We start from the raw sequence: 56,697 nt of genomic DNA on the forward strand, positions 1-56,697 counted from the left end.
CGCGACGCGCTGCTCGACCTGCTCGTTCGACATCTCCATGACGCGGGCCTGCGTATCCTGCAGGCGGCTGCCGACGGTCTGCAGCGCGCTCGCGGCAAGGCTCGGATACTTGCCGATCAGGCGATTCCAGGACGACGAAGGCCAGGCAAGGGCAATACTGTCGACGGCGGCAACGGCCGTTGCCGGATAGTGCGTCAGGTTCATGGCCTGCGCGACGCCGAACAGCTCGCCCGCCGAAACGTAACGCACGACGGACTGATTCCCCTGCGGCGTGACTTTTTCGACGCGGAGATGGCCATGAAGCAGAAGGAAAAATTGACTCGCTTCGGCGCCCTGATCGAATACGGCGCTTCCCTTCGGATATCGAATCGAACGCGCTTCGCGCAGCAGCTCTTCCTGTTCGGCGGACGTAAGGCCCGCGAACATCGCCAGGTTCGCGACCAGGGAGCGGTCGACTGAGGCCATCGATATCCTCGTTTCAATAGCGGCTGAGAGTATCCGCTGTCGGGGCTAGCCTCAACGGCCTGCCAAACCCTTAATGCGGGATTCGGTGCAGAGCTTGCGCTAGCGCAACATCAGCGGGGCCGCGCGACGATATTTGATCCCCCGGGAAGCCCGGCAAGAGGCCGGGCGCAAGTTCCAGGAAACGGGAAAGAAACGGGAAACATGAGAAAGATCGCAATGCTGGCCGCCGCCGCGGCCTTGGTTCTGGCCGCGGGCGCCCGGGCGGCAGAGGTTGAAGTCAAGCTCCTCAACAAGGGAAGCGACGGTTCGGTGATGGTGTTCGAGCCGGCCCTCGTGAAGATTGCGCCCGGCGATACGGTTAAGTTCGTATCCACCGACAAGGGCCACAACGCGGAGTCCATCAAGGGCATGCTGCCCGAGGGCGCTGCGCCGTTTGTCGGCAAGAACAACGAGGACACCGCGGTCAAGTTCGACCAGGAAGGCGTCTACGGCGTCAAGTGCCTGCCTCATTACGGCATGGGAATGGTCGCATTGGTCGTGGTCGGAAAGCCCGGCAATCTTGATCAGGCCAAGGCCGTTCCGCAGGTCGGAAAGGCCAAGCAGACGTTTGCGAAGCTGTTCGAAACGCTCGAGGCGAGCAAGACCGCATCCAAATAGCGCGCTACGAACGCAGCTTCTCCAGTGGGCAGGATGGATGAGCAATGTCTCGTCCATCCAGACATGATATCGGACGCCGAACGTGTGCCGGCACGGAAAGCGCAACGGTTCGATGCGGGCCGCGCAGACGTGTTCGAGTCCGCAATCTTCGCCGGCAAGCGCGATCGGAAGCCAGCCGTCGCGGGAGATGCTGCTATACACCGGAATCGTTCTGCCGCCGTAGCGGCAGATGCGCCTTGTGCAAGGCCGGCTTAGCGGGGCGGCTTTTCTTCGGCCGAGCAGCAGGAACAGCAGTGCGCTTCGCCGCCCGTGAAGATCGGCGCGGAAGTTCCATCCTCGAGTTTCCGGATGAGGTCGTCGGCGATGGCCTTGAAGAGCTCGCGCTTGATGGCTCTGTCGCTTCGGCTTTGTCCTCGCAGTCTCTCGAAAATCCGCATCGTGTCCTCCGTTGATGACGGAACCGACAATGCAGCCGAAGACAAGCGCGAGTCTTTGTCGAGGATCAAACACGCCGGCTAACGATGGGGCAATTTGTGCTTCGACAAAGAGCGCCGGCCGGAACGGCTTATGATCACAGCGAATAAAAGGAATCACCGATGGCGACGATGCAGAAATTGAGGACTTATCAGGGACCGGCGCTGTTTTCCTACGGTTTCCGGCCGTTCTTCCTGTTCGGCGCCATCTATGCCGGTGCAATGGTTCCGCTGTGGCTTGTGGTCTTCGCGGGCAACATCTCGCTGCCAAGCGCGCTCGCGCCGCGGGACTGGCACCTCCATGAGATGCTGTTCGGCTATGTCGGCGCCGTGATCGCGGGCTTTCTCTTGACGGCGGTGCCGAACTGGACTGGCCGGCTCCCGATCCAGGGCATGCCGCTCGCGATCCTGTTCGCTGCGTGGCTTGCCGGTCGGCTCGCTGTAACGTTCTCCGCTTTGATCGGCTGGGAAATCGCGCTGGCAATCGACGCCGCTTTTCTGCTGCTGCTCGCCGCCGCAGCCGCGCGCGAAATCGTCGCCGGACGCAAGTGGAACAATCTGAAGGTGGTTGGCATCATCTCGCTACTGGCCGCCGCCAACATCGCGTTTCACGTCGAGGCGCATCTTGGCGGCGTAGCGGAATATTCCACGCGCATCGGCGTCGGCCTCGTGGTCACGCTGGTCTGCCTGATCGGCGGGCGGATTGTCCCGAGCTTTACACGCAATTGGCTGGCGCGTCGCGAACCCGGACGCCTGCCGGTGCCGTTCAACCGTTTCGATGCGATCACGATGGCCGCGGGGGTCGGCGCCATCGTCGCGTGGGTCGTGGCGCCTTCGGGCCGTCTCACCGCCGCCGCACTCTGCATCGCCGGCGTGCTGCATGTCGTACGGCTGGCGCGCTGGGCCGGCGACCGGACCATATCGGATCGTCTCGTGCTGATTCTCCATATTGCCTATGCGTTCGTGCCGGCCGGCTTCCTGTTGGCGGCGCTGGCTGCCTTGGACCTCGTTGCCCCCAGCGCTGGGATTCATGCCTGGACCGGCGGCGCGATCGGTTCGATGACGATTGCGGTGATGACGCGGGCCTCGCTTGGCCACACCGGGCAGACGCTTTCGGCGTCGATCGCCACCCAATTGGTCTATGCCTCGATCGTAATCGCCGCGCTGGCACGCGTGTGCGCGGCGCTCGAGCCAGCTCATTCGGTCCCGCTGCTGACGATCGCGGGCGCGGCCTGGGCCGCCGCGTTTCTGGGCTTTGCGCTTGTCTACGCCCCGCTTCTGTGCCGGGTCCGTAAGCCATAAGAGCGAATGATGATCGGTGCCAGCATATCACGATGGACGATGAGCTACTTCGCGGTCGCCCTTGCATGGCTGCTCGTCGCGCTGGCGCTGATGGTTGCGGGTGTCGGCTTTCCGGCGGTGCATCTTGCCTCGCCCGATACGCTCATCCTGGTGCATGTGGTCTGCATCGGCTGGCTGAGCGTTGCGATGTGCGGCGCGCTGTTCCAGTTCGTGCCGGTGCTGGTGGCCAAGCCGTTATTTTCGGAAAAGTGGGCCTTGCCGGGGCTCGGCCTGTTGACAATAGGTCTCGCCGCGCTGCTCGCCGGCTTTTTGGGATTGGGAGGCCGGCTGCCGGCCTGGCACTGGATTCTCCCGGCCGGAGCGCTCCTGTTGATCGCCGGTTTCAGCCTGATCGTCGTCGATCTCGGACTGACGGCATGGCAGCGGCCGACGGGGCCGGCACGCTTTGTCCTGGTGGGGCTCGCCTCGCTCTGTGTCACGGTCGCCTTCGGCGCGATCTTTGCGTTTGCGCATGCGGGGCGGGCGGGACCAGTTGGGGAAGCAATGTTGGCGAGCGGCGTTCCGCTGCATGCGATTGCCGGCCTCGGCGGATGGCTGACACTGACGGCAATGGGCGTGAGCTACCGGCTGCTATCCATGTTCATGCTCTCGCCCGATATCGATGACCGCAAGAGCAACGTGACCCTGGCAGTCGGCGCGCTTGCCATCGCCATCGCGGCAATTGGCGGTGTCTTCGCGATCTGGCTTTCTTTCGGATTGAACGTTGTGTTGTCGGTGGTTGCCGTTCTCAGCCTGGCGACCATTATCTTGTACGGGCGCGACGTGCTCGGGATATTCAAGAACCGCAAGCGCCGGCAGCTCGAACTCAACACACGGATGGCCGTGCTATCCTACATCAGTCTCGCGGCGTCGGCGCTGCTCGGCGTGATGCTCATCCTGACCGGCGCGTTCACTGCGCAGCTCGGCGCTTTCGTCTTTCTCGCCGTCTTCGGCTGGCTGTCGGGTCTTGTCCTCGCCAAGCTTTACAAGATCGTGGCGTTCCTGACCTGGCTAGAAACTTACGGGCCTGTGATGGGACGCACCGCGACGCCCCGCGTGCAGGACCTCGTGTCGGAGGCGAGGGCATCGAAGTGGTTCGTGATCTACCATGCGGCCGTCTGGTTCGGCACGCTGATGCTGCTGGCCGGTCAACCCTCGGCGTTCCGGGCAGCTGCGGCGATCATGACCATCGGGATCGTCGGTATCGTCAGGGAAATCATCCGGACGCGGAGCCTTGCGGATGTCGAGAGCACGCTGCGTCTGCCGGGCGGCGCCTGCGCGCCGCATCTGTTGTTTGCCAGGAACTAACGAAAGGAAGCGCCATGACCGAATATATCGATGTCGATGTCCGTCCGATCCTGCGCGCCGGCGGCGAGCCGTTCTCAGTCATCATGGCCGCACTCGAGCGGCTCGAACCCGGGCAGGGGCTCCGCCTCTATGCGACGTTCAAGCCGGTGCCGCTGTTCGCCGTCATGGCAGACAGGGGATTCGCCCATTCCGCGCAGCCGCTCGACGCCGGCGAGTGGGAAGTGCTGTTCACGCCCGCGGACACCAAGCCGGCTGCGCCTGTCGCCGGCAGGCCGGCGTTCGACGCTTGGCCGGAGCCATCCGTCAGACAGGACAATCGCGATCTCGATCCGCCGGAGCCGATGGTGCGCATCCTGGCAGCCGCCGAGAAACTGGCACCGGGTGAAACGCTGTCGGCCCTGCTGCGGCGCGAGCCGGTCTTCCTGTTCCCGCAACTCGAGAAGCGCGGATATCGCTGGCTTGGCGGATTCTCGCCGGACGGCACCACGTACGAATTGACTGTCAGGGCGCCATCATGACCGACGAACTCGTCCGCAATATCAGGGAAGCGCTGCGCGTCGTGATCGATCCCGAGCTTGGCCACAACATCGTTGATCTCGGCTTTGTCTATGACATCTCGGCTGCAGAAGGCGCCGTTCGCATCACGATGACCGCGACCACACCGGGCTGCCCCGCCGTCCACTTCCTGAAGGAGGGCGTGGCCAACGCGGTCGCACAGATTCCAGGCGTCCGCAGCGTCGATATCGCGATGACGTTCGATCCGCCCTGGACACCGTCCCGCATCGAACCGGCGACCCGATCCTCGCTTGGTTTCGCCGCGGTAAATTAGGGTCCGGGAAATGGCGCTTACCATCGAGATCGACCATGCCAAGACGCGTGCCAGGGCCGCGGCGGCGGGATCAGCCCAGCCAGTCATGCCGCAGGCAGTCAAAGGGCCGATCCGCCGCATCAAGTGGGCCGTCCTGCTGCTGACGCTTTCCATCTATTACGTGACGCCGTTCCTTCGCTGGGACCGTGGCCCCCATGCGCCGGATCAGGCGGTCCTGCTCGATTTTGCGCATGGACGGCTCTACTTCTTCTTCGTCGAGATCTGGCCGCAGGACCTCTACCTCGTGACCGGGCTTTTGGTTCTTGCCGCGACGATATTGATTCTCACCAATGCGCTGGCGGGGCGGTTATGGTGCGGCTTCGCCTGTCCGCAGACGGTCTGGACCGATTTGTTCTTGCTCGTCGAACGGCTGATCGAGGGCGACCGACGCCAGCGCCTGAAGAACCTTGGCGCGCCACTTGACGCCAAACGGGCCATGCAGATCGTAGCAAAGCATTCTGCCCGGCTTTTGATTTCGTTCGCGACCGGCGGCACGCTGATCTTCTACTTCACCGACGCACCGGATCTCGTCCGCGGCTTCGCGCATGGCGATGTTTCGGCCAATGCGCTTGGCTGGATTCTCGTCTTCGCCGGCACCACCTATGGCCTCGCGGGTTTCGCGCGCGAGCAGGTCTGCACCTTCATGTGCCCATGGCCGCGCCTTCAAGGCGCGATCTGGGATCCCGAAGCCTTTACCGTCAACTACCGGGACTATCGCGGCGAACAACGAACCTCGGCCAAGAAGGCCGCCGAGCTTCGCCTGCAGGGCAGGCCGGCGGGTGACTGCGTCGATTGCAATCATTGCGTCACGGTGTGTCCGATCGGTATCGATATCCGCGAGGGACCGAACTTCGCCTGCATCAATTGCGGACTATGCGTCGATGCCTGCGATGGCGTGATGTCGAAACTCGGCCGTCCGCGCGGCCTGATCGACTACGAAAGCTGGAACAACATCGAGCGCGGCCGCCGTGGCGAGGCGCGGGTCAATCGCCTGGTGCGACCGAAGACCATCGGGCTGACGGCGGCGTGTCTGGCGCTGACGGCGATCATCGTCTTTTCCTTCATGGCCAAGACCAACGCGACCCTGTCGGTGCAACATGATCGCGATCCCCTAGCGGTCCGGCTCTCGGACGGATCGGTGCGCAATGCCTATACGGTCAAGCTGCTGAACAAGTCGTCAGCCGCCCACGCTTACACGCTGTCGGTCAGCGGCGTGGATGCCAAGATGGCGATTATCGGCAATGAGGGCCTCGCTCCGATCGAGGTGCCCGCCGACGGCTCCGAAGCCGTCCGGGTTACGCTTACCGCGATGAATCCGCGGGAGGCCGACGTTGTGTTCACCGCGCGCGACGAAACCGGCACCACGATCCTCTCCGCAAAAGACCGCTTCGTCGAACGGTGAGGCTCGGCCGGTGCGTGAAAGCGAACAAAAAGTCGCCGCGATCATCGTCAGCTTGCGCCCGATCAACGTCGGGAACGCCTGGTCTGTCACATTGCCTGCCAGTAACCCGGCTTGATCGGAGATTCCGCCATGCTCAACCGCTTCAGCAAGATCGCGCTGATCGCCGCCGCGCTGACGGCGTTCCTCAGCTCCTCGCCAGCCGCCGCCCTCGACATCGCGGTGAAGCAGGCCTGGAGCCGCGCGACCCCAAAGGGAGCAAAAGTCGCGGCCGGTTACCTTGCCATCGAGAACCGGAGCATCCAGCCCGACCGGCTGCTTTCTGCGTCAAGCAGCGCAGCCGCCAAGGTCGAGATTCATCAGATGGCGCTGCAGGACGGCATCATGACGATGCGCTCGCTCGACGACGGCCTGACAATTCCTCCCGATGTGACGGTGACGCTCGCGCCGGGCGGCGATCACATCATGTTCGTCGGGCTGAACGCGCCGTTCGAAGAGGGACAGCATGTCCCGGTCTCGCTCAATTTCGAGCGCGCTGGCAAGATAGATGTCAATTTCGAAGTTGGCAGCGTTGGCGCCAAGGGACCTCGACTGCAAGTTGCCTCGACGGAGCCTGCCGCGACGGCCGCAGCTCCCGCGCCAGCCGCATCGGCTGGGGAGCCGTTCTTCACGCACATCTGCGGCACGCGCGTGATGGCCAACGTTACGATCTCACCGGGGCGCGGTGGGCCGATTGAGGTTCTCGTGCAGCTTGAGGACGCCGACGAGAAACCGCTCGCGGTCGATGGACTTCTCGTCACACTGTCCAATCCTGACAAGGCCATCGCTCCTGTCACCGCGACGGCGGAGCGCGTGGCCGCCGATAGCTGGCGTGTCCGCCTGACGGCGGCGGCGAGCGGAAAATGGTCGCTGTCGCTCGGTATCGATCTGGCGAAGGATGACCGCGTCGACATCGCAGCCCCGATCCTGATCGAATGATGTGGGCAGAGCCGATACGTCTACTGTGTCGTGAACAGCACCACGGCGATCGCGACCGACAATGCCACCGCAGATACGGTCGCCGTGGTCGATAGCACGCCCATCGCCCTCAAGGTACCAGCAAAGGCGATGATGATGGGGGTGGCCGTCAACAGGCCCAGCTGTGCGTCGCTCATCGGTTCTGTCCTCATTGATTTCAAGGCCCGCATATAGCGACCGTTGCGGAGCTTGACGTTGCGCTCCATCAAGAAGCGAGACGATAGGCGCGGCCGCTACCGTATTTGCGCGGCAACAAAGACCACGCGCCGGAGGGGATGATAAGCGTCGGTTGGGAAGGTCGGATGTCTATTGCGGATTGCGAAGAAGAACAGGGGTGGGGCGTTCTCGAAGGACTCCCGGGCGACCCGATGATGTGGGTGCTCGTCTTCAGCGAGCTCGCCGCTTTCGGTCTGTTCCTCGGTGCATTCATCGTCGCCCACGCGGTCAATTCAGCGGTTTTTGCATCGGGACAGGCGGCCCTCGACGTATCGCTTGCCGGCTATAATACGATCGTCTTGGTGACGAGCGGCTGGGCAGCGGCAAGGGGCGCGGCATCGGCGCGCGCCAGGGAAAGCCGTCGCGCGCGACTGTGGCTGCTGCTCGCCATGGCGCTCGGCGGCGCCTTCGTCGCGATCAAGCTCGTCGAGTATGCACAGGAGATCGGCGGCGGTGTCGGTCTCGAGACCAGCGTCTTCTTCACATTGTACTTCCTGCTGACCGGCTTTCATCTGCTGCACGTCTGCCTTGGAATCATCATCCTCGCCGTCGTCTGCCGCCGGGCCGATCCCGTCCATGTGGAGACTGGAACGGTGTTTTGGCACATGGTCGATCTGGTTTGGATCGTGATGTTCCCGATCGTCTACCTGGTGCGCTGAAGCATGCGCTATTCGCCCGACCGCCTGGACCTCACGTTGATTGCACTGATCGCGCTCGCGGCTGCGACCATGGCATTTGCCGGCGCTGGCCGGGGCCTGCTGCTCGCCAATGGCGCCGTTCTCGCCATTGCGGCGGTCAAAGGCCGCAGAATCCTGCTCGACTATCTCGATCTGCGGTCTGCGCCGCCGCTGTGGCGCGGGCTTGCCACCGCGTGGCTGCTGCTCGTCGTGAGCTTCGCCTTGGCTGTTTCTGCTGTCACGGCTCTATTCTCCTGACGGCAAATCCAGGAAACCGTCAGAGATCGTCGAGAAGCTTGATCCGGCACAAAGAGCGCCGGCCGTGAGTGAATAGATTGCCGCGACCGCTCATACGAACCGGAAAGGAACCGTAATGGCTGAACGCCTTACCAAGTCGGCGGCCCGCAATGTCTTCTACGGCGGATCGGCTTTTTTCTTCGCGATCTTCCTCGCCCTGACGGCGCACAGCCACTACTACATGGTCAATTCGTCGACGGATGCGACGACGCTGACCAGCTCGGTGGCGCGCGGCAAGCACGTCTGGGAGAAGCACTCCTGCATCAACTGCCATACCTTGCTGGGCGAGGGCGCGTATTTTGCCCCTGAGGTCGGCAATGTCTGGGACCGCTGGGGCGGCAATGAAGATCCCGCCACCGCCAAGGAAATCCTGAAGTCGTGGATGCAGGCGCAACCGTCCGGCGCGCCGGGCCGCCGGCAGATGCCGCAGTTCAATCTCACCGACCAGGAACTCAGCGATCTCGCCGATTTCCTGCAGTGGACCAACAAGATCAAGACGCAGAACTGGCCGCCGAACAAGGCCGGCTGAGCATCCTGTCCCGTCAGCTCGCTTTAGGAACCCCAAGATGAGATACCAAACCCAGAAAGTCGCGATGCTGTATTTCTACGGCGCGCTGACGCTATTCCTCGCGCAGGTCGCATTCGGCGTCCTGGCCGGAACCATCTACGTCCTGCCGAACACGCTATCTACTGTCGTGCCGTTCAACATCGTCAGGATGATTCATACCAACGCATTGATCGTGTGGTCGCTGATTGGTTTCATGGGCGCGACCTACTACCTTCTGCCTGAGGAAACCGAGACCGAGCTGTTCAGCCCCCTGTTGGCGAAGATCCAGTTCTGGATGTTCTTCGTCGCGGCCGGCGTCGCCGTGGTCGGCTACCTCTTTCATTACCATGAGGGTCGCGAATTCCTCGAACAGCCGTTCGCGATCAAGGTTGGTATCGTCGTCGTCTGCCTGATGTTCCTGTTCAACGTGACGATGACGGCGTTGAAGGGAAGAAAGACCACCGTCACCAACATCCTGCTGTTCGGCCTCTGGGGTGTCGCGATCTTCTTCCTGTTCGCGTTCTACAACCCGGCGAACCTCGCCGTCGACAAGATGTACTGGTGGTACGTCGTGCATCTGTGGGTCGAAGGCGTCTGGGAACTTATCATGGCTTCCGTGCTGGCGTTCCTGATGATCAAGCTCAACGGCATCGACCGCGAGGTGGTCGAGAAGTGGCTCTACGTCATCATCGGCCTCGCGCTGTTCTCCGGCATCCTCGGCACTGGCCACCACTTCTACTGGATCGGCGCGCCCGGCTACTGGCAGTGGATCGGTTCGCTGTTCTCTACGCTCGAGGTCGCGCCGTTCTTCACCATGGTGATCTTCACCGTGCAGATGACCTGGAAGGCAGGCCGCAAACATCCGAATCGCGCCGCGCTGCTGTGGTCGGTCGGCTGCTCCGTGATGGCGTTCCTCGGCGCCGGCGTGTGGGGCTTCCTGCACACGCTGTCCTCGGTGAACTATTACACCCACGGCACCCAGGTGACGGCGGCACATGGACATCTCGCCTTCTTCGGCGCCTATGTGATGCTCAACCTTGCCGTCATGGCCTATGCGATCCCGCAACTGCGCCAGCGCGCGCCCTATAATCAGTGGCTTAGCATGGCGAGCTTCTGGATCATGTGCACCGCCATGATGACGATGACCTTTGCGCTGACCTTCGCCGGCGTGGTCCAGGTTCATCTGCAGCGCGTGCTCGGCCAGAGCTTCATGGAAGTGCAGGACCAGCTTGCGATGTTCTACTGGGTCCGGCTCGGTTCAGGCGTCTTCGTTCTGATCTCGGCCCTGATGTTCGTGTGGGCGGTTCTGGTGCCGAGCCGCGAGCGTCAAGCGGTCGCGCCCGCTGCGCTGCAGCCCGCCGAATAACGATCGGGCGGCCGGCTATCGAATTGGCCGGCCGCCGCTTCAATTCTGGAGATCTGACATGAAGGCCGTCCTCCACGCCGTCGAGGCGCCACCCAAGCTTCCACCTTACGTCCCGAGCGGCAACGAGTGCACGCTGTTCGAACATGCCTGGCGCCGTCGTCTGCCGGTGCTGCTGAAAGGGCCAACCGGCTGCGGCAAGACCCGCTTCGTCGCCCATATGGCGGCACGGCTGTCGTTGCCGCTGCACACCGTCGCCTGCCATGACGATCTCACCGCGGCCGATCTTACCGGACGGTATCTCTTAAAGGGCGGAGACACGGTCTGGACCGATGGTCCGCTGACCCGCGCGGTGCGGGAAGGCGGCATCTGCTATCTCGATGAGGTCGTGGAGGCGCGCAAGGACGTGACGGTCGTGCTGCATCCGCTGACGGACGATCGTCGCATCCTGCCGCTGGAGCGTACCGGCGAGGAGCTGGTCGCGCCGCCTCCCTTCATGCTGGTCGTGTCCTACAACCCGGGCTATCAAAGCCTGCTGAAGGCCTTGAAGCCCTCCACGCGCCAGCGCTTCGTTGCGATCGAGTTCGGCTTTCTTCCACCCGAACAGGAGATCGAAGTGGTCGCCGCCGAGAGCGGACTGGCGGCGGAACGCGTGCGGCCGCTGGTGATGTTGGCTGGACGGCTGCGCGCGCTCAAGGGACAGGATCTCGAGGAGGGCGTCTCGACGCGCCTGATCGTCTATTGCGCGACGCTGATTGCGGCTGGACTCCCGACGCTGGAGGCCGTGCTCGCCGGCATGATCGAGCCGCTCACCGACGAACCCGACGTCAAGGCCGCGCTGCTTGACGTGGCCCGAGCAGTGATCGGATGAGGCATGCTCGACTTCCTCGAACTTGAGGAAACGGTTGGCCGCGCCTGGCACCGGCTGATCGGCGCTACGGCGAGCTATCCCGTTCATGCCGGGGACGCCGCGACGCTCGCGGACGTGCAGGGGCAGATCGCGGTCATGTTTCGCGCGCTGGGCGGCGAGGCGGGGGTGCAGATCGCCGGCGCCAAGTCGCGCAAGTCTGGCCACCGGCTCGGCTGGCGGCAGCGCATCGGGCTTGGCGACGAGAGCCTGGAGCATCCCGGCCGCGATGGCGCGACCATCTTCCTGCCCGACAGGATCGCCCTGTTTCCGGACCGCGAGCTCAACGCCTTGTTCTACCGCTGGCTGGCGGCGTGGTTCGCCGTGGCGCCGGTCGCTGTTATCGACGAGACGGACCCGCTACGCCGCGATTTAATGACACTGCGGCGCGCCCGTGAGATCGTCGCAAGCGTGCAGGCGCAATTCCCTGGCCTTGTCCGTCCCTATCAGCGGCTGGCGGCGGCAACGGCAGAAGCGCGGCCCTCGAGGCCCCTGCCGCGGGCAGAGCAGGAAGTGGAGCATATCGTGCTCGCACTGCTTGGCGCCACGGCGCAGCCGGCAGGCCAGCTGTGGCGGGCCGTGACCGGCGCCGGCGAACTGCCGGCGAAAGCGCCGCCCGGATATCGGCCGATGCTGCCTTGCCCGCTGTGGGGAGACTGCTGGACCCGCGAGGCCGCCCCTAGCGGGGCTGACAATGACGACGCGCCGGTGCCTGGCAACGAGGCGGAACAGCCTGATTCACGCAAGCGCCGTGCCGTCCGCGAGATCGACGATGGCAACAAGCGCGATCCCTTCATCCTGAACCGTTTCGAAAAAATCCTCGCGATGGCGGAGATGGTGAATGTCGACCGTCCCTCCGACGACAGCGAGGATGAGGACGCCCGCAAAGCGGCCGACGACCTCGATGAGCTCGCGATCAGCCGCCGCAGCGGCAAGCCCGCCACGAAACTGAAATTCGATCTGGATCTGCCGCCGCAAGCCATCGATGCCACGTGCCTCGACAGCGGCCGGCTCTATCCGGAATGGAACTATCACAGAGGGATTTACCTGCCGGACCATTGCCGGGTGCTGACGGGCAAGGCGCCGGAGGTCGGCGAGAGCTGGACTCCGGATGCGAGCATTCTCCGGCATGTCCGCCATGTGCGGCGGCGTTTCGAGGCACTACGGCCGCAGCATGAGGTGATGCGCGGCCAGGCCGACGGCTTCGACCTGGATATCGATGCGCTCGTCCGCGCGCGATGCGATCTGCGGGCGGGCAGCGGATCGCTCGATCGCGTCCATCTGGCGATGCGCCCGCAGCGGCACGATCTGGCGGCGACGCTGCTCGTCGACGTCTCGCTCTCCACGGATGCGTGGGTCGATGGCCATCGCGTGCTCGACGTGGAGAAGGAAGCGCTGCTCGTCCTGGCGCACGGGCTTTCCGCCTGCGGGGACCATCACAGCATCCTGACGTTCACGTCGCGGCGGCGTTCCTGGGTACGCGTCGAGACCGTCAAGTCGTTCCAGGAGCCGATGGGAGGTGCCGTGGAGCGGCGGATCGGCGCGCTCAAGCCCGGCTACTACACCCGTATCGGTCCGGCGGTGCGCCATGCCGCCGCCGAGCTTGCTGGCCAGCCGCAGCGCAAGAAACTGCTGCTGGTGCTGACCGACGGCAAGCCCAACGATGTCGATCACTATGAAGGCCGCTTTGCGGTCGAAGATACAAGCAAGGCGGTGCGGGAGGCGCGGCGGCAGGGCATTGCGGTATTCGGCGTCACGGTGGACGCAAGCGCGCAATCCTATTTTCCCGCGCTGTTCGGGCGCGGCGGCTACGCCATCGTGGGCAACGTCCGCCGCCTGCCGGCCGCGCTGCCGGCGATCTATCGGCAGCTGGCCCGTTGAGGCTCGTCTGGGAATGCGAAGACAGGGGGCTGCAGCGCAGATATAAAAGAGCAGAGCTTCCCGCGCAAAACAGGCATTCCCAGAAAGGGCGCATGCGCGCGCATCTCTTCGGAAAAGTTTTCCGCTCATGGCCCCAAAGAGAACGACGCTTAAGCCGTTATCACGTCGGCTGATGGAGGCAGAGCGGACGCCAGTCCATGCTCGCCTCCACCGCCGCTTGTGACCCATTCCGGACTCTGTTGTCGCGACGCGGCCAACGCTCTTTCAAGACAAATCCGCGAGGTCCAGTTGTTGCACCAGAACCACAGACGCGCAGCGCCAGCGCGGGCGGCACCACAATGCCTTTCTTTCAACAAATAATGGACATCCCCTGCCGACTGCAACGGCAGGAGACCATCCATGCCCATCTCTATTCTGCGGCTGCTCGCGAGTGTCCTTTCGCTGGCACTCATGGTCTCTACATCGGCGACTGCAGAACCGAAACGTGAAATGCATCGTGTCGGCGTTAACGTAGACGATGGCTCGGGATGGTATCCGGCTGTTTCGACCAAGGGCTCGTTCTCGATTCTACTGCCAATTCCCTTCAATGATTTCACGACTCGCGACCCGAGCACGGACGAAGTGAGCCATGTCGTCGGCGGCAAGAGTTCTGAGGGAATCAAGTTTACGGCGGTTGAACTGCCGGCAACTACGAAGACGCCTGTCGATCTCGCGGCGATTCCCAAATCCTTCTCATCCAATCCGGCTAACAAGGTGTCTGATGTAAGCCGCAATACCAAGGATGACGTCGATGATCTGTTCTTCTCAGTCGCCAACTCGGCAACGACTGCGCATTTCCGCTACATCAGGACGAAAGGTACTCTCTACATGCTAACGATTGAATACCCCAATGCCTATCGCGACGTGGTGGCGGAAAAGAAGGATAAATTCTTCGGATCCTTTAAACTCAAGGGGAAGTCCTGATCGAGCAGATAGGAATTATCCGATCGGAATATCTCTCCTGGCACGTTTGAGAACTGCCAGCAGCCGGCCGGCTTGTCTGCTGACGGGGGGGAGAACGGAAGAGATCGGCGGGCGCTCAAAACGGCGCTAATGACCCGTTGCAGACATCGACCTGCAAAAGACAATTTGCTGTCACTCCAAATTTCGCTTTTTCTGAACAGCTTTGCGTAATGTTTGAAGCAAACCGGAGTTAACAGGTTACCGCAAAGCTTATGCGACCATCTATGACCGCAATGAATATGCCGCGGCCATCGAGCAGCTAAGAGCGCTCGGCCATGACGATCATCCGAACGTGGCCAATCTGGTCGGTTATTCCTATCGCAAACTCGGCGACTACAAGCTCTCGCAAGTCTGGTATGAGCGGGCGCTGAAAGCCGATCCGAACCATGTGCTGACCTGGCAGTACTACGGTCTGTGGCAGATCGAGCAGGGCAACCGCGAGTAGGCGGAATATCATTTGATCCGGATCGCTGCGATCTGCGGAACCGACTGCGCGGAGTATCGTTCTTTGGCGGAGGCGCTGGAAAAACCGCTTGGGGCAGGTCTCGTCTATTGAGTATCGCCATTCAGCAAGCGTGTCGGCCGCGCTAGGAGCCATGCCTGAGTTTGGCACTTTCGGATATTCGGGCCGTTCTTGAGTATGTCCGTTATTGGTAGCAAAGCGAAAGTGCAAAGACTTCAGGTCGAAGCCTGTTGTTGATCCAAGTGGTCATTGGACAGCACCTTTAACCGGTGCTGGCTTGAACCAATACGATGCCCGTTCCAGACGGCACGTTGGGAGCGACGAGCCATGCACGCCATGAAAGCCTACTTGCCTCCACTTGCGCGCTTGTTGATGTCTGGCCTATTTATCTGGGACGCCTTCCTCCAGCTGCGCGACCCGAGCGGGACGGCAAAGTATTTTGCAAACTCCACATACCTATTCCTGATGTCGCGCTTTGGATTTCTATCGTTGTCCATCTTCTCGCTGGATTGGGCATCCTGGTAGGCTTCAAAATTCGGTGGGCGGCTGCAGCGCTCGTCGTTTTTTCGCTAGGCACGGCTTTGGCGTCCATCTGGTGGCCGGGGACTTCAACAACATGATCCATTTTCTATAAGAACTTAGTGATGGCAGGCGGCTTCCTTTACGTGATGGCCTACGGCGCGGGTGCCATTAGCATCGACGGTGTGGACGACGCGTAGTTTCGCGTTCTCGCACAGCCAAGACCCAAAGCGAACATCAGCTTACGCGGTTACTTTGGCTCGCGCCCCCTTATAGCATTAGCGCGGGCATCACGGGTAATGCGCCCGGCGACATCCGCATTCAGCCGCGCGTGCATTCGCATTTTGAGCAATTCAGGGAGCCATCGCCGCGATTGCTTGGTTAACGGTTGCGGCCATCATGCTGGTCGTCCAAAAGTCTTCGAAGTCAATAAACGTTCGTTGCACAGCGATCTCTCGAACTTCGACCGCATGGAGATAGGCGTTCATCCACAAGCTTCGCAGGACCTCCACTAAGGCTCTTATCTGCACGTTGTCGTGCAGTAGGATATATGCACGCTATCATGCAGTAGAAGTCCGCGCCACGGAATCGTCTGTCAATCGCCTTCCTTCCCGCGCTCGTTGGCCTCGTTCTCGGCTGAGTGGCGCGAGGAAAGTAAAAAAGTAGATGAGCGTTCATGCCGCGCATGTACCGCGCTCTCCCCTTCAAATTCCCACGAATACAGGAACGACAGAATGGCTCGTACCACGCACCAAGTACATCATCATGATCTTCACGATGAGCAGGTGAATTTGCCCGCGGCGTCCAACGGTGGTGGTGCAGGTGCTGGCGCTGATGCCGGCACTGCAACTGCGACAGCTCCGACGGCAGCGGACCTATTCAACGACGCAACGACCCGCATGGTCGGCGGCATTGGCCCCGATCAAGTCGACAAGATCGTCGCGGACCTCACCGCCGTACAGCAGATGTTGACTGCGGCATCTCCGCAGATCAACAATCTCTCCGATCTGCACACGCATATCATCATCGAGCAGCTCAACGAGGAGATCGCCTCGGTCCAGGGTACAACCTCTGCAACCGGCACGCCGATCTTGGGCACGGATCTCGGACAATTTGTCGGGCGATCGATCAACGATATCCATCGCGACATCATCGACATCGCGCAAGGCGATGCCGGGGTCCAGGCGATCTTCAACCCGACACCGCTCCCAGACCTGGCGACCTCGCCCGTCCCGTTCCACGACAACGCGGAGCAAACGGCTTTTCTCACCCAATTCATCCAGGACAGTAACCATCTTGGGCAGACGGCGACCGCGATCGCGAAGCATGGCTTCCAGGGCGACGTCGCCGGGCTGCTGCAGCAGATCGAGACCTTCGCGACCAATGCCAGTGCCTTCGACCAATCCCAGGGCGGCCTGTACTCGGCGCGCTTCTGGAACGAGTTGCGGTCGGACGGCACCGCGGGCACGGCGGCGAATGCGCTGATCGAGGGCTTGCAGACGCACAATGCCGGCGAAGTCAAGGCAGCCGCCGAGCAGCTCGCAACAAACGCGGCGGACCTCGCCACCAACAATGTTACGGTGGATGGCGGCACCTATGACGCCGTCGTAGCGGCCGCGCAGACGCCCGCCCATGGCCACGCCAATGCACCCGCCGACGCCAGCCCCCACGACCACCACCATCACGCAGACGCGGGAGCCGGTGCTGGTGCTGGCGGAGCAGCAACTCCAACAGTAACTGATCTGTTCAACGACGCAACGACCCGCATGGTCGGCGGGATCGGACCGGATCAAGTCGACAAGATCGTCGCAGATCTTACCGCCGTGCAACAGATGTTGACTGCGGCATCTCCGCAGATCAACAATCTCTCCGATCTGCACACGCATATCATCATCGAGCAGCTCAACGAGGAGATCGCCTCGGTCCAGGGTACAACCTCTGCAACCGGCACGCCGATCTTGGGCACGGATCTCGGACAATTTGTCGGGCGATCGATCAACGATATCCATCGCGACATCATCGACATCGCGCAAGGCGATGCCGGGGTCCAGGCGATCTTCAACCCGACACCGCTCCCAGACCTGGCGACCTCGCCCGTCCCGTTCCACGACAACGCGGAGCAAACGGCTTTTCTCACCCAATTCATCCAGGACAGTAACCATCTTCGGCAGACGGCGACCACGATCGCGAACGATGGCTTCCAGGGCGACGTCGCCGGGCTGCTGCAGCAGATCGAGACTTTCGCGACCAATGCCAGCGCCTTCGACCAGTCCCAGGGCGGCCTGTACTCGGCGCGCTTCTGGAACGAGTTGCGGTCGGACGGCACTGCGGGCACGGCGGCGAATGCGCTGATCGAGGGCTTGCAGACGCACAACGCCGGAGAAGTCAGCGCAGCCGCCGACCAGCTCGCAACAAACGCGGCGGACCTCGCCACCAATAATATCAAGGTGGATGGCGGGACCTATGACGATGTCGTAGCAGCGGCGCAGGCCACAACCGTGACCGCAGCGGCCGCAGCTACGCCCGCGGCCACCTCAACGCCGACGGTTCAAGACATCGCGCCTGCGCCTGCCAGCACCACTCCCACGGCGACCGCAAACGCCGATGCCGGCAACCATGCGCCGATCGATCCGGCCGGGTCGATCGACCAGCATTCACCGGCTGTCGAGATGGCACATCACTTCCATCACATGTGGGGATAGCCGGGAATGACACTCCGGCGCTCACTGCATCCGTGGGCGCCGGAGATCGATGGAATTACGGTGAGACGCAACCTATCGGGCTGCGTCGGAGACCGGCGATAATTGGTGTCAATGGCGAATTCTGAAGTGGCGCGCGCCCGAAGAGATTCGAACCCCTGACTCCCAAATTCGTAGAATCGGGGGTCGGCTGCGTTACGCCAGTAGGGCGGATGTCCGGAGTTGGCCCATCAGCGAAGTGGCCGCAGCTCTCATTGAGGTCTGCTCAGTGGGGCATAGCGGACTAGGATTGCTCAGGTTGAGTTCTTCGCCTGCTGACCCAAAGCGGATGACAGAATTCCCCGTTTTCATTTACTGCATGCTAGGTGCAAGTGTCGAAATCCAACAACAGGAGGCTGACATGAAGTCTAGATTTATAGTCGCTACGGCAGTGGGCCTGCTTGTATCCGGCGCGGCGAGCGCCGCGGAAATCAAAGTGCTCGCCTCAGGCGCGACGAAGGAAATCATCAATGAAATACTTCCCGCTTTCGAGAAAGATTCTGGTCACAAAGTTGCAATCACATTTACAGGCACCGCCAATATTAAAAAGCGCATAGCGGCTGAAGAAACGTACGATCTAGTTATCGTCGGGGCACCAGTAATTGACGCGTTTGCACAGCAAGGTAAAATAGCGTCCGGCACTCGGACGGATTTGATGAAATCAGGTGTTGGTGTCGCAGTGCGGGCAGGCGCATCGAAACCAGATGTCGGATCGAGCGAAGCGCTGAAAAAGACGCTGCTCGCGGCCAAGTCCATCGGCTATTCAAGCGGACCGAGCGGGGATCATGTGGTCAACTTGGTTGAGCGTATGGGTATCGCCGATCAGGTTAAGTCAAAAATGAAACAAGTCCCCTCTGGCAGCCGGATCAGCACGATGATCGAAAGTGGTGAAGTGGAAATCGGTTTTCAGCAGATCAGCGAACTGATCCACGAAAAAGAGATCGACTATCTTGGTCCGCTGCCCTCAGAGCTTCAGAAGATTACGGTGTTTTCAGCCGGCCTCAGCACTGGCGCAAAGGAACCGGAGGCTGCGAAGGCTCTCGTCAAGGCACTGACAGCTCCGAACGCCGCAACTGTCATCAAAGCACACGGCATGGAGCCTGGCTGAAGCTTTCAACTAGGGACCGTACAGGTTGATGCCTTGCGGCCGAACGTCCCGCCTATGGCCCTTCAGAGACCTGCCAACAGCGCGTCAGAACGTCTGCTGCTGAGGGTAGACCGGAAGCGGCGGCTTGGCCGCCAAAGCGGCGCTCATGACCCAAACCGGAAATTCAACGCCTTTTTGACGGCAGATGTTAGCACATCCCGGCTGCCGAACCATCTTCATCCGGGGAAGTCGTTGATCCTGTGCCACGAGCAGACTCGCGTGATTCGCTCCTTGCCATGGCAATCGACATCCCAACTATTGCCCCAAGCCCAAAACCACCACCGCCGACGGCCACCACCCCGCCAAGGATAATAATGCCATGGAGGTTAGCACTGTCCATCGTAAGTAAAAGATACGCTAGAAGAAGCAAATTCGGAGTGTTTGCTACGACCGCCAACGTCCATCCCAATTTCGTTGCTCACGAGAATCCTATGGCGAAGAGGATCGCGCTGATGGCGAAGCCAACCGTCGTGCAAAGCAAAATCAAAATCATCGCAGATCCTCCGTTAGCATCAACGGATCATGTTCTCTGTCTGCCGTTAGGGGACATCTCCCAAACGTCCAATTCAGGATGGGAAACTGGCTGTAAGGTTAACAAGTCGGTCTGAAGGCGACTGCCGCTTTTTGGCCCTCAGCCGAACTATCGTTGAGCGGCCGCGAAGGCCGCTCTCGGAGGAGAACCGGACCTGACGAGAAGAGCGGCCGGACCGCCGCTTGTGACCCAAAGCGGGCGTTCGGCGAACGCTGTGAAGATTGAAAACCCCACCGCCTTTACTGTTTAGGAAGGGAAGGTCGCCGCACGATAACCTCCTTACCTACTTCAATCACCATCAGATCTTCCCCGACTTCTAATGGACCACCGTAAGTCTTGCGTGTGGGTGGCACCAGATCATCGGTGGTGGCGGTGGGTAAAACTATGTGGGAGTAAAGGGCCATCCGCGGCTTTGTTCGCTCAAAGACTTCCCCGGCCTGTTCAGGAGTAACGTGGTGTGCGACGACTGATTTTGCGCGCTCCGGATTGACTCCCGCACGTTGAAAGGTCTCTGGGGACGCGACCTCATGCACCAGTAAGTCTACGCCTTGTGCGGCGCGTATTAGGTTTTCCGAGACCCTGGTATCACCAGACAAAACAACCGAGCGGCCTCCATAGTCGATACGATAGCCATAGGCTGGCTCGACCGGGGCATGGTCGACTTTGATCGCCGTTATTTTCATGCCATTCTGTTCGAAAGCAACGCCAGGGTTGATTTCGTGGGCGTTAATCACCGCACCTTCGGGACGTGCCTTATCGTCCGAAATTCTGAAGCGGACATCAAACTCAAACGCTTGTACCAGGTGAGACATCATATTCCCGGTTCCTGGTGGCCCCCACACCTCCAGCGGCCGGTTTCGGCCAGCCCCGACTAGCCAACCAGTTAGCCAGACGTCTGGAAATCCAACGACATGGTCGGAGTGCAGATGGGTAAAAAAGACCCCATCGACGTCCTGCCATCTGACTTTGATTTGTGCGAGACGCTGGATCGCGCCACGGCCAGCATCGAAGAGGAATTTCTTATCGGCTGCCTCGACCAATATGCTCGGGCCGAAGCGGTTCATCACAGGAGGAGGGTTTCCTGTGCCGAGCAAAGTTACGCGTATTTCCTGGCAGGATGCGGTGCCCGAAATGACGGTCAATGAGAGGCCTGAAATCAACGCTCTGCTCAGTTGAGCTAAAACGCTTTTGGTAAACATTCGAGCACTCCTAATGAAGAACTGGAAATCAGATCATTGCTCTGAACTAACCCTGGCCGTATTACAGGCCGTCCACTGTGCATTTTCGGTTCGGCAAGTACAAGTTTGCAAAGTCGGGTGAGGTCGGGTTTTGGCCCGTTGCTGACCTGCGTGACGAGCGGGCAGATGTCCGGTTTATGGGGGGGGGTGGAGCGGACTACCACCTGGAAGTCGGCCTCTGGCCTTCCGGCACTACATGGCCAGGCAGCGGACATTCATTCAGCAGAATCTGATGCCCCGCGGATCACTGCCTCGGTGCGAGACGACGTAATCGATTTCGCCGCGCGAAATACCGATGTCCATCAGCTCGCGGTCGCTAAGGTCGATCAAATTGGCTTGTGGCCTCGTGCGTTTGCGCCACTCTTGAAATGCAGCCCGGTATACCTCGAGTGGGCTGAAGAATTGCCGCTTTGTGGTTACCTGCCGCCGCTCAATGGTCCCATGGATCGTGCTCATTTGGATGCGTCCTGGCTCAACGGTTTCACCACGCCAGGATGTCGGCACACGGGCTGGTACGCTTAACGCGCGGCTTACATTTTCCTTACCGGCGGCTTATTCTTTCGCTTTGAGCCCGGGTTAGCGGCCCAAAGGGCAACTGAGGGAATTTCCCTTGCGCTATTGCTTCGAGGAATACGCATTTGACATCGACCGGCGCGAACTTCATCGCGGGGCAGAGGTCGTTCCCATTACACCACAGGTGTTCGATCTGCTCGAATTCCTGATCCGAAACAGGGAGCGCGTCGTCAGCAAGGACGAGCTTATCAACGCAGTTTGGAATGGTCGCATTGTGTCCGATGCTGCGCTTACCACCCGCCTGAATGCTGTCCGCGCTGCCATCGGCGATACCGGTGAGGAGCAGCGCCTCATCAAGACGCTTCCGCGCAAGGGCTTCCGCTTCGTCGGACAAGTTCGTAGGACGCGAGAAGTTGAGGACCCAAATCCGCACGATGCGCCCGAGAGCGCTCTTGCGCTCCCCGACAAGACTTCCATCGCCATCGCCGTACTTCCGTTTGAGAACATGTCCGGCGATCCCGAGCAGGAGTATTTTGCGGACGGGATGGTTGAGGAGATCACTACGGCGCTTTCGCAGTTCAAGTGGTTGTTTGTCATTGCCCGCAATTCGAGCTTCACGCTCAAAGGCAAAGCCGTCGATGTGAAGGAGGTTGGGCGCAGGCTTGGCGTGCGCTATATCCTTGAGGGGTCTGTGCGCAAGGCAGCGGGGAAAGTTCGTATCACGGGGCAGTTGATCGACGCGGTGACCGGCGCTCACATCTGGGCGGATCGGTTCGAGCGCGACCTGATTGACGTCTTCGCGCTTCAGGACGAAGTGGCGGTCGCGGTTGTCTCAGCTATTCAGCCAAGGATTATTCAAACAGAAATCGCAATGACTGCGCGGCGGCGACCGGCAGGCGTCCTTCACCTGCGCAACGTCGTTTCCGGGTATTCTACTGATCCTCAATTCGAGCGCGAGGAAGCAGAGCGGCTTTCTCGCCTGGCATAGCGCATAGACGATGGTGATCCGAACACGTTAGCAAGGGCTAGCCTAATCTCGGCGTACGTGGTCCGCGATAGTGAAGGTGCGCTCGAAATGGCAGACCGGGCGGTCGCGCTCAACCCCAATTCATCTACCGCATGGCACGCCAGAGGCTGGGTCTATAGAGCTGCGGGGCTACCGGAGGAAGCGGTTCGGAGCTTTGAACGTGGCATTCGCATGAGCCCGATAGACCCGGTGATGTTTGCCGGGATGGGGATGGCCCTTGTTGAGCTTCGTCGCTTTGACGAGGCCATCGTCGCAGGAAGGAAAGCTCAGCGTCACAACCCGTCCCATCAGTTAGCTTACCTCTGTCTCGCGTCCGCTTTCGCCCATCTTGGACGCGACGCGGAGGCGCGTGAGGCGGCCGCGCGTCTGCTTGAGGTCAATCGCGCCTTTACAATATCTGATTGGATCGCTTTCGCTTAGGGCGGGCAATCAAACGTGCAGCTGGTGACTGAGGGTCTTCGGAAGGCGGGGTTGCCCGCGTAGCTCTCCAAGTTCGAGAAGGTTATCGACGCACTCTGCTGCGGCGCATCAGTCCGGTTGTGGCCCATCAGCGAAGTGGCCGCAGCTCTCATCGAGGTCTGCTCAGTGGGGCATAGCGGACTAGAATTGCTCAGGTTGAGTTCTTCGCCTGCTGACCCATACGCGACGTACAGCGAGCCGCTCTCTCGATTACCTCGTCGGCCGGTCAATCCCTGTGCTCAATCCGGCTGGAGATCGCCCCTGAGATGGTGACCGGAGCGTACCGCTTTCGTCGTTAGGTAGTGCCTGTTGTGGCGGGTGACCGGTGCTTCAAGCGCGACGCGGGCAGCGATCTCGATTCCGGCTTTGGTGAGCCCGTCGAGCTTGGCTGGATTGTTGGTGAGCAGGACGATCCGCGTGCAGTTCAGAGTTCGCAGCATCAGCGAGCACGCCGTAGTCGCGCTCATCGTCTTCGAAGCCGAGCGTCGTGTTGGCATCACGCGTATCCAGCCCGCCGTCCTGAAGTCGATAGGCTCTCATCTTGTTCGCAAGGCCGATACCGCGACCTTCCTGCGCCATGTATAGAATGACGCCGCCGCCGAGGCTTTCTAGGCGGGCGAGGGCGAGCCGAAGCTGGTCACCACAGTCGCATCGCCGCGAGCCGAACACGTCTCCGGTCAGGCATGCCGAATGAAGCCGAACAGGGACCGGTTGGTTAAAATCTGGCCTTCCGACAATGATGGCCACTTGATCCACGCTAAGCGCGTCCCGAAACACGACAAAGCGCGCCACGGTGCCCGACGCCAGTGGAATTGTTGCATCGCTCGCGAGCGCAAATGCATTCGTCGCGTCCGCGGTAAACCGATCGACCGCGTCCGCTTCAACCGTAACGAGCAAACGCATCAACTCGTTGTCGAGGTTCGGCACTTCCGCTGATAGAACCGCTGGCAGCCTACGGCTCAATTTAGCGAGCCGGATTGCCGCCGCGGCACCAGGACTTGCAGCCTCCGCCGTTCCTGCAAAATGTCGCCCGTTCCCAGCATTTGCGTCGAGGTCGAAGATAGTGCTCACACCGGCTGCCGGGGAAAGCGGTAACGCCACTGCGGTCGATGCCTTGATTCCGATCGAGCGCGCTCGCTGTTCCGTGACGACGAGTTTCGGCGCGTGCGGACTGCACAGGACCGCAAAATCACCCAGGCGTTGTTTATCAAGCCCGTCGACGGGCAAAGCGAGTAAGGATTCGCCAGATGCGCTAATATGAATCGGTCTTCGCGCCTGCAGCTCACTCAAGGCGCGGCTGACGCTAATGTGTTCCGCGTTGCCCAGCAGGGCTGAATATGCAGACGAATGCGCGGCGCTCATGCGCGGATGACCTCTTTTAAAGGCGCGTTCGTAGAACACCGAAAGTCCAGATTCACTCCGCTAGAATTCAGATGGATTTTTGCGGTCGAGTGGTCGATAGTAGATTGATTGTTCACAGGTTCCCAATGTGATCTCTGCCGTGCTGCCTGGCAAATTACGTACCCGTGAATTCGCGTCTACCGATGCATGGGAGAGCTTTGTCCAGCGGTTCCGTGGAGGAAAGCAGCCCCTTCCTCAAGCCTGGGCGGATCTGTTTGGCCCGTTGCGCAACGGCGGAGTGGACAATCTCGTGGTTGTGGGGCAGGTCGGCCAATCGCTCGATGGACGCATCGCGACGGCTACCGGCCATTCAAAGTACATCAATTGTCCCGCTGGCATTGAGCACCTCCATCGGCTGCGTGCGCTCGTCGACATTGTCGTTATTGGCGTTGGCACTGCCGTCGCTGATGATCCGCAATTGACGGTCAGACGAGTCGCCGGCCCTCAGCCGGCGCGTGCCGTGATCGATCCAAGAGGCCGGCTCGGGGCCAACGCGAGGTTGTTTGCTAATGATGGTGTTCGCCGCCTGCTAATCACGGCAGAGGGCACCCGTTGCACGCCGCCCCCCGGGGTTGAGGTTCTGACCCTACCGGCCCAAGATGGAAATATCGCTCCGTCCGCCATCGTTGCCTCACTGGCGCGAACAGGGATGCGCCGCGTGTTGATCGAGGGCGGAGCTGACACCGTTTCGCGCTTTATAGCGGCCCGATGTCTCGATCGCCTGCATATAACTGTCTCGCCCGTCATGTTAGGCGCCGGAGGTCCTGGCATCGAATTGCCATCGCTCGAGCGGGCTGATCAGGCCCGCCGTATGCCCGTACGCGTGCACATGATCGAGGATGACGTCTTGTTTGATTGCGACCTGTCGGCTCAGCGCGTGGCACTCGGTGTCGCAAATAGGTCGACGTGATCTCCGCACACCGCTGAAACGCGTTTGCCGAATGCAGCTTTTCGTCTGACCAGCCAGTGGTCGATATCGGAGCGGGATAGCGGTTCGATTTCACACACAGAGACGGCCGGCAGCGAAGACGACGTGTTCACCACAAGGGCCCCTCGTATTGCGCACGGGCGACGTGGGATTCTGAGAGCCTGATGCGCAGGGCGTTGAGCTCCCGGCCGGGACGGCCGAGCTCGCCAGCTCGGGCCAGCTTCGCCAACTCGTCGAAAACGTACTTGGACAGAAATTCCGTAGTAGTGTTGCGGCCCTTGAACTCGGGCACGTCGTCGAGATTGCGGTAGTTGAGTGGCACCAGCACCGCCTTAAGCGCACGTTGTGCGCGGCCGATGTCGATGACAATTCCATTGTTATCGAGGGTGTCCGCGATGAAGGCTGCATCGACCACGAACGTCGCCCCGTGCAACGTCTGCGCGGGCCCGAAAACCGTACCCCGAAACGAATGAGCGATCATGATGTGGTCACGAACTTCGACGGTGAACAAGGCAACTCCTTACGAATAAACGACGGGTTGGCAGAGTATCCCCGTCTTGGCGTCGAGAATTCCCGGCAGTTGATCCGGCAAATCGCCAAACGCAATGGCCGGTGCCAGCAACGCGTCGAGCCGTTGGTCGTTGAGCAGTGCGACGGCGGCCGCGAGACGGCGGACGTGCGTCCAGCGTGGACGGTGCGATGGGGCAACGCGCCCCACGTGGCTCGATACCAGCCGAAGCCGACGGCTATGGAAGGAGCCGCCAAGCATTGCGGTCACTGCCACGTCGCCATACCAACTCATCTCGAGCACAGTAGCCTCGTCTCCGCTCAGTTCGAGCGCCGTTCGTAGTCCATCGGGCGAACCGCTGGCGTGAACGATGAGGTCGCAGTCACCCCTTGCTTTCCCGGGTTCAGCGAAACTAACCCCGAGAGTTCCTGCTAATTTCGCCCGGTCTGGATTGATATCGACAAGGGTGACGTCCGTACCAGGAATCCGCCCGCACAGATACGCGACGAGAGTACCGACCACGCCAGCCCCTATGACGGCGATGCGGTCGGCTGGTGCCGGTGCAGCGTCCCATACGCCGTTCAGCGCGGTTTCCATGTTAGCCGCCAGCACCGCGCGTCGTGGTGGCACGTCCTCCGGAATCGCGACCGCTGCGCTCGCAGGAATGTTGAAAGCGGTTTGGTGCGGAAAGAGCGCGAAGACGTTCTTGCCTTGCAAGGCGCCTCCGCCGCTCTCGACCCGTCCGACGGCGGCGTACTTGACGGGAAAGGGAAAATCACCCTGCATGAACGGCGCGCGCATCCTCTCGAACTCGCTCACGGGTATACGCCCGCCAAACACCAGGGATTCAGTACCCCGACTAATCGCGCTGTAGATGGTTTTCACGCGAACTTCGTCTGCGCCTGGCGGAGCCATCTCTTCCCGGCGAATCTCGACCTGTCCGGGACCGCGATACCATAGGGCCGAGGCAATATCGGCGCTCGCACTAACAGCCATTGTCTTATATCTCGGACTGGAATTCCCGGCGAATTGACGTGTTATAAGCCGTAGTCTGCACCGCCCGCCGGCGAATGAGAAGCCATAACCTCTTTGCTGCAAGCACATCCACTAGCAACGATGTGCGCGCTTACTGAGGAAGCTGGACCTTCGGCCCCGCCCATTAACCGATCGTCTCGATTGCGCCGGCAAACAGTCGGGCGGAATCTTGCCAAGTGGGAAGCCGAGCCGCTGCCGCGCGAGCGTTCGTGGCAAGCCGCCGCCGTTCAGGCAGATCGCCGATCAGACGGCGCAGTGCCTGCGCCAATGCGACCGTATCGTCCGGAGGCACCAGCAGACCGGCCTCCGCCGGCACTGTATCGGGGATTGCGCCCACCCTGGTAGACACGACCGGAAGCCCGTGCCCGATCGCTTCGGCGAGCGCCATCCCATATCCTTCGAAACGCGATGCGAGAACAAATATATCGGATGCCAAATAGAGTTCGGTAATGCCCTCAGCCGGCACTGCGCCGAGCACCGTGACCCTGTCGCCGAGGCCGTAGGCCTCAATATCGGCATCAAGTTGCGCGGCTGCGACCGGGTTGCGAGTTCGATCACCCGCGATCGTCAGACGCCAGGGCATGTCGGCGAGCGCAACCAACGCCGCGATGAGCAGATCGTGTCCTTTGTCCGGTACCACCGAACCAATCGAGAGAAGCCGAACGACGCCATCGTTGCTGCCAGGGGCAGACGGAACAGGATCATTACCCGGTCGAACCACGCTGACGCGCCGAGCCGGAACATCGTAATCACCGATCACAATCCGGGCGGTTGCCTCACTCGTGACCACGACGTGCGCCGCCGCAGCGAGCGCAACGCGCTCGCTCTCGCGGAAGACATCTGCCTGCCTGGTGTTTAGACCGGAGTGCAGAGCAAGCGGTTGGTGCACCAGCGCGATGAGCGGTGTGCGGGATCGGAGCGCACCGGCCTCGGGCAGGGCCCCGAACGCAAGTCCATCCACGACCATGGGATAGCCGGCCGGCACCGCGGACAGTATCGCCAGCGCGGTCGCGCGCTGAGCGATGCTCGGGAACGGAAAGCTGTCGCCTATGTTGGCGACATCGACGTGCCAATCCAGCCGCTGAAGCTCCTGGATGATGCGTCGATCATAGCGATAACCTCCGGTTGGCGTGGCGAGATCACCCGGCACGGCGAACGCAAGATGCCGTTCATTGCATGGAAGCGTGCGCACGATGTGGATCCAACGATGGTTGCGTCATTTCCGACGGATTTGCGCGAGCCGCAGGCCGAACAATATGCCTCTTCATGATCGCCATTCCTTCCGCTGCTAGGTAGGTTTCGCGTCCTTCCACGCGCATAGTGAGAGGCCGCCGCGGAAAGAACCTAATCGAGCATGCTGCCCGATGACATCAAGCATGGTGAGCAGTAGCGCAACGAGGGTCGGCACGTCTCCTTTGGGAATGAACGTCCAGGAAACCGAGCGAGTGCGGCGAAACCCAGCTTGATCCAGCAGCAGGGAAAACTCTTCGTGAGTCAGTACTCGGTCACTGGAGAGATGCCTGGTGCCAAACCCCAACACAGGCGCTATCGTCCGATACCAAACGTAGTCGGCATTCAGTGTCAGGCAGAAAAAACGGCCACCAATCTTCAGCACCCTATATATGCTGGCCAATACCGCTCTTTTGTCGAGCATGTGCTCGAGCCCACCGATACAAATGGCCAGATCGACCGACTGGTCCCCGATTCCGTTCAGATCCTCGGCGTTGCCCACCTCAAATGTGAGATTGGCTTTCCAAGGGGAGTTACAAAGACGAGCGCGCGCCAATGCGATCATGCCCGGGGAGAGATCAATCCCGATGCCACGAGCTACTTCAGGAGCAAGGGCGAGGAGGTGATGGCCGTTTCCGCAACCGACGTCCAGCACCACATCAGAGGGCCGGATTCGAGCCAGGCTTCGCACAAGCGCGAGTCGGTATTCGAGCAGCCGTTGCGGGTGACCGTGCTGCTCGGGGGATCCTGTTGATGCACATCGATCAAAGAAAGACCTGATGTCCGTGGAGTTGCATGAGGGAGTGGTCCTGACGCCGCGAAACCTTAACCAAGGCGCTCGTCGTTCGGCGTCGGGTGTCTGTCCCCGCAGGGGGCGGCCTGCGAGATCGGCAGAACTTATCGGATTCCGCGGTTGTATCATCGGCATGACAGGCCACCCGAGAATCCAGTCTAGCGGCAATCAACAATCCAATTGCTCCGCGTAAGTTCCCCGGGGAGAGCACCTGCATCGCTCGTGCGGAACTGACGCGTCGAATAGGCTGGTGGACGCCGCAGAAATTTCTTTGGATTTCGGCCCCGAAAGGTGGAACGTCCTCGAGGGGGTTCGTAGTCGGGATTGGCCACAGTTTCCGCCTCGGCGAAGCTGAAGACAATTCCTGGCGGAGTGTCGATTATGAGCTGGTTTTTCATCGCCTTGTGGGCGCCATTCCTACTTGCTTGCGCCAACCACAATGACAAGTTTTTGCTATCGAGATACCTCGAGCAGAAAAGTATCGGATCCATTGTCATACTCTCTTCGCTGTTCAGCGGCGTGGCGATCCCGATAGTATTGTTCATTCAGCCGGACGTGTGTGACGTCAGCTTCGTTAACGGAACCGCGCTTGTCGCGACCGGAATGTCGAGCGTCTTCGCCGCTGTTTGCTATCTCTACGCACTTGACCTCGATGAGGCATCTTTCGTTACCCCGTTTTATCAGACGGTGCCCATCTTTGCTTACTTCCTTGGTTACTTCATTCTGAGTGAAACGATCACGCTTGCTCAAGGATTGGGTTCGTTCGCTATTGTTGTTGGTGCGCTTGCATTGTCGTTTGAATTTGGTCGGCGGGGAATGCGGTTCAAGCGAGACGTTGTGGCATTGATGCTGGGGGCATCTTTCTTGAGTGCGGTAAATGGCGTCATTTTCAAGCTGATCGCAGTGGACAGGGGTTTTTGGGTTTCGCTTTTTTGGGGTTTCGTCGGCCAAACGGTGACCGGTCTGACCTTCCTGGTCTGCGTTCCAAGTTACCGCAGAGATTTCCTCCATCTCTTCAGGCAATCGAAAGTTGGCGCTGTTGGCCTCATCGCGTTGAGCAAGACATTGTTCAGCGTCAGCGAAGCCGTCACGCTTTACGCGACGCTCCTGGCGCCCGTCGCATTGGTTTTTCTCGTGAATTCGTTCCAGCCACTTTTCGTCTTTGCATTCGGTATCGTGTTGACCCTGTTTTTCCCTCGGGTGGCCAAGGAATCGCTAGATCGCACGAAGATGCTACAAAAGAGCCTGGGAATTTGCCTCATGCTCGTGGGTGGTTACTTGATCAGCAGATAACATCTGACCGAGCTAACGAAGCCACCTTTGGCGGGGCACGAGTCCGGTATCGACTCCAACGTGACGGCCGCGCTGTTCGCGTCCGGACCTGGCCCGTTCCTGCCGATAACCCCTCCTCAAGGTCAGGTCGGCTTCTTGGGGTAGATCGGAAGTGGCGATCCGCCAGGCTCTACGGCGAATTTAGAGCCGGAGCAGAAGTCGCATACTTCGGTTAAGAGTGCTTTCTAGGCCAACTCAGCGAGTAGCGCGGCGGCCTCTTTGAGGTCGCGAGTATCGAAGCCTTCGGTGAAGCAGCCGTAGATCGGCGCGAGCAGGTCGCGCGCGTCGGTGCGCTTGCCTTGATCGCACCAGAGGCGGGCCATGCTGGTGGCGGCGCGCAATTCCCAAAGCCTCGCGCCCTGTTTCTGCGCTGTTGCAAGCGCGCGGCCGAGCCAGCACTCCGCATTGTGTCGATCCGATGTGGTGATCAGCACCTCCGCCATGAGCCGGTACAGCTCCGCCTCGTACCACCGCTCGTCGGTTAGCTCGACCAGCTCGAGGGCTTCATTTAACAGGCTGATCCCGTCGGCGGTTCGGTTCGCTCGCCGGTGCGCTTCCGCCAGCAGACCAAGATAGTAAGGCACCTTAATCTCGGCACCCGTTGCTCGCTTCGTCGCCAGCCCCCACCGCATCCTGCTGATGGCCTCCTCGATGGATCCTGCGCCAGCGAGCATGGCCCACCCTCGGAAACAGGTCCCCGTTCCGACGAAGTGAGGGAAACCTTGTTCGGTCGCGAGTGCCACCAGCTCCTCGGCTTGTTCCTCAAGAATCGCCCCGTCGCAGCGAAGTTGGTGAAAAACACAGCTGACGTGCAGCGCATATGCCAATGTATAGGGGTGTGACAGCTCGCGTGCCCAAGCCAGCGAGATTCGGCTTTGCGCCAGCGCCTGATCCGGCTGTCCGAGCAGCAGATGTGTCCAGGCAACGAAGCTCTCGCAGGTGACGCGCACGTCGTGCGGCGTCAGCTTCGGAGGCCGGTGCCTGGCCTGGTCGTAGAAATCGAGCGACTGTCGCAGGTGGCAAAGTGCACGGCTGAACTCGGCACGAAACAGATGGCTGACGCCCATGTTCCGGTGCGCGATCAGCTTGGTCTCGCTATCATTTCGGCCTTCAGAAAGCTGAAGTAGTTCGTTTGCCAGTTCCTGGCTTGCACGGATCTGTGCGCTATTAAGCAGGTACGAGAGAGCGCCGGCCCACGCTCTCGCAATCTGCGCTCCCTCCGGCGCGTCATGGCATAACTCGCGGGCCCGGGCATAGGCTGCACCGGCCTCGGGCGAAGCCCATCCTTTGGCTGCGGTAAGGGCCCCGGCGAACGCGAGCTGAAGCGAACGTTCATTGGAGCGTTGCTCCGGGCTTTTTGGTTGGCTGCCGAGCAACTCGAGCGCCTTGCCAAAATGTGAAGCCGCCTCGGCCATGGTCGAACGTTGAACGGCCGAGCGCCCGGCCTTGTCCCAATACGCGATTGCCTCTTCCACCATGCCAGCGCTGGCACAATGCTGCGCCATAAGCTCTGGCTGGGCCGCTGCAATCTCCCGGAACTGCTGTTCCAGCGTGCTGGCGATGCGGCCATGCAGTTGCTGCCGTCGGCTGCGCAGCAACGTGCTGTAGGCGGCGTCCTGTACTAGCGCGTGCTTGAAGGTATAGGTCGCATCCGGTGGCGTACCGCGCCGGAAAACCAGCTCCGCGCGGATCAGCTGCTCCAAAGCGCCCTCCAGCCGCGCTGGCGGCATGTCGGCGACGGCACTGATGAGTTCGTGGGAGAATTGCCGTCCGAGCGTCGCTGCGATCTGTGCCACTTCTCGAGTTGGCGCCAACCGGTCCAGCCGGGCCAGAAGGGAGGCCTGGAGCGTGGTCGGGATCGCCAAATGGTCTCCGGCCCCGGTCTGCCATCCGCTTTCGATGACAGACTTGGTCAGCTCCTCGATGAATAGCGGCACGCCATCCGTGCGATCGATGATCTGATCGGAAATCTCCCTGGGCAATGTCTTTCCGCCGCTTACGTGCGCGATCATCTCGGCGCGGTGCCTGGGCGGCAAGCGGTTGAGACTGAGCAAGGTCACGTGCGGGCGGCCGACCCAGGGCGGCGTGAACTCCGGTCGAAATGTGAGGAGAATCAGGACGGGCAGCGTCGCGGCTCGATCTATTAGGAGATCAAGCGACTCCAGCGTGGTGGGGTCGCTCCAGTGGATGTCTTCCCATAGCATCAGCAGCGGCTGCCGCGCCGCGAGCCCTTCGACCTGCTCCACCTGCACGTGAAGTGTTTTCGCTTTACGCTTCTGCGGCGTGAGATTGAGCGGCGGATAGCGGTCGCCGGTCGGTATCGACAGCAGGTCCGCCAATAGAGGGACGGCTTCGCTCAGATCCTTGTTTACTATAGCAAGCACCGCCACAAGCTTATCCAGGCGGGTCTCGGCCGTATCCTCGCGTCGAAATCCGGCTGCCTGCTCGAGTTGGCTGATGCTGGGATATAGCGCACTGTGCTGATGATGTGGCGAGCAGAAGAAACGCAACCGCGTGTGCGGCTCTTTGCCCAACTGCTCCAGCAGGGTTTGTGCGATGCGCGACTTGCCGATGCCTGGCTCGCCGGCAATCAGGACGACTGAACCGTCGCCGGCCTTCGCCCGCTCCCAGCGCCGCGTCAACAATGCGATCTCTTCCTCGCGACCGATCAACGGCGTACTGGCGCCCCGTAGGGCCTCGAACCGGCTGCCGACTAGGCTCGCGCCCAAGACCCGCCAGACATGCACCGGATAGTCAATTCCCGCGACCGGCAACCTGCCGAGATCGCGATAATCAAAGAGGCCACCAAGCATCCGGCGCGTGTTGTCGGCGATGACCACCGTGTTCGGTTCGGCAAGCCCCTGAAGCCGTGCCGCAAGATTAGGGGTCTCTCCAATGACCGCTTGTTCCTGGGCGGCGCCCTCTCCGAGCAGATCACCGACGACTACTAGGCCGGTGGCGATACCGACACGCACCCGCAACGAGGTCGCCTGGCCCGCGTCAAGCTTGGCCACGGCCTCGATCAGGGCGAGGGCCGCGCGCACCGCTTGTTCGGCGTCCTCCTCATGCGCCTGCGGGTACCCGAAATAAGCCAGCACGCCGTCACCGAGGTACTTGGCAACAAAGCCGCCGGACCTGGTGATTACGTCGGCGCAACGGCGGTGATAGGCGCCGATGATGTCGCGCAACTCCTCCGGATCGAGCCGCGCCGACAATGCCGTGGAACCGACAAGGTCGGCAAACATGACCGTGAGCTGGCGGCGTTCGGCTTCTGGAGCCTTGCCGCCAGAGCGGTCTGGCTCGACCGCATGTTGGGCCGTGTCGCGAAAAGTTTCGGCTCGCAACGCGGCGATCGCATCGAGGAGAATACGGCGATGGCCGACGGCCGTCACACCGAGGTCCCGAAGGTCTTCGGCGGTCAGCTTGGGCAAGATTGCCTCGTCGATCGCGTTTTCCCGGAATGCCTGCTCATAGCGTTCCAGGCCGAGGCCGCGCAGCCAGGCACTGATATCCATGGCATTCACACGCCTACGTGGCGCACTCATCCACTGGCTTTCGCCGCGCCGAGTCGGACGATATGGTAGCCGAGCGCGGTCGGTCGAGTCGCTCGCCGACCGTCGTACGAGATGAGGTAGCCAGTTTACCCCACCACATAGGACGAAACACGCTTTTTTGCTCGTGGGCGCCTCCGCATCCGTGGACGAACCCGAGCGAGCCTCAGAGAACGGCTCAGCCTAACGATCCCGGCGATTATCGCGCTCGCCCATGAGACGGATCACCCTGTCTCAATAGTCGCGCGGCTGCGCCGCATTCGTTTTCTTGAAAATATAGAATGAACTAGGAAACCTTCGTGAGCCGGCGCGTTCGTACAAAGGACGCTATGACGGGGAGGACTTTCCATGCGAACCACAATCGTTGCGGTGCTTGTAGCGAGCGGCACCATGATGGCCCTGCCAGCACTGGCGCAGCAGCAGCAGCCGGTACCGAACCCACAAATGCAGGAGGAGGCTGACAAGGGCATCAAGACTCGCCAGTCCGGTGAGTCGGGGTATGTCGGCGAGCAGGAGAAGCCCGGTGCTGCCGCCCGCCCCCCTGGTAAGACTGACACTGCGCCACCGACAACGGGCTCAGCCACCGGCACCTCGACCGGGGCGACAGGCAGCGGTGAAAAGCCGCGCTGAGCCTTCTGGAAGTGTAGCACGCCTGAGCGTAATCTCGCCTTCCTGACGCGGGGTTCGTGACCCTTGCCGTCAAGCACCGAGGTTACACGCGACGAAGATCCAGGCTCATAGCGGAGCTGGAGAGGACAAATGCGGTGTCCGAAGCAAACGCGACGCTCGCTTCTTTTGACCACGCTCGCCGCCGGAGCGTTTCTGACCGGGGGGAGGTTCGCTGCCGCACAAGAAGATCAGCCCGGCAGCAGCGACCGACCGAAAAAAGGCGATCTTCTTGTTTTCTCGGAAGGCGAACGCGTTGGCGCCATCATCGCGCCCGACGACGTAAAGCTCGGCCAACCGCCGCTGCATACCTGGCCAAAGGATCCCAAGACTTCGGTCGTTCGTAACGGCTCGCGGTTGAACGAGATCCTCATCGTAAGGCTTGATGCCGGCGAAATGGATGAGGAGACCCGCGCACGCTCTGCTGAGGGCATCGTAGCCTATTCCGCTATCTGTACTCACGCCGGATGTTCTGTCACCGGCTGGCTGAAGTCCGAGACGGGCGATAAAGACGTTCTCAAGTGCTTTTGTCACAATTCCGAATTCAATCCGCGGGAAGGCGCGCAAGTCGTGTTCGGACCCGCGCCCCGGCGTCTGCCGGCGCTCCCGCTGGCAATAGCCGACGGCTCGCTCACCATAGCTGCAACATTCGTCGGAAAGGTAGGTGCTCAACAACCAGGGTGATGGGGCGCGGTCGCATCGGATTCCCATGCCCCAGATGATCGCACCACCAAGGGTGTGCAGAGAGAAAGAGCTAGGGAGATGACGTCCATGACCAGAAAGCAATGGCTATTATCGGGATGTGTTGCATGCACAACCCTTATCTCAATCGCCGCTGTCGCCGGTCCGATCGAAAATTACAGCCCGGTGACGCAAGCCCGCTTGGAAAATCCCGAACCCGGCAACTGGATGCTATATCGGCGGACCTATGACGGGCAGGGCTATAGTCCGCTCGAGCAGATCAATAGCTCCAACGTCAAGAATCTCAGCCCCGTGTGGACCTTCTCCACCGGCGTGATCGAGGGCCATGAGGCGCCGCCGATCGTCAACAACGGTGTGATGTTCGTCACCACACCGATGGGCCAGGTGATCGCGCTGGATGCCAAGACCGGCGAAGAATATTGGCGCTACAAGTGGCAGCTACCGGAAGATTTGTTTCAGCTGCATCCGACCAACCGCGGCGTCGGCTTGTGGCAGGACAAGCTCTATCTCGCCACGACCGATGATCACGTGGTTGCTCTCGATGCCAAAACCGGCAAGGTTCTCTGGGATACGAAAGTGCAGGACTACAGGAAGGGGCAATACCTGACGTTGATGCCGCTGGTCATCGACGGAAAGGTCATCGTCGGCGGCTCTGGCGGCGAACTCGGCGTCCGGGGCTATGTCGTCGCGTATGACGCCAATAGCGGCAAGGAGTTGTGGCGCACTTTCACGATCCCCGCCCCCGGCGAACCAGGCCATGAGACATGGACCGGCGACGACTGGAAGACTGGCGGCGGATCCGCATGGATGACCGGCAATTACGACAAGGACACCAAGACCATTTATTGGGGCGTTGGTAATGCTGCGCCATGGCCCGGAGACGCTCACCCCGGCGACAACCTCTACACGAGTTCCGTGCTCGGCCTCGATCCCGAGACTGGCAAGATCAAGACACATTTCCAGTACCATCAGAACGACTCCTGGGATTGGGACGAGGTGGAGGCGCCGATACTGGTCGATCTGCAAAGGGATGGCCGGACCATCAAGAGCTTAATCCATCCGGGACGGAACGCGATCTTCTGGGTCTTGGAGCGCAAGGCGGACAAGATCAGCTACGTAGCCGGCTGGCCCTTTGTTTCCACCGATGTCTGGAAAGGCATTGAGCCCGAGACCGGCAAGCCGATTGTCGACCCCGCGCACAAGCCGGTGGTCGGCAAGCGGGTCGAGTTCTGCCCGTCACTGTGGGGTGGCAAGGACTGGCCGTCGGCGGCCTACAGCCAGAAGACGAAATATGTCTATGTGCCGGCCAACGAGAACACCTGCGGCGGCTTCTCTGGCGAGAAGGTGCCGCTGGTTCCAGGCCAGCTCTGGCTTGGCACCAAGCCTGAGGACATCGGTCTGACGCTCCGTCCCGGCGCCAAACACATCGGCGAACTACAGGCCTGGGATCCCGCAACCGGCAAGAAAGTCTGGTCGCACAACTTCCCGAAGTCGCAATTGTTTGGTTCGGTACTGGCGACCGCGGGCGATCTCGTCTTTGTCGGTGGGACCAATGATCGCTACTTCCGCGCCTTCGACGCCAAGAGCGGCGAACTATTGTGGGAGCAGAAGACCAACTCCGGCATTATGGGCATGCCGGTTTCCTATGAGGTCGATGGCACGCAATACATTGCGATCCAGTCCGGCTGGGGCGTCGACGCGCAACGCATCCAGGATGCACTTGCCACCCAGAACGTCGGGGTGGAAAACAACGTGCCGCAGGGCGGCGTGGTTTGGGTATTCGCCGTCAAAAAATAGTCGCGGGTAAAGCCTCGACGAGAGAAGCGGCGGACTGAAAGGTCCGCCGCTTCTGTTTCTATTTGCCCTTGGTCTCGACCTTCGCTTTCTCGTCCTCATTCATCTTCTTCACCGTCGGATCGCGGCTGGCTTGCCCCGTGGTCTGGGTCGTCGTGGCCGGCGGTGCGTTACTGGGCATGGAGCTTTGCTCGGCAGGATTCTTGGCCGGCCGTGTGGCGGTGGCAGGCGGCGGGTTTGCCTGCGCGCTCGCCGCCTGTGCGTTCAAAAGAAGGGCGCCCGCCAATAGCGATAACGCGAGCGCCGTTGGGTTGGGTTTCATTGATCTGAACTCCTCTCAGATCAAGGAAAACGGCCCGTTCGATCTAACGTTCCCCTACGCCTCCAACTGCTTGCCGATCGGCAGTGCGCGGATGCGCTTGCCGGTCGCGGCGAAGATCGCGTTGATCAGCGCCGGCGCAAAGGGCGGCACCCCCGGCTCGCCGACGCCGCTCGGCGGCGTATCAGGGCCGGCAGGCACGATGTAGACGTTGGTCACGGCCGGCGCCTCGTCGATCCGGATGACAGGGAAGTCGTCGTAATTGCCCTGCTGCACCTTGCCGTCCTTGAAGGTGATCGCGCCGTGCTTGACGAGGCTGAGGCCCATGATGGCTGCACCCTCGATCTGCGACTGGATCCGCTCCGGATTGACATAGGTTCCGCAATCGATGGCGGTATCGACCCGCGGCACAGTCAGCTTGCCCTTGTCGTCGACGGCGACCTCGACGATCGTCGCGATATAGCTGACGAAGCTGCGATGCGCGGCAATGCCGAGCCCGTGCCCCTTGGGGACAGACCGGCCCCAGCCGCCCTTGTCGGCGACCAGCTCGACGACCTTGCGCAGCCGCGCGGTGTCGATCGGATAGCTGTCATAGGGCTCGCCGTAGTTCCAGAGGTCTTTGACGGAATCGAGCTTGAGGATGCGCGGGGTGCCGATCAGCTCGAGCAGCATTTCCTTTTGATCGCGGCCGGTGGCATGGGCGATTTCGCCGACCATGGACTGCACCGCGAAGGCGCGCGGGATGTTCGACACCGAGCGGAACCAGCCGATGCGGGTATGCGCTGCCGCCTCCGGATTTTCGCACTGCACGTTGGCGATCTCGAAGGGCATGTCGACCAGCCCCATGCCGAGCTCGAACGGCGCCTGATTTTTCGTTCCGGCCGCAAATGTCGAGGCGATGCTCGGCGCGACGCTGCGATGCCGCCAGGCCGTCACCTTGCCGCTCTTGTCGAGGCCGGCCTCGATGCGTTCGACCGAGACGGTGTGCAGGAAGCCGTTGCGAATGTCGTCTTCCCGCGTCCATTGCACCTTGACGGGCGCGCCGAGCTCCTTGGAGAGCAGGGCCGCCTCGATGGCATAGTCGCATTTCGACTTGCGCCCGAAGCCGCCGCCGAGCAGCGTGACATTGACGGTGACGTTTGCTTCGGGAATGCCGAGCGTCTTGGCGACGTCCTCGCGCGTTCCGCCCGCGCTTTGCACCGGGCCCCAGATCTCCGCCTTGTCGCCCTTGACGTCGGCGACCGCCACCGGCGGCTCCATGGCGACATGGGCGAGGTGCGGCAGATAATATTCGCCGACGATCACCTTGTCGGCGCCCTTCAAGGCGGCTTCGACGTCGCCTTCCTTGCGCACCACGAGACCGGGCTTGCGTGCCGCTTCCTCCAGCTCGGTCCGGTAGGCGACAGACTCGTATTTGCCGTTGGGGCCGTCGTCCCAGACGATCTTGAGCGCGTCGCGGCCCTTGATCGCGGCGCCGGTGTTGCGCGCGATTACTGCGACGCCGCCGAGTGGCTGGAATTTCGAAGGCCACGGCCAACCCTTGACCTCCATCACCTTCTCGACGCCGGAGACCTTCATCGCATCAGCACCGTCAAACGAGGCGACCTTGCCGCCGGTCACCGGCGGCCGGGCAATCACGGCGTATTTCATGCCGGGCAGGCGAACGTCGGCGCCGTAACGCGCGGCGCCGACCGTGATGTCCCGCAGGTCGACCATGCTGATCTGGCCTTTGCCCAGATAGCGAAAATCCTTCGGATCTTTCAGCTTCAGGCCTTCGACGCTGGGGACCGATTCCTTGGCGGCATCGGCGGCTAGGTCACCAAAGCCAAGGCGGCGGCTGGTCGCGCTGTGGACGACCTCGTGGTTGACCGCCTTCACCTCCGCCGCCGGCACACCCCATCGCTTCGCGGCGGCGGTCTCCAGCATCGCACGCGCCGAAGCGCCGATCTGCCGCATCGGCATCAGATAGTGACGCGTGCTGCGGGAGCCGTCGGTGTCCTGATTGCCGAATTTGACCTCGTCGCCATGTGCCTGCTGGACGCGAACGCGCGACCAGTCGGCTTCCATCTCTTCGGCCACGATCATCGGCAGGCTGGTGCGCACACCGGTTCCCATCTCGGCGCGGTGTGCGACGATGGTGACGGTGCCATCGGGTGCGATCGCGACGAACACGCGCGGATCCACCACGGTGCCGTGCGGCATCTTGTCGGCGCCAGTCTGGTACGCGGCAAGCGCCGGGCGTGACATCACGGGCGCGGCCAGCACGAAACCGCCGGCGAGGCCGAGGCCCTTCAGGATGCTACGGCGGGAAACATTGTCGACCTTGACGTAGCGCTCAAAGCCACGGAGTTTTTTCGGATTGGTAAGAATGTTCATGATCAAACCCCCGTCGATGCGAGGTGAACTGCATTTTCGATGCGCTGGTAGCAGCCGCAGCGGCAGATGTTGCCCGCCATCGCTTCGCGTATCTGACCGTGATTGGGTTTTGGATTTTCGATCAGCAGCGCGGCCGCCTGCATGATCTGGCCGGCCTGGCAAAAGCCGCATTGCGGGACGTTCAATTGACGCCAGGCCTTCTGAACCGCGTGATCGCCGGTCGGATGTAGGCCTTCGATCGTCGTGACCTCCCGATTGACTACATCGGAAACCGACGTGATGCAGGCGCGCACCGCCTGCTTGTCGACGATCACGGTGCGGGCGCCGCACAGAGCCTGGCCGCAACCGTATTTCGTGCCCGTCAGTCCGGCTTCATCCCGCAGAAACCACAGCAGCGGGAGATCCGGATCGCCATCCCAGTTCAGTTCCTGGCCATTAATCTTCAGCTTGATCATGATCGTCTCCCTCTTCATACAGAGCCGTCATGAGCGTCTCTTCGAGGTGAGCGAGAATATCTTCCTGGGACACCCCCTCGTACGGTCTCAGGCGAACCTAACCCGCTGAGAAACTGCAGACTGCACCGTAGGATCTAATTGATCTCTGTGTCTGGCCCATCCTCCAGTTTTACTTTGCTTTGTTCAAGGTATGGACGTCTAGAAACCTACTACAAAGCAGGGCGAACAGGGTTCACAACGCCTTGTTTGCTCTTTGTATTTAGCGAGGGCTGCCTCCTCGAACGGCACGCTTTTGGTCAAGAGCCCTTACGCAGTGGCCCACACGAGACGAGATTTTTCGCCGAGTTGGGCTTCGTTGCTGGAGGAGAATAGGTGTAACTCTGCGACAGTCGCATTGAGCGGCCAGCTATTGTCGCGTTCGAGGGACGCTTCGGGTACGTTACAACGATGATCGGGCTCGCTGTCACTTTAGCTTTCTCGCTGGTTGCCTTCACGATGCCGACACCGGTTTGGGCGGCCGGTCCGACGTTGACGTTATCAGCCAATGGCGGCGTGCTTATCTTCGATAGGGATGCGCTGCTTGCGCGCACGGATGTCGTCGACATTACCACGTCGCGTGATGTTGCATACGGTACTCCTCGGATGTATCGAGCCGTGGCGCTCGCGAAGTTGCTTGAAGAAGTTGCCATTCCGTCCGATGCCGTGGTGGAAGCGGTAGCGCAAGACGGCTTCGTGACGCAACTCCCTCGCGATCTGGTCTACGCTAACGATGGCATCGTCGCGTATATGGCAATCGAAGCCGCCGACAGGCCCTGGCCACCAATTCCAGGTAAAGATAAGAGCGCAGGCGCCTTCTATGTCGTATGGATCGGCGATCAAGCGTCATCCGTCCCAACCATGATGTGGCCCTACCAAATTGTCAGTTTGTCGGTGCAAGACGCGCCAGCTAAGCGGTGGCCCCCACTCGCGGTCGATCCTACGCTCCCCGCGCTGCATCCGGCGCGTGACGGGCAAACAATTTTCGTCAACAAATGCTTCACATGCCATACGATGAACCAGGTAGGATCCGCGTCGGCTGGCCCCGATCTGAATGTACCGATGAACCCGACGGAGTACTTCACCGATGCCGGTCTGCGCGCGCTGATCCGAGATCCACGCTCGGTTCGGGTCTGGCCCGAGCAGCGGATGCCCAGCTTTGCCGAAGAGGACCTGAGCGATGAGGAACTCGGGCTGATCTTGGCGTATTTGAATCACATGGCGGATAGGAAGAGCCGAGCAACGGAAGGCGGAAGCAGCAAACGCTAAAGTAAATCGTAAAACTCGGTACGGTTAGCGACCGTGAGGACGTCGCCGCCGACGGGCGTCATCCGCTCTTGCAGACCAGCCACGGAGGGCTGAGTCCTGACTGCTTCAGCCGCTTTGCTCGGAAGCTATTCAGAAAATCGAATCCATGCGGCCGGCGCTGCCGCGTTCGATCTTGCCGTTGCATATTGCTTGGCGAATGTCTCCCGCTGGGCACATTTCGGACGTTGCAAGCCGATGCAGCAATTCCGGGTGTTCAGTGAAGAGCGAAAAGTGAGAAGACTCCTCCAGAAGAAAACAAGCTAGGGATTCCAAAATTCCGGCGTGGACGCATGAACGCTACTATATTCGACTAACCGTGGCGAACTCACCAAAGCAGACGTCAATCTCTATGTGTTCGCTCCCGTGCGGCTCCCCAACGCAAACGTCCAAGCTACTAACCCTTCTCTCGCCACACAAATTTTCGTTGGAGCTGACCCTGCGGAGGTTAAGCTCCGAGGATGGTCGCTGTGTCAGTCTTCAGGGGTGAAGCGGAAAACATCTGCTCGCTGGGCACCTTCCGCCTTAGCCAAATCGGAATTCCCGAAATGCTGACGCTCGTTCCCGGCAGTGCCACGGCCTGAGATAAACGCCTCGTAAGTAAAAGGCCCCGTCGAATGGCCCGCTCAAGCCGCGGTTCCATCCCGCGTGAATTCAGCGGCATGCAACTTGATGAAGTTGTACATGCTCATCGGCTTCTGGCCGGTGAGCTTGAACAGGTCGTCGGTCATACGGTCGTAGCGGCCCTGCTTGTTCAGCTCCGTCATCACGGAAAGGTGCTTGACGATGTGCGCGGGCACGCCAGCCCCCAGCAGCTTTTCGCTCCAGTCGGAGAGTGGTACGTCGCGATAGTGGATCGTCCGACCCAGCGCCTCTGAGAACACGCGCGCGTAGTGCTCCAGATCGGCCGATTCAAAGCCGGTCAGATTGTAGATCTGGCCGATGTGCGGCATGGGATCCTCGAGGACGACCGATACGGCGCGCGCCACGTCCACAGCCGAAATCGGTGAGGTTTTGCCGCCGCCCATTGGCAACGCCAGTTCGTCGGCATCCCGCACGCTCGGAGCAGCGAAAAGGCGGAAGAATCCTTCGAGGAAGACCGTGGGCCGCATGGTGACGACCGGGAGGCCCGACCAGGACAAAGCCTGTTCAGCCAGCCAGTGCAGCTTGTGCTGCGGGCTGTCGGTGCTCTCGGTGATGCTCATCTGCGTAACGGTCATCTGAGACATGTTCACGAACGCTTCGACGCCGTGATGGCGCGCCACCGCGGCGGTGTTGACCGTGGCCGTCAGGTAATCGGCCGAAACCGACATGCCGAAATAGACACTCGCGCAACCTTCGATCGCGCGGTGCATCGCGGTGAGGTCAGTCAGGTCGCCTTGCACGACTTCGGCGCCCAGCTGGCGCAGGGCCTCGGCGCGTTCATCCTCGCGGCGCACCAGGGCGCGCACCTTGCGCCGTTTGGCGAGCAGCATTTCGGTGAGATTGCGGCCGATGGAACCGACAGCGCCACCCGCGCCGGTCACCAGGATCGGGCTAGCATGTGACACTTGCGTAGTCATTTCAATTGCCTCTGGATGAGCTCAGATTGCGGGACGATCGCCGGGTTACAGGACGAGTCGACAGGGCTCTCATCGTCGAGAACCGGGCGAGCCGAGTAACAAAAGACATGTGAATCCATGTTTGACAGTGATGGCGGCTACCCGGTGTGGCTACTTGCGCGGGAGCGGATAGCCTTGAACGCACGAGGTCCTGTCCCCGGCTGGCTCTTGGCAGCGCAAGCAATCGTTCTTGTAATCGGTTCGTAACGGTTCGCTTCATCTCGGCGCCTTCGCAAAAGCCCGAGGCTTGGCTGCGGCTCCCAGCATGATGCTCTCGGCGGCCGCGCCACACTTGTCCTGAGCCCACGCCACAGCAGCGGCAGCGACGGCCAAGGCGGCCGCCGCAAAGATTGCGCATCGACATTTTCTGACCGGCTGCCGAGATCCAAAGAACACTGCGCCGGGTCGGCGTCGACGAATTCGTGTGCATGACAACTCCTGCTTTTGCAACGAGACGTTGTCGAGCGCGAGAGCCGACGTGACCGAAAGGCGAGTCCCACCGTAGGGACAGCGCGAACAATACACCGCACCCTGATGCCTTCTTCGCGCTGTCCGACATGTCGAGCTTCCTGCCCATATGTCAGCCGTCTCGCAGGCGACGCCTGCAAAGTCGCGAATTTTATTCTTACCAAGCAAACAGACGACGTTTGCACAGTATGCACCAAGCCATACCTCAAGCCAACGCGCCGATGACGGCGGAAGGCCGGAAAAATGCGGCACGGCCCAGTATCAAGGCTATGTCACTGATACTTCCGCTTTTGACCTCCTATAGCGGGCGTCGTGGACAGTTCAGGAATACTGATATGCATCATGGCATCGGACCCATTTCGCAACGCGCAAATCCATGCTGTAATCATGTTCTTCGTGAGCAATGGGCAGCGCAGCCCTAAGCCTCGGAGAAAACAATGCGACGACGCAATTTCCAACAACGGGGTTAGGAGATGCGACAATGAAAAAGAGCACGCTGATCAGTCTCAGTATTTCGGTGTCGATTGCCGTTTTGGCGGCTGGCGTCGCAATTTCCGCGCAGGACAAATACACTGTGCAAGTACCGAATGGCCTCGGGTTCTCTGAGTTTAGGGGATACGAGGACTGGCCAGTGATCGCGATCAGCGAGAGCGGAGGTAAGATCGCTGTGATCGTGGGAAATCCGCTAATGATCAACGCCTATAAGGAAGGCGTGCCCGGCAATGGCAAGCCTTTCCCAGACGGCGCCAAGATGGCGAAAATTCATTGGAAGGCGAAAATACAAGAGAGATATCCCGGTCAGCCAACGGTGCCAGGTACCCAGCTTGATGCTGGTTTCATGCTGAAGGACAGCAAGAGGTTCGCGGATAGCGGCGGATGGGGATGGGCCGAGTTCAACTATGACGCGGCGTCCGATGCGTTTAAGCCCGCCACTGCAGCGGACAATCCGCCGCAGGAAAACGACGCGAAGTGCGGGTTCTCGTGCCACTCGGTGGTGCAGAACCGCGACTACGTTTTCACGGATTACGGAAAGAGGTGAGTATCGGATAGTGTTGACGGACGGTCGTAACGACTGCGCCGAATAATGGTGGATGTCCGCACCTGGCACCTTTGAGACATGCCCGCCTATCCTGAGAACGTCCGTTCACCGGGACTGGAATCGCCGTGGTCCTGTCAACCCGACGCGAATGACCCAGCTCGGAAATCAGACCTTTCGCTAGCTGTGCTCGTGCATGCATGGGCCGTGTAGCGCGTCTTCGATTCAACGACACTGCTCCGACCATTCGCGCCATGAACGCTGTAAAAGTTTTCGGCTGTCAGATCGGCGCCCTCGATTAACATAAAGTGATGCGGCCGTTCACATGGCTGATGGAATGTCCCACTGAAAACGTGTTTAATGTCGCGCTGAAAATGTCCTGGAAAGTTTGGGTTGGCCTACGTTTAGGCAGCCACTTCGCCGAGGAACGCGGCTTCGACGAAGAGCAATATGTGCTGTCCCATGACAGCGCGAGCGACGCGTTGAACTTCTACACCGGCGCCGGACGCCGGCCGCAATCTAAGTTCCTGTGACAGTAATTTTTGCAAATTCAAACAAAAGGGAAAAGAGCGCGCTCGCCGTGATGGCGAAGTGATGCCGGTCAAGCCGCGCTCATAGAAGCCATTCTTGCAGAATTCAAAGAGGCAGGAAAGGAGCCTATGTCATGAGTACAATCACCACCAAAGATGGCACTCAAATCTACTACAAGGACTGGGGCGCAGGCCCGGTCATCACGTTCTCGCACGGTTGGCCGCTCAGTTCAGATGCCTGGGACGGTCAAATGATGTTCCTCGTGCAGCACGGCTACCGCTGCATCGCGCACGACAGACGGGGTCACGGCCGTTCAAGCCAGGCTTCGGCGCACAACGACATGAACGGCTACGCCGACGATCTTGCTGCCCTCATCGAAGCGCTCGATCTGTGTGAGGCTACACTTGTCGGTCACTCGACAGGGGGCGGCGAAGTTTCGCGCTACATCGGACGGTATGGTACCGACCGCGTTAAGAAAGCTGTCCTCATTGCCGCGGTGCCGCCGCTCATGTTGAAGACTGAAGGAAATCCGGATGGGCTGCCGATGGAAGTATTTGACGCGATGCGCGCTGGACTCATGAAGGACCGCTCGCAGTACTACAAAGACATGGCGATTGCCTTCTATGGCGCGAACAGACCGAGCGCCAAGGTCTCGCAAGGTATCTTAGATCAGTTCTGGCTGTGGAGCATGCAGTCCGGCCTTAAGAACGCCTACGATAGCGTCAAAGCCTTCTCCGAGACCGACTTCACTGAGGACCTCAAGAAGTTCGATGTGCCAACGCTTGTAATGCATGGCGAAGATGATCAGATCGTGCCAGTGAAGGACTCTGCCAAAAAATCGGCCAAGCTGATCAAAGGCGCGAAAGAAATCTACTATCCCGGTGCACCTCACGGTCTTACCGCTACACTTCAAGATCAAGTCAATGCTGACTTACTTGCGTTTATCGCAGAGAAGGAACAGCGGAAAGCAGCTTAAAAGCACACTTGTGTTCGGCCTCAGCGCGCATCGGCCCCTAAATGCGCGCTGACGGCTGGACTTCGAGGAGAGCCGGCCCCCATTCCACGTTCGGCTCACGATTGGACATTGAATGTTTCCTCACGACAAGCGAGGCTAACCATGAAGATAGTTGTCATCGGCGGCACCGGCCTGATCGGCTCGAAGACCGTCGCCATTCTGCGCCAGGGCGGCTATGAGGTCGTGGCAGCCTCCCCCCAAAGCGGTATCAACACCATCACCGGCGAGGGGCTCAAGGAGGCCTTGGCGGGCACGCAGGTGGTGATCGATCTCGCCAATTCGCCTTCATTTGACGACAAGGCGGTGCTGGAATTCTTCGAAATCTCCGGTCGCAACCTGCTCGCGGCGGAAGCCGCAGCGAACGTCCGGCACCATGTCGCACTGTCAATCGTCGCAATCGACCGGACCGACAATGGTTATTTCCGCGCCAAGGTCGCCCAAGAGAAACTGGTCAAGGCCTCCGGCATCCCATACACCATCGTCCGCTCGACTCAGTTTCTGGAATTCCTCCGCGGCATCGCCGATTCAAGCGCGGATGGAAACGTGGTCAAGCTCCCGCCGATCCTGTTCCAGCCGATCGCGGCGGATGACGTTGCTGCCAACGTTGCCGATGTGGCGCTCGCGCCGCCACGCAACGGCATCGTGGAGATCGCGGGCCCGGAACGAGCGCCGTTCAACGAAATCGTCGCCCGCTATCTGACGGCGGTTGGCGACCCGCGCGACGTCGTGAGCGATCCCGATGCCCGATACTGGGGCGGCCGGGTTGACGAGCACTCGCTCGTGCCGCTGGGCGAGGCGCGCCTTGGCCGTATCGGTTTCGGCGAATGGCTCCGCCGTTCACAGGCAGCAGCCTGATCTCGCATTCGGAGATACGACCAGTCTGTCACGAGCGGTCCCGATCAACGAACGAAAGAGGCGACTATGACCATCAAGCTCGTCGCACTTGTTCTTCTGTGCCTCATGATCGGCACGGCGGTGGCTCAGGAGCCTAAGGTCACGTCACTCATGTCTAAGGATCTTCCGGAGAATCCCGGCAGAGAAGCTCTGATGATCACAGTTGAGCATGCGCCCGGCGGTTCGAGCGCTATCCACCGACACAATGCACATGCGTTTGTTTACGTGCTAGAGGGCTCCGTCGTGATGCAGTTGAAGGGTGGACAACAGGTGACACTGATACCAGGACAGACCTTCTTTGAAGGCCCGGATGATGTTCATGTCGTCGATCGGAACGCAAGCGGCACCCAGCCGGCGAAATTCCTGGTGCTCTTGATCAAGGACCAGGGCGCCCCGGCGCTTGTGCCCGCACAGTGAATGTTACGGTCAGCAGGAGACAAACATGACATTCGACAAACACCTTACACCCCGCTAGATCGGAGCCCGACGATTTGGTTCCGTCGCGCGCTACGCGCTGCACGCCAACAACGGGGGACTTTCCATGATCCTAGGCATGTCGGTGGGCGCCTTCACAATCTTGCACCTCATTATCACCCTTGTCGCAATCGGAAGTGGACTGATCGTTGTAGGCGGGATGTTTGCCTCGAACAAATTGCCGGTCACGACCGCACTTTTTCTCTTCACAACGGCGCTCACCAGCTTGACTGGATTTCTTTTTCCCATCCAAGGTTTCACGCCGGCTTTGGGTGTAGGAATTGTGGCTTGTGTGATCCTGGTCGTCGCGCTGTTTGCTTTGTACAAAGAGCACCTGGTAGGCGCATGGCGCTGGATCTACGTAATCACCGCTGTTGTTTCGCTTTATCTTAACGTCTTCGTTTTGGTCGTGCAGAGCTTTGGGAAGGTTTCGGCTCTCAATGCGTTGGCTCCGATGCAGACCGAACCACCCTTCGCGGTCACGCAGGCCGCTGTGCTGGCCATCTTCATTCTGATTGCTCTGATCGCCGTCATCAAATTCCGCCCCCATCAAGCGAAGATGTAACAGTTTGCGATATCCGTTGTTGGCCCTTTTCGGAAGTAGCGGATCGAGTCAACGATGTCGGCTCATGAGGGCAAAGCGTACATCGCAAATCCCGCGCCGAGGGCTGAAAACCACTCAATCGGGCATTCGCCTGTGAATCGCCGGCAATCGGCGGCAGCGACTGAGCTTCAACGCAGCATCAGCCCTTCCAGCCGGCCTTGCGCAAACCCTCGACGAGATGAGCGTGGTCTTCCGGACGAAACCACGGAGCTCTCTTGCGCACATACATGTCGAAGGCCCCCGGTGCGTGAGAGATGGCCTTATCCAATTCTTCCTTCGCTTCCGTTATACGCCCGAGCTGGCCGAGCGCCGCAGCGGACCAGCGGTAGACCATCGGAAACTCGGGATACGACCGGATCAGCCGTTTCGCGGCTTTGACCGAAGCCTCGTATTCGCCGTTGAAATATAGACCGCATGCGATGTGCAACAAACGTACTGCCAGATACGGGTCGCGGGGATCTAGTCTGATACACGTTTCGAGAGCCGCAAGCCCCTCCTTCGGTCGTTCCGCGAAGATCAGCGTCGCGCCTCTATGGCCATGCGCGATCGCCAGATTTGGACTCATTGAGAGAGCTCGTTCAATTTCCGCCAGCGCGCCGTCAGCCTCGCCGCGCGCTTGCAGCGCCCAGCCGAGGCATGAACGGGCTTCCGCATCGGCGCCATCGAGCGCGACTGCCCGGCGGGCCAGGGCCTCGGCCGAGCGTTGCGCGTCTGCCAGGTCCTGCTTTTGGTAGAGCGCAGCCGCCTGCAGCTGGTACAAGGCGAGCGCGCTGTAGCCGCCGCTGAAGCTCGAGTCGAGGTCGATTGCCTGCTTAAAGAATTTCTCCGCGGTCTCGTCGTCGCCTGCGGTCGCCTTGCTCAGATGCCACAGACCTCGCTGATAGGCCGCCCAGGCATCAAGGCTCCCTGGTGGTTTGCGCATGGCGCGTCGCAGCTCGGCGTCTGCAATGGCGGGCGCCAGCGCTGTCGTCAGCGCTTCAGTGAGTTCGTCCTGCATAGCGAAAATATCAGCGAGATCGCGGTCGTAGCGCTGGGCCCACACATGGTTGCTTGTTCCCGCCTCTATCAATTGCGCAGTGACGCGGATCCGATTGCCGGCCTTGCGCACGCTGCCTTCGAGTACATAGCGTACACCGAGCTCGCGTCCGACCTGTTTCACATCGACACTTCGGCCCTTGTAGGTGAAAGACGAGTTCCGGGCGATCACGAACAGCGAGGGATAGCGCGATAGCGCCGTGATCACATCCTCGGCGATCCCGTCTGAGACGAACTCTTGCTCGGGGTCGCCGCTCATATTAGTGAATGGCAGCACGGCGACAGATGGCTTGTCGGGCAACGCCAGCGTCGGTACCTCAGGTTTGGGCGTCGCAGGGCGGCGCGGGCGGGGATCGATGATGATCCGGTAGACGTGGACCGGTCGGGCGATATTCTTCAGCGTTTGCTCGCCTGCGTCCTCGACGTCGAAAGGCACTTTATCGCGCGCGTGGTTGAGGACCGTCTGAGAGATACATATGCCACCGGGCTCGGCCAGCGCCTCAAGGCGCGCCGCGATGTTCACGCCGTCGCCATAGAGATCGCGGCCTTCGATTATCACATCCCCAAGGTTGATGCCGACGCGAAACTCAATGCGCTTGTCCCTAGACACGTCGGCATTACGTTCGACCATGCCCTGCTGAAGCTCGATCGCGCAGCGCACGGCGTCCACCACGCTTGGAAACTCAATTAGAATTCCGTCACCGGTCGTTTTCACGATCCGGCCGTGATGTCGCTTGTTCTTTGGATCAATCAGTTCGCTGCGAAGCACCTTGAGGCGGGCGAGCGTGCCTTCGTCGTCCGCACCCATTAGCTGGCTGTAGCCGGCAATATCGGCGACAAAAATAGCGGCGAGCTTGCGTTTGGTCTGGTCTGGGGACATTGATGCTGGCTCCCCCAGTTCCCTGTCCCCATGCTATCACCAAATGCCGCCGTTGGGATCATTCGCAGGATAGCCCGCGTGAGACTGGTTCGGGCAGCACGGTCGCAGCGCCGGAGCGTTTGGCGCGCCGCAGCAATGAGAGGAACAGGCCCCGCCTAGGCGATTTGCAAAGCTCGAAGGTGCCACTTTCGGCTAGTGGGTCTCGCAGGCGCGTTCCTCGAGTGCCGTCGGCATTTCAGCGTTTGACCTTCAGAGACCTTCCGACAGCCGGTCACGACGTCTGCTGCTTAGGGTAGAACCGGAAGTGGCGGCTTGGCCGCCGAAACGGCGCTCATGACCCGCAGCGGACAAATGGCCCGTAAGCGATCGGTCCAGTAATCTACGCTTCGATACGTCGCCTACCAGGCAAAGGAACCAATCTTGTTCAAAGCGATTGTCTCGCATCACCGCGCGGCTCTCGGTAGTTATCGGTGATGAGATCGCCGATTGTGCTCCCGCCTCGCTCATACAAAAGGGGTGCGCGAATGCAGTCCGAAAATCTGCTGCTAAATCAGCTAAACGCATCCACTTATAGCAAGATCGCGCCGGCTCTGATTGCCGTCAATTTGGAGCGCGGACACGAACTCGCTCGCCCGCGTGAAAGGGTGCATCGGGCCTATTTCCCTTATGGCGGGGCGATCTCGTGTGTGGTGAAACTGCCGGGCGGTGATGCCATCGAAACGGCGATGATTGGCAAGGATGGTGAGTGGGGCGCCGCCCAAGCCTTAGACGACAAGGTTTCGCTCAACGGAGTGATGGTTCAAATCGCGGGGAAAGGATCGGCTATCGAAGCTGACCGATTGAGGCGCCTGGCAGACGAGCTTCCCGATCTGCGCGCGCTGCTTATGCGCTACGAGCATTTTTTTTCTGCGCAAGTGCAGCAAACGGCCGCGTGCAATGCGGTCCACCAAGTTGAGCCGAGGCTTTGTAGATGGCTGCTGCGACTATACGATTTAGTCGGCCCGGATTATATGATCACCCAGGAGTTCATGGCGGAGATGATGGGTGTTCGCCGCACCAGTGTGACCACAATAGCCTCAAATCTGCAAAAGGCTGGCGCCATCTCCTACTCACGCGGCCAAGTTCACATCCACGACGTTTCAATTCTGGAAGCCCGCTCGTGTGAGTGCAGGGCCGAGATTCGGCTGCACTATGAGGAACTGTTCCATCCTCAGGAACTAAACAGGATCGATTGATTTTGGTTATCAGGGAGTACCTGATGCCAAGATTTTTTTTCAGCGTTCGACGAGACGACGTTTTGACCGTCGACACTGAAGGGTCGGACTTGCCAGACGTCGAAAGAGCAAAGCGAGAAGCCGAGATGACCTTGCGCGAACTGTTGGCCCACGCCATCAAGGCAGGGGCCGAAAGCCTCCCAGAGGGCATTGTGGTTTTCGACGCGCAAGGCGACGAAATCTATTCGTTCCAACTCGACGAAATATTTCCCAAAACGGCCAAGCCGTGAGCTGAGGCAGGTGATGGCGGCCCGCAAAAGCGATCCTCATCGGTAGTCGGCTTTTGGCCCGTTGCCGACCTCCCTAGCGAGCGCGCAAATGTCCGGCTTATGGGGGTGGAGCGGACTAGCCCTGATGGATCGGCGAGGTCGCCTGTTGGCCCCAAGCAGAACAGCGTTTAAGCCATTATCATGTCGGCTGACGGAGGCAGACCGGACGCCGGTCCGCGCTCGTCCTACCGCGGCTTGCGACCCATAGCGGTCATATCAACGGCCTCGGGCAAGAACTCGCTGTGGCTACGCGGGCGGACCGCTGACAGGGTAGGTCTAGATATCCAGATTGCCGAGCCGCAAGGAGGAGGGGTCACGCGCCGGACGGAAGGCCGATTAGATCATAAGCTGCTTGCAGCGATAGCGCCACCAAGTCAGCCCGCAAGCGAATATCCAATTGAAGTAGAGGAGAGCAATGATCGCTCCCGCTAAAATACCTTGTACCCGCCAGTACGCAAAGAAATGGCCCGTGCCTTCCGATCGCGTTGCCAATGCAGTAGCCGCGAGCACCAGGCCTGCGGCGACGAGCAGGTAGTTGGAGATAGAAAGTGATGGCTCGGCGCGGAGTGCGTTGAACCAAGCGGCGAATGAGATAGGGGCGAACGGCAGACAACTGAACGCGCCCGCGAGCCAGCCGTGGCCGGCACCAGCGAGAAAGATGAAGCCGAGGAGCTGCAAAGCAGCGAATAGCGAGGCCACGAGATATTTCATGTCGCCGCCAGGTCTGACTCAGGTGAAAGCTCCGCGACCGGAGGTGCTAAGGTCGGGTCATACCGCGTCGGCGTCACCCTTCCCCTCAGACTACTGCCTCACCGACCGCGTTATGTCCACGAAATTACGCGACGGCGGAAATGATCGAAGTTCAACCCAGTAGTAGACGTGCTCGTACAAGCGCCACTCGTCGTGCAGCCTGATCCTCGAATGTGCGTTTCTGTACACGAACGATGAGATCGGCCAGCAGACTAGGAAGCCACAGCCCATTTCCGCTTCTGGCCGGAAACGGACCAGCGTAGACAGGCGAGCGATGTGCGTTGCTGGAGGAAACGTGGAAGTAGACCGGTCGCGCCGCGAAGTCGCCTTTTGGACCCTGGCCGTGTAAAAACTCAAAGATCGAAACGCGACGAAGAATGATATTTTCAGTTCGAGCTCTAAGTTGAACCCGTTTGCGTGTTGAGCGAGTAAAACGGTCTTGGACAAATAACTTCTATCGCAATTAACTGTCTTCGCGTTTTCACACAGACAAGACCCAAGCCGACTTAGGTCGGAATGAAATCCCCTAGCGCAGCAGTTCTCTCCGCGGCCGTCATGCGGGGATGATTTGATCGGTTTGACGGCGCATGACGTCGTAGCATTCGCAGGACGCTTGCTTGAGACGCCCCCTATCGATTTCGATCAAACCCCGCCGATCTGATCTGATGGCACCCAAGGCGCGGAGTTTGGCAATCTCCAGTGTCACGGTCGTTCGTCGCACCCCGAGCAACTGTGAAAGCGTCTCCTGAGTCAATGATAGGATGTTGCCTTCCGACCGATCGTGCAAGTGAAGCAGCCACCGGGCCATACGGGCCTCGACCGGGTGCAGCCCATTGCAGGCTGCGACGTGCTGGAACTGCATGAGTATCGACCTCGTGTGCGCCTGGACCATATGTCTGATGGCGCCGCTTCCCAGGTAGGCTGCTTGAAAACGCTCCACGGAGATTTGCGATGCGGCGCCGCCCACCCGCACGACCGCGGTCACGGACGACAGGGAGGAGTTTTCCCCCAGCACCGAGAGCGCACCGAGGGCTCCCTCGCGCCCGATTAGGGCAGTTGCAATCGTTTCCCCGTTCGGCAGGCCGAGCATGAAGGAGATGGCGCCGGTATGGGGAAAGTAAACACGGTCGCGTCGATCTCCTGATCGCGCTACCACGGCATCCTGTTCAAGCGATACCTTCTGGAGATGCGGCGCGAGCAATGCGAGGTCTTTCGACGGCAATGCAGCTAGGAGACGATTACCGACGCTGGCAGGGCGCTCCATCATGCGAGCCGCCGAGCCCATATCTCAACTTTCATCATGCTGATTGGAACGCCATAGGGTCGAAATTGAGGAGGTTCCCGCGATACCTATCGATGGGGCACCTTGCTGTGCAAGCCGTCTAAGACCGCCTTGTCAAGGGGGAAATTTAAGCAAGTACCTCCACCAGGCGCGCGACGCACGAACATGCGCCTTGAGGTCATCACCGAGCGGTAGGTCAAATTGGGAAGTGGCCTTTTTGCCCCTGGCCGACGTGGCTATCGTGTCCGCCCATGTCCACTCTTAGGGCGAAAGCTGATGCGGTGCTGAAGCGTCGGCGAGTCGCCTTTTGGGCCCGTAGCGGACATCGACAGTACCTTGGCCAACGTCGGCTTTTGACCCCATTTCGGACATGGGCACAGCCGGACGTCGACCAACAATTGTGCTATATGAACATTCAGTTCCCCGGTCCGGGGGTGCGTCATGAGCAGTGAGCACGTAGAGCGACGACTGGCGGCTATTCTGGCGGCGGATGTTGCAGGCTCCTGCCGCTTGATAGGGGTGGACGAAGAGGGCACGCTCGCGCAACTGAAAGCTCTTCGAAAGACGCTTTTCGATCCCAAGATCACTGATCATCGCGGACGCATCGTCAAGAATACCGGGGACGGGGCTCTCGTTGAGTTCGCCAGCGTGGTCGACGCTGTCCGATGTGCCGACGAAATCCAACGCGGCGTGGCAGAAAAAAATACCGATGTACCGCACGACAAACGGATCCAATTACGCATCGGCATTCACGTCGGCGATATTATTGTCCAGGACAACGATATCTTTGGTGACGGCGTCAACATTGCGGTGCTTCTCGAAGGGATCGCAGAGCCGGGCGGCTTTAGCATTTCCGACGATGCGCACCGGCAAATTCGTGGCAAGGTACATATCGCCTTTGAGGATACAGGCTCGCAATCTTTGAAGAATATCGCCGGACCGATACGGGTCTGGCGCGTGCGCATTGCCCCAATCTCTTCCCCGGCAATGGTAACAAAGCTCTCGAGCAAGACTGCGCAACCGCTCCCTCTCCCTGACAAGCCCTCTATCGCGGTGCTACCGTTCCAGAACATGAGCATCGATCCGGAACAGGAATATTTCGCCGACGGTATGGTCGAAGACATTATTACCGGATTGTCGCGGTCAAAATCGCTCTTCGTCATCGCGCGACACTCCACCTTTACCTACAAAGGCAAGGCCGTCGATATCAAGCAGGTCGGCCATGAGGTTGGCGTTCGATACGTGCTCGAAGGCAGTGTGCGCAAGGCCGGCAATCGCGTTCGCATCTCGGGACAGCTCATCGATGCCGCAACAGGGGCGCATCTCTGGGCAGACCGTTTTGACAGCCAGCTCGACGATATTTTCGATCTGCAGGATCGGGTCACCATGAACGTGATCGGCGCAATCTCCCCTCGGCTTGAATGTGCCGAAATTGAGCGCGCAAAGCGCAAGCCGACCGAAAGCCTTCGGGCCTACGACTACCATTTTCGCGCGCTCGCTTGCGTTCATCGGTTTGCCCGTGAAGCGAACATTGAAGCGTTCAAGCTCGCCAAAATTGCCAGCGCATCGATCCCGAATTCGCCGGAGCGTACGCGCTCGGCGCTCGTTGCTATATACAAAGGAAAGCTTTCGGCTGGAAAATCGATGCTGTTTCTGAGGAAATAGTTGAGGCCCGGCGGCTCGCGAGGCGGGCGATCGAACTCGATAAAGACGACCCATCGGTGCTTGCATGGGCGGGAATTGCGCTGGCTTTCGTAGTGGGTGAAGTCGACGAAGGTGCAGCCCTCGTCTCGCGCGCGATAAATCTAGACCCGAATATGGCTGCCGCGCGACGTTGGGGCGGCGGTTGGATCCACCTCTATCTCGGTGAGATAGATACCGCGATCAAGCAATTCGAGTTCGCATTGCGCTTGAGCCCGTTGAACCTTCGGAACTTCGTTGTTCAGACCGGCTTGGCCTATGCTAATTTTTTCGTCGGCCGCGATGATGAGGCCTCTACGTTGGCGGCGACCGCCATCGGGCAACAACCAAATTATTTTTCAGCACAACTTATCATGATGGAAATTTCTCGAATTCGAGCAAGGACTCCTTTCGCAGGGCGGAAGATATCGGAAGATTGGCGCAGGCTTACCGGATCGCGGGGATGCCGGAATGATTGTTATTCGGCCCTTAGCTGACCTCGGCCAAAGCGCTGCAATGGACCGCTTTCAGGTGTGGAGCGGACCACGGCTGTGGCGGGTACCGACTTCGGCTTGTGACCCAAGGCAGAAGGCGTAAAGTCGATCGATGTCACGTTTTGAATCACAGTGGAAGTCTCTGTCCGCTAATCGGTCCATCAGCGTCGACAGGGCGAAGATGCGCTTGAGGCATTCGGCAAAGTATCTCCAATCCGGGCTCTCGACATTTCAGACGGAGCGGAATGGCCGCCGGAGACACGCGCTATTTGGGAGGTTCAACGACGGCTTTGGTCGATCCCTCGGGCGCTGCCTGCATGCCTGGCGGGCTTTCCCCCTGCGGGCTTCCGGCCGGCGCGCCGCCCGATTTCGTCTCGGACGGCCCCGCCGCATTCTGCGGCTGCAACCGGCCTTTATCTTCGGACGGCGAGCGCCCGGTCGTCGTGTTGACGTCTTTGTTTGGGTCGGTTTGCGCCGCGGCAAATCCGCACGATAAGGTCAGGCAAATTGCTATCATCACGAGCCGCATGGCAAACCTCCGCTTCGCTTATGGGCGTCAAACTTGCAGAGCCGGCTTCAGTTCCTTAGCTGCGACGTCAGGTACTTACGCCCTCAGCATCTCCGCTCCTGGGCCCAAAGCCGACCAAATTCGGTGCTTGCGGCTGGTCTGCTATCGAGGGCAATCCGGACTTCGCATCCGCGATCCTTCAACCGCCGCTTATGACCCGAAGCGGTCCTGGACCATCGCTTGCCATCTCGCCTGATGACGCAAGCGGATGTGACGTTTGATCGTTCAACCGCTTTGCGCCGTCAGTGGTTCATGCGGGGTTCGTTGGCGCAAATGCCGCAACGCAGCATGGTCAGCCTCTCAACCTATCAGAGCTTTTGACTTGCAGGTGGTGGCTGTCCGCATCTCCTGTGCATC

Annotated in this window: 54 protein-coding genes and 2 pseudogenes (1 of these 56 only partly in view); 36 read left to right on the top strand and 20 right to left on the bottom strand. The window is 60.3% G+C overall.

Annotation, left to right across the window (positions count from 1 at the left end; genetic code table 11):
• Positions 1-465, bottom strand: partial view of a Crp/Fnr family transcriptional regulator gene (locus QA643_RS09750; RefSeq protein WP_283032965.1) — the 5' portion only. 228 nt of this gene lie to the left of the window's left edge; 465 of the gene's 693 nt are visible here — the first part of the coding sequence; the start codon lies at positions 463-465; the stop codon falls past the left edge of the window.
• Positions 466-666: 201 nt separating this feature from the next.
• On the opposite strand from QA643_RS09750, the gene QA643_RS09755 reads away from it, so the two are divergent.
• Positions 667-1,122 (top strand): pseudoazurin, encoded by a 456-nt coding sequence (locus QA643_RS09755; RefSeq protein ID WP_283032966.1) that lies wholly within the window; start codon positions 667-669, stop codon positions 1,120-1,122.
• Between the two features lie 251 nt (positions 1,123-1,373).
• Here QA643_RS09755 and QA643_RS09760 read toward each other — a convergent pair whose 3' ends face one another.
• The gene (locus QA643_RS09760) at positions 1,374-1,559 is read right to left on the bottom strand and encodes a hypothetical protein (protein WP_283032967.1); all 186 of its coding nucleotides are present in this window, start codon (positions 1,557-1,559) and stop codon (positions 1,374-1,376) included.
• Positions 1,560-1,718: 159 nt separating this feature from the next.
• Here QA643_RS09760 and QA643_RS09765 point away from each other — a divergent pair, with 159 nt between their 5' ends.
• From QA643_RS09765 to QA643_RS09790, 6 genes are all read left to right on the top strand, one after another.
• The gene (locus QA643_RS09765) at positions 1,719-2,897 is read left to right on the top strand and encodes an NnrS family protein (protein WP_283032968.1); all 1,179 of its coding nucleotides are present in this window, start codon (positions 1,719-1,721) and stop codon (positions 2,895-2,897) included.
• A 39-nt stretch (positions 2,898-2,936) separates the two neighbouring features.
• Positions 2,937-4,244, top strand: coding sequence for a hypothetical protein (locus QA643_RS09770; protein WP_283032969.1), 1,308 nt, complete (start codon positions 2,937-2,939; stop codon positions 4,242-4,244).
• Positions 4,245-4,258: 14 nt separating this feature from the next.
• Entirely contained in the window at positions 4,259-4,762 is a 504-nt protein-coding gene (locus QA643_RS09775; protein ID WP_283032970.1) for a DUF2249 domain-containing protein, read from the top strand.
• Positions 4,759-5,073, top strand: coding sequence for a metal-sulfur cluster assembly factor (locus QA643_RS09780; protein ID WP_283032971.1), 315 nt, complete (start codon positions 4,759-4,761; stop codon positions 5,071-5,073). The genes QA643_RS09775 and QA643_RS09780 overlap by 4 nt, the downstream gene beginning before the upstream one ends.
• 10 nt (positions 5,074-5,083) lie before the next feature.
• Positions 5,084-6,514, top strand: coding sequence for a cytochrome c oxidase accessory protein CcoG (ccoG, locus tag QA643_RS09785; protein ID WP_283032972.1), 1,431 nt, complete (start codon positions 5,084-5,086; stop codon positions 6,512-6,514).
• A 129-nt stretch (positions 6,515-6,643) separates the two neighbouring features.
• Positions 6,644-7,489: a copper chaperone PCu(A)C gene (locus tag QA643_RS09790; protein WP_283032973.1), complete on the top strand. Its 846-nt coding sequence runs from the start codon at positions 6,644-6,646 to the stop codon at positions 7,487-7,489.
• A gap of 20 nt (positions 7,490-7,509) precedes the next feature.
• Here the strand turns inward: QA643_RS09790 and QA643_RS09795 are convergent, their stop codons facing one another.
• Positions 7,510-7,665 carry a hypothetical protein gene (locus QA643_RS09795; protein ID WP_283032974.1) on the bottom strand — a complete coding sequence of 52 codons (156 nt, stop codon included), beginning with the start codon at positions 7,663-7,665 and terminating at the stop codon, positions 7,510-7,512.
• 165 nt (positions 7,666-7,830) lie between these two features.
• Here QA643_RS09795 and QA643_RS09800 point away from each other — a divergent pair, with 165 nt between their 5' ends.
• From QA643_RS09800 to QA643_RS09835, 8 genes and pseudogenes are all read left to right on the top strand, one after another.
• A complete protein-coding gene (locus QA643_RS09800) occupies positions 7,831-8,403 on the top strand; it encodes a cytochrome c oxidase subunit 3 (RefSeq protein WP_283032975.1) in 573 nt (190 codons plus the stop codon).
• Between the two features lie 3 nt (positions 8,404-8,406).
• Positions 8,407-8,679 carry a cytochrome C oxidase subunit IV family protein gene (locus QA643_RS09805; RefSeq protein WP_283032976.1) on the top strand — a complete coding sequence of 91 codons (273 nt, stop codon included), beginning with the start codon at positions 8,407-8,409 and terminating at the stop codon, positions 8,677-8,679.
• 115 nt (positions 8,680-8,794) lie between these two features.
• A complete protein-coding gene (locus tag QA643_RS09810) occupies positions 8,795-9,247 on the top strand; it encodes a cytochrome c (protein ID WP_283032977.1) in 453 nt (150 codons plus the stop codon).
• A gap of 37 nt (positions 9,248-9,284) precedes the next feature.
• Complete coding sequence (locus QA643_RS09815) at positions 9,285-10,631, top strand: cbb3-type cytochrome c oxidase subunit I (RefSeq protein WP_283032978.1); 1,347 nt, start codon at positions 9,285-9,287, stop codon at positions 10,629-10,631.
• 58 nt (positions 10,632-10,689) lie between these two features.
• Positions 10,690-11,499, top strand: a complete 810-nt coding sequence (locus tag QA643_RS09820; RefSeq protein WP_283032979.1) for a CbbQ/NirQ/NorQ/GpvN family protein — start codon at positions 10,690-10,692, stop codon at positions 11,497-11,499.
• 3 nt (positions 11,500-11,502) lie between these two features.
• A complete protein-coding gene (locus QA643_RS09825; RefSeq protein ID WP_283032980.1) occupies positions 11,503-13,416 on the top strand; it encodes a VWA domain-containing protein in 1,914 nt (637 codons plus the stop codon).
• 399 nt (positions 13,417-13,815) lie between these two features.
• Positions 13,816-14,379, top strand: a complete 564-nt coding sequence (locus tag QA643_RS09830; protein WP_283032981.1) for a hypothetical protein — start codon at positions 13,816-13,818, stop codon at positions 14,377-14,379.
• Positions 14,380-14,614: 235 nt separating this feature from the next.
• Positions 14,615-14,974, top strand: a pseudogene (locus tag QA643_RS09835) (tetratricopeptide repeat protein); the annotation flags it as partial.
• A gap of 779 nt (positions 14,975-15,753) precedes the next feature.
• Here QA643_RS09835 and QA643_RS09840 read toward each other — a convergent pair.
• Positions 15,754-15,888, bottom strand: coding sequence for a hypothetical protein (locus QA643_RS09840; protein WP_283032982.1), 135 nt, complete (start codon positions 15,886-15,888; stop codon positions 15,754-15,756).
• Between the two features lie 411 nt (positions 15,889-16,299).
• On the opposite strand from QA643_RS09840, the gene QA643_RS09845 reads away from it, so the two are divergent.
• Together QA643_RS09845 and QA643_RS09850 are read left to right on the top strand one after the other, a co-directional pair.
• On the top strand, positions 16,300-18,102 hold the full coding sequence (locus QA643_RS09845; protein ID WP_283032983.1) for a hypothetical protein: 1,803 nt from the start codon (positions 16,300-16,302) through the stop codon (positions 18,100-18,102).
• Positions 18,103-18,499: 397 nt separating this feature from the next.
• Positions 18,500-19,246 carry a substrate-binding domain-containing protein gene (locus QA643_RS09850; RefSeq protein WP_283032984.1) on the top strand — a complete coding sequence of 249 codons (747 nt, stop codon included), beginning with the start codon at positions 18,500-18,502 and terminating at the stop codon, positions 19,244-19,246.
• 810 nt (positions 19,247-20,056) lie between these two features.
• Here QA643_RS09850 and QA643_RS09855 read toward each other — a convergent pair.
• Entirely contained in the window at positions 20,057-21,016 is a 960-nt protein-coding gene (locus QA643_RS09855) for an MBL fold metallo-hydrolase (RefSeq protein ID WP_283032985.1), read from the bottom strand.
• Between the two features lie 258 nt (positions 21,017-21,274).
• Complete coding sequence (locus QA643_RS09860; protein ID WP_283032986.1) at positions 21,275-21,511, bottom strand: DUF1127 domain-containing protein; 237 nt, start codon at positions 21,509-21,511, stop codon at positions 21,275-21,277.
• Between the two features lie 154 nt (positions 21,512-21,665).
• Between QA643_RS09860 and QA643_RS09865 the strand changes: the two genes are divergently transcribed.
• From QA643_RS09865 to QA643_RS09875, 3 genes and pseudogenes are all read left to right on the top strand, one after another.
• The gene (locus tag QA643_RS09865; protein ID WP_283032987.1) at positions 21,666-22,556 is read left to right on the top strand and encodes a winged helix-turn-helix domain-containing protein; all 891 of its coding nucleotides are present in this window, start codon (positions 21,666-21,668) and stop codon (positions 22,554-22,556) included.
• An 87-nt stretch (positions 22,557-22,643) separates the two neighbouring features.
• Positions 22,644-22,732, top strand: a pseudogene (locus QA643_RS09870) (tetratricopeptide repeat protein); the annotation flags it as partial.
• 34 nt (positions 22,733-22,766) lie between these two features.
• Positions 22,767-23,015 carry a hypothetical protein gene (locus QA643_RS09875; protein ID WP_283034759.1) on the top strand — a complete coding sequence of 83 codons (249 nt, stop codon included), beginning with the start codon at positions 22,767-22,769 and terminating at the stop codon, positions 23,013-23,015.
• 369 nt (positions 23,016-23,384) lie between these two features.
• Here QA643_RS09875 and ribA read toward each other — a convergent pair whose 3' ends face one another.
• Positions 23,385-24,455, bottom strand: a complete 1,071-nt coding sequence (gene ribA, locus QA643_RS09880; RefSeq protein ID WP_283032988.1) for a GTP cyclohydrolase II RibA — start codon at positions 24,453-24,455, stop codon at positions 23,385-23,387.
• Between the two features lie 88 nt (positions 24,456-24,543).
• Here ribA and QA643_RS09885 point away from each other — a divergent pair, with 88 nt between their 5' ends.
• Positions 24,544-25,365 carry a RibD family protein gene (locus QA643_RS09885; RefSeq protein WP_283032989.1) on the top strand — a complete coding sequence of 274 codons (822 nt, stop codon included), beginning with the start codon at positions 24,544-24,546 and terminating at the stop codon, positions 25,363-25,365.
• 127 nt (positions 25,366-25,492) lie between these two features.
• Here QA643_RS09885 and QA643_RS09890 read toward each other — a convergent pair whose 3' ends face one another.
• From QA643_RS09890 to QA643_RS09905, 4 genes are all read right to left on the bottom strand, one after another.
• Positions 25,493-25,894 (bottom strand): 6-carboxytetrahydropterin synthase, encoded by a 402-nt coding sequence (locus QA643_RS09890; protein ID WP_283032990.1) that lies wholly within the window; start codon positions 25,892-25,894, stop codon positions 25,493-25,495.
• 9 nt (positions 25,895-25,903) lie between these two features.
• Entirely contained in the window at positions 25,904-26,776 is an 873-nt protein-coding gene (locus QA643_RS09895; protein WP_283032991.1) for a zinc-binding alcohol dehydrogenase, read from the bottom strand.
• A gap of 274 nt (positions 26,777-27,050) precedes the next feature.
• Entirely contained in the window at positions 27,051-28,118 is a 1,068-nt protein-coding gene (locus QA643_RS09900; RefSeq protein ID WP_283032992.1) for a glycosyltransferase family 4 protein, read from the bottom strand.
• 96 nt (positions 28,119-28,214) lie between these two features.
• Positions 28,215-28,814 carry a methyltransferase domain-containing protein gene (locus tag QA643_RS09905; protein WP_283032993.1) on the bottom strand — a complete coding sequence of 200 codons (600 nt, stop codon included), beginning with the start codon at positions 28,812-28,814 and terminating at the stop codon, positions 28,215-28,217.
• A 516-nt stretch (positions 28,815-29,330) separates the two neighbouring features.
• Between QA643_RS09905 and QA643_RS09910 the strand changes: the two genes are divergently transcribed.
• Positions 29,331-30,242, top strand: a complete 912-nt coding sequence (locus QA643_RS09910; protein WP_283032994.1) for an EamA family transporter — start codon at positions 29,331-29,333, stop codon at positions 30,240-30,242.
• Between the two features lie 224 nt (positions 30,243-30,466).
• Here the strand turns inward: QA643_RS09910 and QA643_RS09915 are convergent, their stop codons facing one another.
• Positions 30,467-33,796 (bottom strand): adenylate/guanylate cyclase domain-containing protein, encoded by a 3,330-nt coding sequence (locus tag QA643_RS09915; protein ID WP_283032995.1) that lies wholly within the window; start codon positions 33,794-33,796, stop codon positions 30,467-30,469.
• Positions 33,797-34,180: 384 nt separating this feature from the next.
• On the opposite strand from QA643_RS09915, the gene QA643_RS09920 reads away from it, so the two are divergent.
• From QA643_RS09920 to QA643_RS09930, 3 genes are all read left to right on the top strand, one after another.
• Positions 34,181-34,462: a hypothetical protein gene (locus QA643_RS09920; RefSeq protein ID WP_283032996.1), complete on the top strand. Its 282-nt coding sequence runs from the start codon at positions 34,181-34,183 to the stop codon at positions 34,460-34,462.
• A 129-nt stretch (positions 34,463-34,591) separates the two neighbouring features.
• Positions 34,592-35,182 carry a ubiquinol-cytochrome c reductase iron-sulfur subunit gene (locus tag QA643_RS09925; RefSeq protein ID WP_283032997.1) on the top strand — a complete coding sequence of 197 codons (591 nt, stop codon included), beginning with the start codon at positions 34,592-34,594 and terminating at the stop codon, positions 35,180-35,182.
• A gap of 87 nt (positions 35,183-35,269) precedes the next feature.
• On the top strand, positions 35,270-36,997 hold the full coding sequence (locus QA643_RS09930) for a methanol/ethanol family PQQ-dependent dehydrogenase (RefSeq protein ID WP_283032998.1): 1,728 nt from the start codon (positions 35,270-35,272) through the stop codon (positions 36,995-36,997).
• 58 nt (positions 36,998-37,055) lie between these two features.
• Here QA643_RS09930 and QA643_RS09935 read toward each other — a convergent pair whose 3' ends face one another.
• The 3 genes from QA643_RS09935 to QA643_RS09945 are packed head-to-tail and all read right to left on the bottom strand — an operon-like array spanning position 37,056 to position 40,144.
• The gene (locus QA643_RS09935; protein ID WP_283032999.1) at positions 37,056-37,316 is read right to left on the bottom strand and encodes a hypothetical protein; all 261 of its coding nucleotides are present in this window, start codon (positions 37,314-37,316) and stop codon (positions 37,056-37,058) included.
• Positions 37,317-37,370: 54 nt separating this feature from the next.
• On the bottom strand, positions 37,371-39,689 hold the full coding sequence (locus QA643_RS09940; RefSeq protein ID WP_283033000.1) for a molybdopterin cofactor-binding domain-containing protein: 2,319 nt from the start codon (positions 39,687-39,689) through the stop codon (positions 37,371-37,373).
• A 2-nt stretch (positions 39,690-39,691) separates the two neighbouring features.
• Complete coding sequence (locus QA643_RS09945) at positions 39,692-40,144, bottom strand: (2Fe-2S)-binding protein (RefSeq protein WP_283033001.1); 453 nt, start codon at positions 40,142-40,144, stop codon at positions 39,692-39,694.
• Positions 40,145-40,591: 447 nt separating this feature from the next.
• Between QA643_RS09945 and QA643_RS09950 the strand changes: the two genes are divergently transcribed.
• Entirely contained in the window at positions 40,592-41,449 is an 858-nt protein-coding gene (locus QA643_RS09950; RefSeq protein ID WP_283033002.1) for a cytochrome c, read from the top strand.
• A 662-nt stretch (positions 41,450-42,111) separates the two neighbouring features.
• On the opposite strand, the gene QA643_RS09955 is transcribed toward QA643_RS09950, so the two are convergent.
• On the bottom strand, positions 42,112-43,047 hold the full coding sequence (locus QA643_RS09955; protein ID WP_283033003.1) for an NAD(P)H-binding protein: 936 nt from the start codon (positions 43,045-43,047) through the stop codon (positions 42,112-42,114).
• A gap of 988 nt (positions 43,048-44,035) precedes the next feature.
• Here QA643_RS09955 and QA643_RS09960 point away from each other — a divergent pair.
• From QA643_RS09960 to QA643_RS09985, 6 genes are all read left to right on the top strand, one after another.
• A complete protein-coding gene (locus tag QA643_RS09960) occupies positions 44,036-44,593 on the top strand; it encodes a cytochrome P460 family protein (RefSeq protein ID WP_283033004.1) in 558 nt (185 codons plus the stop codon).
• A gap of 308 nt (positions 44,594-44,901) precedes the next feature.
• Positions 44,902-45,123: a hypothetical protein gene (locus QA643_RS09965; RefSeq protein WP_283033005.1), complete on the top strand. Its 222-nt coding sequence runs from the start codon at positions 44,902-44,904 to the stop codon at positions 45,121-45,123.
• Positions 45,124-45,254: 131 nt separating this feature from the next.
• On the top strand, positions 45,255-46,097 hold the full coding sequence (locus QA643_RS09970; protein WP_283033006.1) for an alpha/beta hydrolase: 843 nt from the start codon (positions 45,255-45,257) through the stop codon (positions 46,095-46,097).
• A gap of 141 nt (positions 46,098-46,238) precedes the next feature.
• Positions 46,239-46,991 (top strand): SDR family oxidoreductase, encoded by a 753-nt coding sequence (locus QA643_RS09975; protein ID WP_283033007.1) that lies wholly within the window; start codon positions 46,239-46,241, stop codon positions 46,989-46,991.
• A 66-nt stretch (positions 46,992-47,057) separates the two neighbouring features.
• Entirely contained in the window at positions 47,058-47,447 is a 390-nt protein-coding gene (locus tag QA643_RS09980; protein ID WP_283033008.1) for a cupin domain-containing protein, read from the top strand.
• Between the two features lie 124 nt (positions 47,448-47,571).
• Positions 47,572-48,069: a hypothetical protein gene (locus QA643_RS09985; RefSeq protein ID WP_283033009.1), complete on the top strand. Its 498-nt coding sequence runs from the start codon at positions 47,572-47,574 to the stop codon at positions 48,067-48,069.
• A gap of 178 nt (positions 48,070-48,247) precedes the next feature.
• Here the strand turns inward: QA643_RS09985 and QA643_RS09990 are convergent, their stop codons facing one another.
• Positions 48,248-50,023: an adenylate/guanylate cyclase domain-containing protein gene (locus QA643_RS09990; protein ID WP_283033010.1), complete on the bottom strand. Its 1,776-nt coding sequence runs from the start codon at positions 50,021-50,023 to the stop codon at positions 48,248-48,250.
• Between the two features lie 524 nt (positions 50,024-50,547).
• Here QA643_RS09990 and QA643_RS09995 point away from each other — a divergent pair.
• Both QA643_RS09995 and QA643_RS10000 read left to right on the top strand, forming a co-directional pair.
• Positions 50,548-51,258 (top strand): Crp/Fnr family transcriptional regulator, encoded by a 711-nt coding sequence (locus tag QA643_RS09995; protein ID WP_283033011.1) that lies wholly within the window; start codon positions 50,548-50,550, stop codon positions 51,256-51,258.
• 62 nt (positions 51,259-51,320) lie between these two features.
• Positions 51,321-51,527 (top strand): hypothetical protein, encoded by a 207-nt coding sequence (locus tag QA643_RS10000; protein WP_283033013.1) that lies wholly within the window; start codon positions 51,321-51,323, stop codon positions 51,525-51,527.
• 375 nt (positions 51,528-51,902) lie between these two features.
• On the opposite strand, the gene QA643_RS10005 is transcribed toward QA643_RS10000, so the two are convergent.
• Both QA643_RS10005 and QA643_RS10010 read right to left on the bottom strand, forming a co-directional pair.
• On the bottom strand, positions 51,903-52,277 hold the full coding sequence (locus QA643_RS10005) for a hypothetical protein (RefSeq protein ID WP_283033014.1): 375 nt from the start codon (positions 52,275-52,277) through the stop codon (positions 51,903-51,905).
• Between the two features lie 592 nt (positions 52,278-52,869).
• Positions 52,870-53,580 carry a Crp/Fnr family transcriptional regulator gene (locus tag QA643_RS10010; RefSeq protein WP_283034760.1) on the bottom strand — a complete coding sequence of 237 codons (711 nt, stop codon included), beginning with the start codon at positions 53,578-53,580 and terminating at the stop codon, positions 52,870-52,872.
• 459 nt (positions 53,581-54,039) lie between these two features.
• On the opposite strand from QA643_RS10010, the gene QA643_RS10015 reads away from it, so the two are divergent.
• Together QA643_RS10015 and QA643_RS10020 are read left to right on the top strand one after the other, a co-directional pair.
• Entirely contained in the window at positions 54,040-55,263 is a 1,224-nt protein-coding gene (locus QA643_RS10015; protein ID WP_283033015.1) for an adenylate/guanylate cyclase domain-containing protein, read from the top strand.
• A 92-nt stretch (positions 55,264-55,355) separates the two neighbouring features.
• Entirely contained in the window at positions 55,356-55,775 is a 420-nt protein-coding gene (locus tag QA643_RS10020; RefSeq protein ID WP_283035115.1) for a tetratricopeptide repeat protein, read from the top strand.
• Between the two features lie 262 nt (positions 55,776-56,037).
• Here the strand turns inward: QA643_RS10020 and QA643_RS10025 are convergent, their stop codons facing one another.
• On the bottom strand, positions 56,038-56,301 hold the full coding sequence (locus QA643_RS10025; protein ID WP_283033016.1) for a hypothetical protein: 264 nt from the start codon (positions 56,299-56,301) through the stop codon (positions 56,038-56,040).
• Between the last annotated feature and the right edge of the window lie 396 nt (positions 56,302-56,697).

The sequence above is a fragment of the Bradyrhizobium sp. CB3481 genome (genome assembly GCF_029714305.1).
GTDB lineage: Bacteria > Pseudomonadota > Alphaproteobacteria > Rhizobiales > Xanthobacteraceae > Bradyrhizobium.

Coding starts and splice junctions, on each gene's coding strand:
- QA643_RS09755 (WP_283032966.1), top strand. CDS start 667: ATGAGAAAGATCGCAATGCTGGCCGCCGCCGCGGCCTTGGTTCTGGCC.
- QA643_RS09760 (WP_283032967.1), bottom strand. CDS start 1,559: ATGCGGATTTTCGAGAGACTGCGAGGACAAAGCCGAAGCGACAGAGCC.
- QA643_RS09765 (WP_283032968.1), top strand. CDS start 1,719: ATGGCGACGATGCAGAAATTGAGGACTTATCAGGGACCGGCGCTGTTT.
- QA643_RS09770 (WP_283032969.1), top strand. CDS start 2,937: ATGAGCTACTTCGCGGTCGCCCTTGCATGGCTGCTCGTCGCGCTGGCG.
- QA643_RS09775 (WP_283032970.1), top strand. CDS start 4,259: ATGACCGAATATATCGATGTCGATGTCCGTCCGATCCTGCGCGCCGGC.
- QA643_RS09780 (WP_283032971.1), top strand. CDS start 4,759: ATGACCGACGAACTCGTCCGCAATATCAGGGAAGCGCTGCGCGTCGTG.
- ccoG (WP_283032972.1), top strand. CDS start 5,084: ATGGCGCTTACCATCGAGATCGACCATGCCAAGACGCGTGCCAGGGCC.
- QA643_RS09790 (WP_283032973.1), top strand. CDS start 6,644: ATGCTCAACCGCTTCAGCAAGATCGCGCTGATCGCCGCCGCGCTGACG.
- QA643_RS09795 (WP_283032974.1), bottom strand. CDS start 7,665: ATGAGCGACGCACAGCTGGGCCTGTTGACGGCCACCCCCATCATCATC.
- QA643_RS09800 (WP_283032975.1), top strand. CDS start 7,831: ATGTCTATTGCGGATTGCGAAGAAGAACAGGGGTGGGGCGTTCTCGAA.
- QA643_RS09805 (WP_283032976.1), top strand. CDS start 8,407: ATGCGCTATTCGCCCGACCGCCTGGACCTCACGTTGATTGCACTGATC.
- QA643_RS09810 (WP_283032977.1), top strand. CDS start 8,795: ATGGCTGAACGCCTTACCAAGTCGGCGGCCCGCAATGTCTTCTACGGC.
- QA643_RS09815 (WP_283032978.1), top strand. CDS start 9,285: ATGAGATACCAAACCCAGAAAGTCGCGATGCTGTATTTCTACGGCGCG.
- QA643_RS09820 (WP_283032979.1), top strand. CDS start 10,690: ATGAAGGCCGTCCTCCACGCCGTCGAGGCGCCACCCAAGCTTCCACCT.
- QA643_RS09825 (WP_283032980.1), top strand. CDS start 11,503: ATGCTCGACTTCCTCGAACTTGAGGAAACGGTTGGCCGCGCCTGGCAC.
- QA643_RS09830 (WP_283032981.1), top strand. CDS start 13,816: ATGCCCATCTCTATTCTGCGGCTGCTCGCGAGTGTCCTTTCGCTGGCA.
- QA643_RS09840 (WP_283032982.1), bottom strand. CDS start 15,888: ATGAACGCCTATCTCCATGCGGTCGAAGTTCGAGAGATCGCTGTGCAA.
- QA643_RS09845 (WP_283032983.1), top strand. CDS start 16,300: ATGGTCGGCGGCATTGGCCCCGATCAAGTCGACAAGATCGTCGCGGAC.
- QA643_RS09850 (WP_283032984.1), top strand. CDS start 18,500: ATGAAGTCTAGATTTATAGTCGCTACGGCAGTGGGCCTGCTTGTATCC.
- QA643_RS09855 (WP_283032985.1), bottom strand. CDS start 21,016: ATGTTTACCAAAAGCGTTTTAGCTCAACTGAGCAGAGCGTTGATTTCA.
- QA643_RS09860 (WP_283032986.1), bottom strand. CDS start 21,511: ATGAGCACGATCCATGGGACCATTGAGCGGCGGCAGGTAACCACAAAG.
- QA643_RS09875 (WP_283034759.1), top strand. CDS start 22,767: ATGAGCCCGATAGACCCGGTGATGTTTGCCGGGATGGGGATGGCCCTT.
- QA643_RS09910 (WP_283032994.1), top strand. CDS start 29,331: ATGAGCTGGTTTTTCATCGCCTTGTGGGCGCCATTCCTACTTGCTTGC.
- QA643_RS09915 (WP_283032995.1), bottom strand. CDS start 33,796: ATGGATATCAGTGCCTGGCTGCGCGGCCTCGGCCTGGAACGCTATGAG.
- QA643_RS09920 (WP_283032996.1), top strand. CDS start 34,181: ATGCGAACCACAATCGTTGCGGTGCTTGTAGCGAGCGGCACCATGATG.
- QA643_RS09925 (WP_283032997.1), top strand. CDS start 34,592: ATGCGGTGTCCGAAGCAAACGCGACGCTCGCTTCTTTTGACCACGCTC.
- QA643_RS09930 (WP_283032998.1), top strand. CDS start 35,270: ATGACCAGAAAGCAATGGCTATTATCGGGATGTGTTGCATGCACAACC.
- QA643_RS09935 (WP_283032999.1), bottom strand. CDS start 37,316: ATGAAACCCAACCCAACGGCGCTCGCGTTATCGCTATTGGCGGGCGCC.
- QA643_RS09940 (WP_283033000.1), bottom strand. CDS start 39,689: ATGAACATTCTTACCAATCCGAAAAAACTCCGTGGCTTTGAGCGCTAC.
- QA643_RS09945 (WP_283033001.1), bottom strand. CDS start 40,144: ATGATCAAGCTGAAGATTAATGGCCAGGAACTGAACTGGGATGGCGAT.
- QA643_RS09950 (WP_283033002.1), top strand. CDS start 40,592: ATGATCGGGCTCGCTGTCACTTTAGCTTTCTCGCTGGTTGCCTTCACG.
- QA643_RS09955 (WP_283033003.1), bottom strand. CDS start 43,047: ATGACTACGCAAGTGTCACATGCTAGCCCGATCCTGGTGACCGGCGCG.
- QA643_RS09960 (WP_283033004.1), top strand. CDS start 44,036: ATGAAAAAGAGCACGCTGATCAGTCTCAGTATTTCGGTGTCGATTGCC.
- QA643_RS09965 (WP_283033005.1), top strand. CDS start 44,902: ATGCGGCCGTTCACATGGCTGATGGAATGTCCCACTGAAAACGTGTTT.
- QA643_RS09970 (WP_283033006.1), top strand. CDS start 45,255: ATGAGTACAATCACCACCAAAGATGGCACTCAAATCTACTACAAGGAC.
- QA643_RS09975 (WP_283033007.1), top strand. CDS start 46,239: ATGAAGATAGTTGTCATCGGCGGCACCGGCCTGATCGGCTCGAAGACC.
- QA643_RS09980 (WP_283033008.1), top strand. CDS start 47,058: ATGACCATCAAGCTCGTCGCACTTGTTCTTCTGTGCCTCATGATCGGC.
- QA643_RS09985 (WP_283033009.1), top strand. CDS start 47,572: ATGATCCTAGGCATGTCGGTGGGCGCCTTCACAATCTTGCACCTCATT.
- QA643_RS09990 (WP_283033010.1), bottom strand. CDS start 50,023: ATGTCCCCAGACCAGACCAAACGCAAGCTCGCCGCTATTTTTGTCGCC.
- QA643_RS09995 (WP_283033011.1), top strand. CDS start 50,548: ATGCAGTCCGAAAATCTGCTGCTAAATCAGCTAAACGCATCCACTTAT.
- QA643_RS10005 (WP_283033014.1), bottom strand. CDS start 52,277: ATGAAATATCTCGTGGCCTCGCTATTCGCTGCTTTGCAGCTCCTCGGC.
- QA643_RS10010 (WP_283034760.1), bottom strand. CDS start 53,580: ATGGAGCGCCCTGCCAGCGTCGGTAATCGTCTCCTAGCTGCATTGCCG.
- QA643_RS10015 (WP_283033015.1), top strand. CDS start 54,040: ATGAGCAGTGAGCACGTAGAGCGACGACTGGCGGCTATTCTGGCGGCG.
- QA643_RS10025 (WP_283033016.1), bottom strand. CDS start 56,301: ATGCGGCTCGTGATGATAGCAATTTGCCTGACCTTATCGTGCGGATTT.